At 68.8% G+C, this 57,671-nt stretch carries 45 protein-coding genes and 2 pseudogenes (1 of these 47 running past the window's edge); 19 read left to right on the top strand and 28 right to left on the bottom strand.

What is annotated here, in order from left to right; all coding sequences use genetic code 11:
* Positions 1–672: the 5' portion of a leishmanolysin-related zinc metalloendopeptidase gene (locus tag AC07FN_RS25445; RefSeq protein ID WP_478397893.1), read on the bottom strand. The gene continues 198 nt to the left of window position 1, outside the view; only the first 672 of its 870 coding nucleotides appear in the window; the start codon lies at positions 670–672; its stop codon lies beyond the left edge, outside the window.
* Between the two features lie 361 nt (positions 673–1,033).
* Between AC07FN_RS25445 and AC07FN_RS25440 the strand changes: the two genes are divergently transcribed.
* The 5 genes from AC07FN_RS25440 (at position 1,034) to AC07FN_RS25420 (ending at position 5,294) form a co-directional block, all read left to right on the top strand.
* Complete coding sequence (locus AC07FN_RS25440) at positions 1,034–1,750, top strand: LuxR C-terminal-related transcriptional regulator (RefSeq protein WP_478397892.1); 717 nt, start codon at positions 1,034–1,036, stop codon at positions 1,748–1,750.
* A 64-nt stretch (positions 1,751–1,814) separates the two neighbouring features.
* Positions 1,815–2,786 (top strand): DNA/RNA non-specific endonuclease, encoded by a 972-nt coding sequence (locus tag AC07FN_RS25435; protein ID WP_478397891.1) that lies wholly within the window; start codon positions 1,815–1,817, stop codon positions 2,784–2,786.
* A gap of 298 nt (positions 2,787–3,084) precedes the next feature.
* Complete coding sequence (locus AC07FN_RS25430; protein ID WP_478397890.1) at positions 3,085–3,543, top strand: MarR family winged helix-turn-helix transcriptional regulator; 459 nt, start codon at positions 3,085–3,087, stop codon at positions 3,541–3,543.
* The gene (locus AC07FN_RS25425; protein WP_478397889.1) at positions 3,540–4,967 is read left to right on the top strand and encodes an MFS transporter; all 1,428 of its coding nucleotides are present in this window, start codon (positions 3,540–3,542) and stop codon (positions 4,965–4,967) included. Before AC07FN_RS25430 ends, AC07FN_RS25425 begins: the two co-directional genes overlap by 4 nt.
* A gap of 33 nt (positions 4,968–5,000) precedes the next feature.
* Positions 5,001–5,294, top strand: coding sequence for a DUF1330 domain-containing protein (locus AC07FN_RS25420; RefSeq protein ID WP_478397888.1), 294 nt, complete (start codon positions 5,001–5,003; stop codon positions 5,292–5,294).
* Between the two features lie 164 nt (positions 5,295–5,458).
* On the opposite strand, the gene AC07FN_RS25415 is transcribed toward AC07FN_RS25420, so the two are convergent.
* Entirely contained in the window at positions 5,459–5,896 is a 438-nt protein-coding gene (locus AC07FN_RS25415; protein WP_478397887.1) for a site-specific integrase, read from the bottom strand.
* 233 nt (positions 5,897–6,129) lie between these two features.
* Between AC07FN_RS25415 and AC07FN_RS25410 the strand changes: the two genes are divergently transcribed.
* The 6 genes and pseudogenes from AC07FN_RS25410 to AC07FN_RS25385 all read left to right on the top strand — a co-directional run.
* Positions 6,130–6,894, top strand: a complete 765-nt coding sequence (locus tag AC07FN_RS25410; RefSeq protein ID WP_478397886.1) for a hypothetical protein — start codon at positions 6,130–6,132, stop codon at positions 6,892–6,894.
* 147 nt (positions 6,895–7,041) lie between these two features.
* Positions 7,042–8,361, top strand: coding sequence for an alpha/beta hydrolase family protein (locus AC07FN_RS25405; protein WP_478397885.1), 1,320 nt, complete (start codon positions 7,042–7,044; stop codon positions 8,359–8,361).
* A 248-nt stretch (positions 8,362–8,609) separates the two neighbouring features.
* Positions 8,610–9,488, top strand: a complete 879-nt coding sequence (locus AC07FN_RS25400; protein WP_478397884.1) for a hypothetical protein — start codon at positions 8,610–8,612, stop codon at positions 9,486–9,488.
* A gap of 365 nt (positions 9,489–9,853) precedes the next feature.
* Complete coding sequence (locus AC07FN_RS25395) at positions 9,854–10,714, top strand: class I SAM-dependent methyltransferase (protein ID WP_478397883.1); 861 nt, start codon at positions 9,854–9,856, stop codon at positions 10,712–10,714.
* Between the two features lie 386 nt (positions 10,715–11,100).
* Positions 11,101–12,552: an amidase gene (locus tag AC07FN_RS25390; RefSeq protein WP_478397929.1), complete on the top strand. Its 1,452-nt coding sequence runs from the start codon at positions 11,101–11,103 to the stop codon at positions 12,550–12,552.
* 718 nt (positions 12,553–13,270) lie between these two features.
* Positions 13,271–14,293 (top strand): annotated as a pseudogene (locus AC07FN_RS25385) (acetyl-CoA acetyltransferase); the annotation flags it as partial.
* Positions 14,294–14,932: 639 nt separating this feature from the next.
* Here AC07FN_RS25385 and AC07FN_RS25380 read toward each other — a convergent pair.
* Both AC07FN_RS25380 and AC07FN_RS25375 read right to left on the bottom strand, forming a co-directional pair.
* A complete protein-coding gene (locus AC07FN_RS25380; RefSeq protein ID WP_478397928.1) occupies positions 14,933–15,520 on the bottom strand; it encodes an AAA family ATPase in 588 nt (195 codons plus the stop codon).
* Between the two features lie 102 nt (positions 15,521–15,622).
* On the bottom strand, positions 15,623–15,865 hold the full coding sequence (locus AC07FN_RS25375) for a hypothetical protein (protein ID WP_478397882.1): 243 nt from the start codon (positions 15,863–15,865) through the stop codon (positions 15,623–15,625).
* Between the two features lie 225 nt (positions 15,866–16,090).
* On the opposite strand from AC07FN_RS25375, the gene AC07FN_RS25370 reads away from it, so the two are divergent.
* Together AC07FN_RS25370 and AC07FN_RS25365 are read left to right on the top strand one after the other, a co-directional pair.
* The gene (locus tag AC07FN_RS25370; RefSeq protein WP_478397881.1) at positions 16,091–17,311 is read left to right on the top strand and encodes a M20 metallopeptidase family protein; all 1,221 of its coding nucleotides are present in this window, start codon (positions 16,091–16,093) and stop codon (positions 17,309–17,311) included.
* Positions 17,308–18,696, top strand: coding sequence for an MFS transporter (locus AC07FN_RS25365; protein WP_478397880.1), 1,389 nt, complete (start codon positions 17,308–17,310; stop codon positions 18,694–18,696). Before AC07FN_RS25370 ends, AC07FN_RS25365 begins: the two co-directional genes overlap by 4 nt.
* A 256-nt stretch (positions 18,697–18,952) precedes the next feature.
* Here AC07FN_RS25365 and AC07FN_RS25360 read toward each other — a convergent pair whose 3' ends face one another.
* Together AC07FN_RS25360 and AC07FN_RS25355 are read right to left on the bottom strand one after the other, a co-directional pair.
* Positions 18,953–19,588: a zf-HC2 domain-containing protein gene (locus AC07FN_RS25360; protein ID WP_478397879.1), complete on the bottom strand. Its 636-nt coding sequence runs from the start codon at positions 19,586–19,588 to the stop codon at positions 18,953–18,955.
* Positions 19,585–20,094, bottom strand: coding sequence for a sigma-70 family RNA polymerase sigma factor (locus tag AC07FN_RS25355; protein ID WP_452617393.1), 510 nt, complete (start codon positions 20,092–20,094; stop codon positions 19,585–19,587). The genes AC07FN_RS25360 and AC07FN_RS25355 overlap by 4 nt, the downstream gene beginning before the upstream one ends.
* 160 nt (positions 20,095–20,254) lie before the next feature.
* On the opposite strand from AC07FN_RS25355, the gene AC07FN_RS25350 reads away from it, so the two are divergent.
* From AC07FN_RS25350 to AC07FN_RS25330, 5 genes are all read left to right on the top strand, one after another.
* On the top strand, positions 20,255–20,731 hold the full coding sequence (locus AC07FN_RS25350) for a COG4315 family predicted lipoprotein (protein ID WP_478397878.1): 477 nt from the start codon (positions 20,255–20,257) through the stop codon (positions 20,729–20,731).
* A gap of 466 nt (positions 20,732–21,197) precedes the next feature.
* Positions 21,198–22,298: a catalase family peroxidase gene (locus AC07FN_RS25345; protein WP_478397877.1), complete on the top strand. Its 1,101-nt coding sequence runs from the start codon at positions 21,198–21,200 to the stop codon at positions 22,296–22,298.
* Positions 22,295–22,891: a cytochrome b gene (locus tag AC07FN_RS25340; protein ID WP_478397876.1), complete on the top strand. Its 597-nt coding sequence runs from the start codon at positions 22,295–22,297 to the stop codon at positions 22,889–22,891. The genes AC07FN_RS25345 and AC07FN_RS25340 overlap by 4 nt, the downstream gene beginning before the upstream one ends.
* A gap of 326 nt (positions 22,892–23,217) precedes the next feature.
* A complete protein-coding gene (locus AC07FN_RS25335) occupies positions 23,218–28,722 on the top strand; it encodes an ATP-binding protein (RefSeq protein ID WP_478397875.1) in 5,505 nt (1,834 codons plus the stop codon).
* Between the two features lie 352 nt (positions 28,723–29,074).
* Entirely contained in the window at positions 29,075–29,335 is a 261-nt protein-coding gene (locus tag AC07FN_RS25330) for a hypothetical protein (RefSeq protein WP_358382215.1), read from the top strand.
* 100 nt (positions 29,336–29,435) lie between these two features.
* Here the strand turns inward: AC07FN_RS25330 and AC07FN_RS25325 are convergent, their stop codons facing one another.
* From AC07FN_RS25325 to AC07FN_RS25285, 9 genes are all read right to left on the bottom strand, one after another.
* The gene (locus tag AC07FN_RS25325; protein WP_478397874.1) at positions 29,436–30,926 is read right to left on the bottom strand and encodes a long-chain-fatty-acid--CoA ligase; all 1,491 of its coding nucleotides are present in this window, start codon (positions 30,924–30,926) and stop codon (positions 29,436–29,438) included.
* Positions 30,927–30,994: 68 nt separating this feature from the next.
* Complete coding sequence (locus tag AC07FN_RS25320) at positions 30,995–32,095, bottom strand: acyl-CoA dehydrogenase family protein (protein WP_478397873.1); 1,101 nt, start codon at positions 32,093–32,095, stop codon at positions 30,995–30,997.
* Positions 32,092–33,294, bottom strand: coding sequence for an acyl-CoA dehydrogenase family protein (locus AC07FN_RS25315; protein ID WP_478397872.1), 1,203 nt, complete (start codon positions 33,292–33,294; stop codon positions 32,092–32,094). The genes AC07FN_RS25320 and AC07FN_RS25315 overlap by 4 nt, the downstream gene beginning before the upstream one ends.
* Before the next feature lie 97 nt (positions 33,295–33,391).
* Positions 33,392–34,387 carry an NADPH:quinone oxidoreductase family protein gene (locus tag AC07FN_RS25310; RefSeq protein WP_478397871.1) on the bottom strand — a complete coding sequence of 332 codons (996 nt, stop codon included), beginning with the start codon at positions 34,385–34,387 and terminating at the stop codon, positions 33,392–33,394.
* 212 nt (positions 34,388–34,599) lie between these two features.
* Positions 34,600–35,766, bottom strand: a complete 1,167-nt coding sequence (locus tag AC07FN_RS25305; protein WP_478397870.1) for a lactate 2-monooxygenase — start codon at positions 35,764–35,766, stop codon at positions 34,600–34,602.
* Between the two features lie 55 nt (positions 35,767–35,821).
* On the bottom strand, positions 35,822–37,465 hold the full coding sequence (locus AC07FN_RS25300) for an amidohydrolase (RefSeq protein WP_478397869.1): 1,644 nt from the start codon (positions 37,463–37,465) through the stop codon (positions 35,822–35,824).
* Between the two features lie 4 nt (positions 37,466–37,469).
* Complete coding sequence (locus AC07FN_RS25295; protein WP_478397868.1) at positions 37,470–38,762, bottom strand: amidohydrolase; 1,293 nt, start codon at positions 38,760–38,762, stop codon at positions 37,470–37,472.
* Positions 38,759–40,120, bottom strand: a complete 1,362-nt coding sequence (locus tag AC07FN_RS25290) for an MFS transporter (RefSeq protein WP_478397867.1) — start codon at positions 40,118–40,120, stop codon at positions 38,759–38,761. The genes AC07FN_RS25295 and AC07FN_RS25290 overlap by 4 nt, the downstream gene beginning before the upstream one ends.
* A gap of 19 nt (positions 40,121–40,139) precedes the next feature.
* Positions 40,140–40,946: a class II aldolase/adducin family protein gene (locus AC07FN_RS25285; protein WP_478397866.1), complete on the bottom strand. Its 807-nt coding sequence runs from the start codon at positions 40,944–40,946 to the stop codon at positions 40,140–40,142.
* Between the two features lie 142 nt (positions 40,947–41,088).
* Between AC07FN_RS25285 and AC07FN_RS25280 the strand changes: the two genes are divergently transcribed.
* Positions 41,089–41,718 (top strand): TetR/AcrR family transcriptional regulator, encoded by a 630-nt coding sequence (locus tag AC07FN_RS25280; protein WP_478397865.1) that lies wholly within the window; start codon positions 41,089–41,091, stop codon positions 41,716–41,718.
* A gap of 89 nt (positions 41,719–41,807) precedes the next feature.
* On the opposite strand, the gene AC07FN_RS25275 is transcribed toward AC07FN_RS25280, so the two are convergent.
* The 13 genes and pseudogenes from AC07FN_RS25275 to AC07FN_RS25215 all read right to left on the bottom strand — a co-directional run bounded on the left by AC07FN_RS25275 (position 41,808) and on the right by AC07FN_RS25215 (position 57,295).
* Positions 41,808–42,944 carry a CaiB/BaiF CoA transferase family protein gene (locus tag AC07FN_RS25275; RefSeq protein WP_478397864.1) on the bottom strand — a complete coding sequence of 379 codons (1,137 nt, stop codon included), beginning with the start codon at positions 42,942–42,944 and terminating at the stop codon, positions 41,808–41,810.
* A gap of 57 nt (positions 42,945–43,001) precedes the next feature.
* Positions 43,002–43,616: pseudogene (locus tag AC07FN_RS25270) on the bottom strand (enoyl-CoA hydratase-related protein); the annotation flags it as partial.
* Positions 43,617–43,802: 186 nt separating this feature from the next.
* Positions 43,803–45,089, bottom strand: coding sequence for an SLC13 family permease (locus tag AC07FN_RS25265; RefSeq protein WP_478397863.1), 1,287 nt, complete (start codon positions 45,087–45,089; stop codon positions 43,803–43,805).
* Between the two features lie 108 nt (positions 45,090–45,197).
* Complete coding sequence (locus AC07FN_RS25260) at positions 45,198–46,538, bottom strand: MFS transporter (RefSeq protein WP_478397862.1); 1,341 nt, start codon at positions 46,536–46,538, stop codon at positions 45,198–45,200.
* Between the two features lie 37 nt (positions 46,539–46,575).
* Positions 46,576–48,639: a 3-hydroxyacyl-CoA dehydrogenase NAD-binding domain-containing protein gene (locus AC07FN_RS25255; protein ID WP_478397861.1), complete on the bottom strand. Its 2,064-nt coding sequence runs from the start codon at positions 48,637–48,639 to the stop codon at positions 46,576–46,578.
* Positions 48,636–50,936: an acyl-CoA dehydrogenase family protein gene (locus tag AC07FN_RS25250; protein ID WP_478397860.1), complete on the bottom strand. Its 2,301-nt coding sequence runs from the start codon at positions 50,934–50,936 to the stop codon at positions 48,636–48,638. The genes AC07FN_RS25255 and AC07FN_RS25250 overlap by 4 nt, the downstream gene beginning before the upstream one ends.
* Positions 50,929–51,588 carry a 3-oxoacid CoA-transferase subunit B gene (locus AC07FN_RS25245; RefSeq protein ID WP_478397859.1) on the bottom strand — a complete coding sequence of 220 codons (660 nt, stop codon included), beginning with the start codon at positions 51,586–51,588 and terminating at the stop codon, positions 50,929–50,931. Before AC07FN_RS25245 ends, AC07FN_RS25250 begins: the two co-directional genes overlap by 8 nt.
* Positions 51,585–52,259 carry a 3-oxoacid CoA-transferase subunit A gene (locus AC07FN_RS25240; protein WP_478397858.1) on the bottom strand — a complete coding sequence of 225 codons (675 nt, stop codon included), beginning with the start codon at positions 52,257–52,259 and terminating at the stop codon, positions 51,585–51,587. The genes AC07FN_RS25245 and AC07FN_RS25240 overlap by 4 nt, the downstream gene beginning before the upstream one ends.
* A complete protein-coding gene (locus AC07FN_RS25235; RefSeq protein WP_478397857.1) occupies positions 52,256–53,425 on the bottom strand; it encodes a thiolase in 1,170 nt (389 codons plus the stop codon). Before AC07FN_RS25235 ends, AC07FN_RS25240 begins: the two co-directional genes overlap by 4 nt.
* Positions 53,425–53,820: a Zn-ribbon domain-containing OB-fold protein gene (locus AC07FN_RS25230; protein WP_478397856.1), complete on the bottom strand. Its 396-nt coding sequence runs from the start codon at positions 53,818–53,820 to the stop codon at positions 53,425–53,427. Before AC07FN_RS25230 ends, AC07FN_RS25235 begins: the two co-directional genes overlap by 1 nt.
* A 145-nt stretch (positions 53,821–53,965) precedes the next feature.
* Positions 53,966–54,892: a LysR family transcriptional regulator gene (locus tag AC07FN_RS25225; protein ID WP_478397855.1), complete on the bottom strand. Its 927-nt coding sequence runs from the start codon at positions 54,890–54,892 to the stop codon at positions 53,966–53,968.
* 300 nt (positions 54,893–55,192) lie between these two features.
* Positions 55,193–55,975, bottom strand: a complete 783-nt coding sequence (locus AC07FN_RS25220; protein WP_478397854.1) for an enoyl-CoA hydratase — start codon at positions 55,973–55,975, stop codon at positions 55,193–55,195.
* A gap of 93 nt (positions 55,976–56,068) precedes the next feature.
* Positions 56,069–57,295, bottom strand: coding sequence for a CaiB/BaiF CoA transferase family protein (locus AC07FN_RS25215; protein WP_478397853.1), 1,227 nt, complete (start codon positions 57,293–57,295; stop codon positions 56,069–56,071).
* Positions 57,296–57,671 lie beyond the last annotated feature (376 nt).

The following is a 57,671-nucleotide window of genomic DNA, read 5'->3' as shown; positions in this document are numbered from 1 at the left end:
CGGATTGTTCTTCGCCGCGATGAACCCCGACATGAGTTCGTTGCGGAAGACGGTCTCGCGCCAGTGGCTGCCGCGAGTGCCGGCTCCGCCGGTGTTCTCCACCGGAACGGCCCGCGGTCGGCCGTCGCGCAAACGGCCGTATTCCTGCTTCGCGGCCCGGCCGGTGAACGTGGGGTTGTCGCTGTCCTCGTCCGCAAGCAGTTCCTTGCGGGACCACACCTGGCCGCCGACGCCGAGCACATGACCCATCTCGTGGGTGATCACGTCGTCGAGCGTGCCCTCCTCTTCCATCTTCTCCAGGTCATCGGTGTCGAACGACATCGCGCCCTTCGCAGGCAGGAAGGCCGAGGCGCCTGAGCCGGCCGTCCGGATGTGCGTCGGACCGGCCTGGCCGAGGATCCTGCCGGGACCGTCGATGCGCACTCCTTGAGCGAGGATGAGGACGTCATCGATGACGTCACCCTCGATTTCGACCTCCGGCAGATCACCCACGATGACGCGAACCCACCGGTCCGCGGCCTGGGTGAACGCGGCCTGCTGCACCTCGGTCAGCCCGCCGAGGAACCGGACCTCGATGGTGAACGGGGACTCGGTTGCGGCAATCGCCTTCGCTTGACCTGCGTCGGCACGGGCGGTGTAGATCGTACGAATACCCGTCGCACTTTTCGTCATGGCGAAAACATCCTCCGCGAATAGGAAATTCGACAAGGTCTGGAATATTCCTTTCCAGCCCAGATGCGTTTCGAACATGGCACCACTTCCAGTGCTGGAGCAACGGCCGAAGGTCCTGGCCGAGTTGTCCGAAGCCTTTGCAGGACAACGATAATCTCGTTCTGCCCTGCGGCTATCGAGCGGCCGCGAGGCCGAGGAGTCGCGGCTGTCCCGACCTCGCGACGACGGTCCAGGACCAATTGCCATACCCGCCACAGGCCTCGGCTTGGTATCGTGAATGAATCGGGCGTGCGATGCCTAGCGGCCAACTGAAGGGTTCTTGGCCAAGTGCCGCGGTGGCGCGGCGCTGGGGTGGTTCACAATGATCGAGCTCATCATCGTCGCCGCGACGAGGTTCTACCGGGAGGGGTTGGCCCTTGTCCTCCAGAACGTCGACGGGTTCGCGGTCCTCTCCGCCCTTGCGCGACCGGAGGAGCTGGAGCCGGATCTGACCGCGCGCAAGCACGCCGTGGTACTGCTCGATATCGCCGACTTGCCGGACGGTCCCAGTGTCGTGATCTCCTTGCTTGCGAGGAATCCCGGACTGCGGATCATCGCCCTGGGCGTGTCCGATCAGGAACATGACGTCCTTGCGTATGCCGAGTTGGGCGCTGCGGGTTACCTGACACGGGACCATTCGATCTCCGAACTGGTTCGGACGATAGAGAGCGTCGCCAATGGGGAGTTGCGTTGTTCGCCGCGCGTTGCCGCTGCCCTGTGCCGCAGGGTGGCCGAGCTGTCGGCGGAGTTGCAGCCCAGTCCGAACGCTGAGGTCCTGAGTCGCAGGGAAGCGCAGGTCGCCGTTCTGCTGGAGCAGGGCTTGTCCAATCAGGAGATCTCCCGGCAGTTGTGCATCGCCTTGGCGACTGTGAAGAACCACGTGCACAACATCCTGGACAAGCTGGGGTTGCAGGGCCGTGCCGCGGCCGCTGCCTGGGCCCGGCAGCAACGCCTGGATCACTCCGTCCTCGTTCGTTCCACGCTGCACCAGGCCTTTCCGCCCAATAGCAGGCACCACTCCGATTGCCGCCCGGATTAGCCCTCGGGAGGGAATTCCACGGCGCAGCCGGTTGCCACCGGACCACGAATCGAGAGGCCTGATCATGCAACCTCGACACAAGCTGTCCGTTCCGCTCAACATCACGATCGAAGTAGGAGGATCGGCCACCGCCGAGACCGCTCAGGTCGCGCACCTCGATGGCGCGCCGCTCGAAATCGCCCGCCCCCGCTCCTACTACGAGGGCTACACCGGGTACGACCCAGGATTCCTCGGGCCCGAATTACCGCTACCGGAACTCTCCGACGAACAGCGCCGCAATGCCGCGAAGATCGACAACGCCCCGCCCGGCGGAGATCCCACCGTCCTCCCGTACACCCACTTCAGCATCGTCGTGAACCGGCGCCGCCAACTCGCCTACTACACGGTGGTGAACATCGACGGCAGCAAGAGCGTCGATTTCGAACGGCAGGCGGACAAGTGGTACTTCGACTCCCGCATCGCGGAATCAGAGCAGATCGGCGAGGCCCTCTACCGGCGCAACGCGCTGGACCGGGGGCATCTCGTCCGGCGGCTCGATCCGGTCTGGGGAGACGACCTGGCGCGGGCGAACGACGACACCTTCCACTTCACGAACTGCTCGCCGCAGCACGAGAAGTTCAACCAGGGGACGGAGCTCTGGCTGGGTCTTGAGAACTTCGTACTCGAGAACGCCGACCTCACGGACAAGAAGATGTCCGTGTTCACCGGCCCGGTCATGACCGATGACGACCCGCTGTACAAGGGCGCCCGGCTTCCCCTGGCGTTCTGGAAGGTCGTCGGCTACTGCAAACCCGATGGCGTGCTTCGCGTCTCCGCGTACATGCTCGAGCAAACGCAACTCATCGAAGACATGCTCCCCTTCGAAGCCGTCTTCGATGCCGGAACGTACCGCATCTCGCTGGAACGACTGCGAGAACGCACAGGTCTTGATTTCCAGTACCTCGAACCGCACGAAACCCCCTTGACGTCCGGCGGGCTCGAAGCGCGAGCGCACAGCGTGCCGTTGAAGGACGACTACTCGAACCTGGTGCTCTAGCTTCCGCCGCCGACCTGGGCCACCTTGCGAGCCAACTCCTGTAGATGTTCGGGAAGTCAAGAACCAGCGCGCCGACGAAGTAGGTCGACAGTCGGCTACGGGTCGACTGCCAACGTCCGTCAGCCAGACGCTCACGGAACTTGGGCAACGCCACCAAAACAGTGTCGATGGCAAGTTCGAACCTCAGGTCCGGATCAGACCTGAGCACTTCCATCGCGGCGGGCGTGACGGCCAGCGCGCGCCCGCGCCAGTCGACCATTTCCATAAACTATGAATATAAAAATGCTATGCTTCGAGCATGAGTCGTCAAGCCACCGCTCCTGGCGCGTCCGCCGTCATCGGGGCAGCCCTCTACGGCCTGGCCACCAGGGCCGCGAGACGCCTGCCCCGGGACATGAGCCTGACGTCCGCCGCCACCCTGGCCACCCTGGACCGGACCGGCCCGCGGCGCATCACCGATCTGGCCGCGGTCGAGGGCGTCACCCAGCCCGCGATGACCGCCCTGGTCCGGGTGATGGAGGAGTCCGGCCTGGTCGAGCGGCGGGGCGACGCGTCCGACAAGCGGGTCACGCTGGTGTGCCTGACCGAGGCCGGCGCCTCCTATGTCCGGACGCGTCGCCAGGCGGGCGTCCACGCGTTCGAGCGGTTGATCGGCGAGCTCACCGGCGACGAGGTCGAGGCGCTGGTGGCGGCCCTTCCGGCGCTGAAGCATCTGGCGGAGCTCGACAGCCAGGACCGCGAAGGGCCGAAGCAGTGACCGGGCAGCCGGTCGGCGGGGTGAAGGCGTTCCCGGTGGCGCGTTCCGAGGCGCGGCTGCTGGTCCCCGCCCTGATGTTCATCGCTCTGGTCGTGGCGGCGGTCGCCAGCCTCGGGGCGCCGCTCATCACCAGCGTGGCGACCTCGTTCCACGTCTCGCTCGGCAGCGCGCAGTGGACGCTGACCGTCGCGCTGCTCAGCGGCGCCGTCGCCACGCCGGTCCTGGGCCGGCTCGGAGCCGGCCCGCACCGGCGGGCCACGATCCTCGTCACGCTGGCGGTCGTCGTCGCCGGCAGCGCGCTCACCGTGCTGCCGCTGCCGTTCGCGTGGCTGCTGGCCGGCAGGGCGGCCCAGGGCGTCGGGCTCGGGCTGACGGCGCTGATGATGGGCGTGGCCCGGGACCACCTCCCCGAGGAGCGCAGCGCGGCCGTGATCGCCCTGATCTCGGTGGTCTCGATCATCGGGGCCGGCGTCGGCTATCCGCTGGCCGCACTGCTCACCGAGCTCGGCGGGGTACGGGCCGCCTACGGCCTCGGCCTGGTCGTCACCGCCGCGGCCCTCCTGACCGCGTGGCGCTCCATGCCCGAAGCCCCCGAAGGCCGCTCCGCCCACGTGGACGTGGCAGGCGCGGTCGTCCTGGCCGCTGCGCTGCTCCTGGTGCTGTTCCTCGCCGGCGAACGGAATCTGTGGAGCCGGCACCTCGCCGTGGCGGCGGGCCTCGCCGTCGTCGCGGTGGTGCTGCTCTGCGTCTGGGCCGTCATCGAGCTGCGCAGCACGACGCCCCTGGTCGATGTGCGGGCGGTGCGGCACCCGGCGGTCGCCGGGGCGAACCTCGCCATGTTCGTCGGCGGGATCGGCATGTACCTCCTGCTCACGCTCATCACCCGGTACGCGCAGACGCCGCACGGCGCCGGCTACGGCTTCGGGCTCACGACCTTCGTCGCCGGGCTGGTCCTCATCCCGTTCTCGGTGCTGGGGTTCGTCGCCGGCAAGCTCACGCCGCGGGTCCGGACGCGGATCGCCGCCCCCCTGCTCCTGGCCGGCAGCGCCGTCGTGGTCGGCGGCGGGTTCGCCCTGTTCGCGGCGGCCCGGTCGGACCTGGCCGAACTGTTCGCGGCGATGGGCGTGCTCGGCTTCGGCGTCGGCGGCTTCTCGGCCGCGATGCCCGGCGTCATCCTGGCCGTCACCCCCAAGAGCGAGACGTCCAGCGCCATGAGCTTCAACTACGTCGTCCGCAGCGTCGGGTACTCCCTGGGCAGCGCCATCGGCGGCCTGATCCTCGCCGCGGGCACCGGCCCCGGCCACCTCTTCCCCGACGACAGCGCCTACACCACCGCGGCGCTGGTCGGCATCGGCGCCATGGCGATCACGACGCTGACAAGCCTCGCTCTCGCACGCCGACGCTCGTCCGAAACCAACCCGTAAGTCAGATGCACTCATCCCAACACTGGAGGTTCCATGCCCAAGGGCTACTGGGTCAGCGTTTACCGCACCATTTCAGACCCTGAGAAGCTGGCTGCTTACAACGAATTGGCCCCTCTGGCCGTCGGGCCTGCGGGCGGCCGGACCCTCATCCGTGGCGGTCGGGTCGTCGCGCATGACGCCGGGATCGCCGAGCGCACCGTCGTGGTCGAGTTCGACAGCTTCGAGCAGGCCGTCGCGGCACACGAGAGCGCGGCCTACCAGGAGGCGCTGGTCGCCCTCTCCGACGGCGTCGAGCGCGACTTCCGCATCGTCGAAGGCATCGACTGACCGAGGTCCAGTCGGATCTTCACTGAAGGACTCTGTCGGGAATCTTGAGGACGGGCAGTTAACGATCGTGACGTTGCGTCGGGCTCCCCGGGAACATGATGCCCATGTTCCCGGGGAGCCCGATATGTCCCTCCAGCCCCAGCCCGGATCGGAGATCCCGCCGCTCACATCTCGCCGTCACGGCCCAGCACTTCGCGCATCAGCACCGGGTTGACCGTGACGTACTTCTTGGCCGCGGCCCACTTGTAAAGCCGGGCCAGCGCCGCCAGCTCACGGTCCCACTTCGCGCCACTGATCCGCTCGGGGTTCCGAGGCGACCAGCGCCGCCAGTCCTCGAAGTCGAGCAGGTCCTCCACCTCGGCGTCGCACCAGTTCTTGCCCCGTTGCCACAGGAAGTTGAAGAACAAGCAGCTGTCCCCGGCGTAGTTCCGCCGCGTCTCCCTGGCCAGATGCGCGAACGCCGAACGTGTCGTGTACTGCGTCAGCCTCGGGTCCACGCAGTAGTTCGGGTCCGTGAAGAACGGGTCCCCCGGGTCGATCCGAGCGGCCTCCTCTCGCACATCGAGGTCGGCCCACTCTCTCAGCGCCGGATGGTCACTCATAGCTCCGAGATGTCTCCTCGTCACCCAGTGCACTTGCCAGGTCTTACCCAACACGTTCTTCTCCGCTCACAACACGAACTGCTGCAACACATAGATTCAATAGGGAAGACATCACGCCTGAATCCCATTTGGATCGATGTGCTCATTGCTGTCGCTCACGCGCCACCGGCTTACTGGTCGTGCCCGCCCGCATTCCGGCGAACGGGCAGCTGTACGACGCGAGCGGAGGAACCATGCGATACCGCCCGATCGATCGAGATCCCGACGACGAGCGCCTGGGGCGTTTCCTCCCCGACGATTGGCGCCACGTCGAGAACTACCCGTTGACCGCCGCGAGCCGCCCCGCACAGGTACCGGTGGTGATCGGTGTCAACTGGTACACCGAATTCGACCGGCCCCAAGCGGGCCAGGACGGCGTTCCGTTCGTGGCCCGGGAGGGGGCGAAGTCGCTCACCAGGATCCGGGGCGGGCACGCCGTGTGCCTGGAACCCGGCGGCGAACCGGACCGCGAGCAGTGGTGGAAGTTCTACGACCAGGGAAGCGAGGGCGCCTGCGTCGGATTCGCCTGGACCCGGTGCATGACGATCCTGAACGACGAGTTGTACACGGCCTGGTGGCTGTGGGATCGGGCCAAGGACCGCGATCAGTGGCCCGAGACCAACCCGGGCGATTCCAACGGAACATCCTGTCGCGCCGCGGCCGAGGTATTGGCCTCGGCAGGGCACGTCGACTGGGCGGACTCCCAGGCCAACGACGACCACACCGAGCGCGCCCGCTACGTCGCCGACGCGGCCGACGGCATCAAGGTGTTCCGCTGGGCGGCATCGGTCGACGACGTGCATGCCGTGCTCGGCAACACCCGCGCGGACGAGCTCGGTGCCGTGCCGATCCTGAACTCCTGGGGCACCGACTACCCGCACCGGGTGTGGATGCCGGACGAGGTCCTGGATCGGCTGATGCGGGAGGACGGCGAAATCGCCGTGCCGACCGACCGCTAGCCCCGCCGGGACCAGCCGTTGAAGTCCGGCGCGAGCCATGAGCCGCGTGCCGGGCCTGCTGGATCCCTTTTAGTTCCTAGAGAATCGCCTCTTCGTGATGGGAGTGGTCAGCCCGGTGTGACATCGCCTGCGACTCGGGGAGGAGACATGGAGTCACATCTCGGCGATGTGCCGTACTGGGAGGTCGAGTTCGACGCGAAGGGCGTGCCCCGGCAGGGTGGAAATCTGCCCGAGACCACCGCAACCGCGGGGCTGCGCGAGCTCTTCGTCTTCAGCCATGGCTGGAACAGCTCCTTCGGCGGCGCACGCGACCTGTACTCGACGATGTTCGGACTCATCGCCGGGATGCTCCCGGACGAGCAGAGGGCGAATGCGGGGTTCGTCGGCGTGCTGTGGCCCGCGTTGCTGTTCCCCGAGGATGCCCCGGCCGACACCGGCCCACCGGTCCCGCGGTCATCGGCGATGCACGACCTGGGAGCTCTGGCGTCCCCACAGCCCACCGGAGAGATGTCCACCGGTGCCGACCTCGCGAAATCGCTCGCCCCTGCCTTTCCGAACCAGGAGGAGCGGCTGGAGCAGATCGGCCAGCTGCTCGACCGGCAGCCGCAGGACCGGGACCGGCTCTTGGAGTTCCTCCGCCTGGCGAGAGGACTCGTGACCACTTCCAGCGACGCCCCGGAGGACGCGGGAGAAGCGGCGGTGATGAGCGCACCACCGGGACGGGTGTTCGACGCGATGGCGGCCCTCGCACCCGTCGACGGTGGGGGTGAACAGGCGTTCAATCCGTTCGGGCGGATGTGGCGGGGAGCGCGGGAGTCGTTGCGGGTCCTCAGCTACTACGAGATGAAGGAACGCGCCGGGGTGGTCGGTCGCGACGGCCTCGGCCCCCTGCTCGGACAGCTGGCGCACACCACCCCCGGTGTGCGCGTGCACCTCCTCGGCCACAGCTTCGGCGCCCGGCTCGTCTCGTTCGCCCTCAAGGGGCTTCCGCCTGAGCAGCGTGGGGCGAACAGCCCGGTCAAATCCCTGTACCTGCTGCAGGGCGCTTTCAGCCACTTCGCGTTCGCACCGCGAGCTCCGGTGCGGGAGGGCGCCGGCGTGCTGGCCGATTGCGCCGACCTGGTCGACGGCCCGCTCGCGTGCACGTTCAGCGAGGCCGACCGCGCCCTCGGCTGGTGGTATCCCAACGCCAGCAGGCTGGCCTGGCAGGGCGCCGAGTTGGCGGACCGGATCAACTACCGCTGGGGAGCGATGGGCTACGACGGCTACCAGCAGAGCGGAGCCCAGACCGTCACGATGGCCCAGCAGGGCACGGACTACGGGTTCCAGCCGGGCGTCTTCTACCGCCTCGACGCCAACGACGTCATCAAGCGGAACCTGTCCTGGTTCGCCCAGGCCCACTGCGACATCCGGCATCCGGAGGTGGCGTGGGCCGCGGCCTCGGCCGCTCGATCGCTGTGCAGGTGAGAGCCGTGAACGACGCACGAAACACCGGTCAGGACGCCGTTTCACTAGGAGGCTCCGACCGGCGATGGCCTTGGGGGTTCAGAGCGCTGGCCCGCATAGACGAGCTGAGGGCATTCGTGGACTGGGCGGAGAACTGCTCCGCGCCGAGCGAGCTGTGCACCGAGAAGTTGGTGGCCCATGCCCGCACCCACCTGGAGTGCGCGCAGAGAGATGTCCGCGGCACTTGGTGGCCGCGGCAGGCTCACGGGGTGGACAGCGCGCTCGCCCACATCCACACGGCCCACGTCCTCATCCTCCAGATCGTGTCGCTCGAAGATCTCCACAGCATGCTGCCCGACCTCCTCATGCTGATCGAGGCGAACCTGCCGCCCGAGGACAAACGCCGACTGTCCGTCGAGAGGATCTTCAAGAGCGCCGAGGGCGGAAGACTTGCGCAGTCGCAGCGGCAGACCGTGATCGATGCCGTGCGCGAGGCGTACCGGGTTCAGCGGAGTGAGGTCGTCCGCGAGCGCAGTTTCGCGCAGCTCGTGTGGTGCTGGGCCATCGGCCTGCTGGGCATAGCCATCACGATCGCGTTCTTCACCGCCTTCATCCCGACACTCCTGCCGATCTGCTTCGGGCCCACCCCCAACGTGCCGTCAGCAGGAATAATCGAGCCACCCCGCGCACTGATAGTCGTGTGTCCGCTCGGCCAACATCCGTTCACCGGAAATCTGGACTTGAGCTCGGAATTGGCCGCATCGAGTGGCGACTACGCAGTCATCGAGACAGTCGGGTTCCTCGCGGCGGCGGTGACCGCTGCCGCAACGCTGCACCAGCTCAGGGGCAATCCGACCGCGTCCAACGTGCCGCTCGCGCTCGCATGCCTCAAGCTTCCCGCCGGTGCCTTGACAGCCGTGCTCGGGCTCCTGCTCATGCGCGGCGAATTCGTACCGGGGTTGACGTCCCTCGATTCGTCGGCGCAGATCATCGGCTGGGCCATCATCTTCGGAGCCGCACAGCACCTGTTCACGAAGGTCGTCGACGCCCGAGGCCGGGAAATCATGGAGGCGGCGCCACGACCGCAGCCCGCGACCGCACCCCAAGGGGCACCGGCACAGCTGGAACCTCTCCACGGCCGCGCGTGAACCACGCCCGCCGCAACGCATCGCCCGGGCCCAGGCGGATGGTGGGGTTACAGACCGAATGCCGTTCGGAAGCACATCGGTCACGGGTGCCGGTGAGCCGGATCGGCAACTGGCCGGCGGGCCCGTGGGCCGAGCAACTTCGCGGCGCGTGAACCCCGAACGGTGAAGGTCAGGAAGAAGCCGCTGCCGATCAGCCCGATCTGCGACGCGGTCAACCCGATCTCTGCGCCATTCCGTCGGGTACGGGCTGGGGGCGATCGGGCCAGTTGTAGTCAGTGTTGCGGATCGTGTTCGAGTGCTTCTTGTGGAGTGTGCGTGAGTGAATTCATAGAGCACGCGCCACATTCGTGAGTAGGTTCTTGAACATGGAGAACGGCGGACCCAGCCGGACGGCACTGATCACCGCGTACGCCCGCGCCTATCACCAGATCGCAGACCGGCCACCGATCTTCACCGACCCCGTGGCGGCACGTCTGCTCGGCGTCACCACAGAGGAACTGATCGAATTGGCCACGCCCGCAACCGGTCTCCTCGGTACCGGGGCAAGCGATCGGCCGCGCCGCCTGTTCTTCGCCGCCCGTGCCCGCTTCGCCGAGGACGCCGTGGCCGCGGCCATCGCCGCTGGTGTGCGGCAGGTCGTGATCCTCGGCGCGGGCCTGGACACCTTCGCCTATCGCAATCCGCGCCCGGACTTGCGTGTCTTCGAGGTCGACCACCCCGCCACCCAAGCGTGGAAACGCGAACGCCTTGCTAAGGCCGGGATCGACCGCCCTGAGACGTTGACCTTCGTGCCGGTCGATTTCGAAACCCAGACGCTTGCAGCTGGATTGGAATCCGCCGGATTCAAGCGGACGGACCCGGCCGCATTCGTGTGGCTCGGCGTCGTGTTCTACCTGACCCCGGACGCCGCCCACGCCACCCTCGAATACATCGCTGGGCAGGCCCAGCCGGTCGAGGTGGTCTTCGACTACCTGCAGCCTGCGGCCACCGACGAGGACCGCGCGCACCAGCGGGCACGTGCCGATCGGCTGGCCGGCGTCGGCGAACCCTTGTTCAGCTACTTCACGCCCGAAGACATCGCCGCACAGCTGCGCGCCCTCGGGTTCACCGGCGTCGAAGATTACTCCGCCCCGGACCTCATCGCCGGCTACGACGAATCCGCAAGATTCGAGGGCGAACCGCCCGGCCCACTGCGCGCGATCCGCATACTGCGCGCGAGCCGCTGAGCCGAATGATCGGTATTCCGATGTTCGTCGGGCCGCGAAGCGAGCGTTTGGGGCCGGTGTCACGATTTCCCGCGGCATGAGCGGACGTTGAGAAGCATGACGACAATTGCTCGTCGGCAAACGATGTGTCGGGCAAGGCCCAATGGGCGATCAGGAACATCAACGGTCAGCGGGCAAGAATTGAGACATCCATCCTGTTGCACGACGCGGCATTTCATGGCCTGTGCGGGTGGAGTTGGCCCACTGTCGGCGCTGTGACCTGCGGTGGGCCACCTTCGGTGGTCGAATGAGTGCGCGACTTCGCCGGTGAAGGTGGCCCGTTCGGCCTCCCTGTTGCGCGAACCGGAATTTCGTGTCCTCTGTGGCAGGCCGATAGCTTCGGATTCATGGAGTGGAGCTTTCAGACGGCCGAAGAGCTTGTTGCCGCGTTGCGCGCCGGTGCGGTGACATCGGTGGAACTGACCGACGAGGCGATCGCCCGTATCGAGCGCGACGACGAGGTGATCAACGCGATCTGCGTGCCGGACTTCGACCGTGCGCGGGCCGCCGCACACCGTGCCGACCAGGCACGCGCGCGTGGTGAGGACCGGCCGCTGCTCGGTATTCCGGTGACGGTCAAGGAGTCGTACAACATGGCTGGGCTGCCCACGACCTGGGGCATGCCGCCGCACCGGAACTACGTGCCGGCCGAGGACGCGGTACAGGTGTCGCGACTCAAGGCCGCCGGTGCGGTGGTGCTCGGTAAGACCAATGTGCCCTTGGGGCTGCAAGATATCCAGAGCTTCAACGAGATCTACGGCACCACCAACAACCCGTGGGATCACGATCGCACGTCGGGTGGATCCTCCGGCGGGTCGGCGGCGGCCCTGGCGTCCGGGTTCGGCGCGCTGTCCATCGGCTCCGACCTCGCCGGTTCGCTGCGCACCCCCGCGCATTTCTGCGGCATCTATGCGCACAAGCCGACAGTCGGACTGGCGGCAACCCGCGGCATGGTCGCGCCGCCGGCACCGCCATTGCCGGTCGACCTCGACCTCGCCGTCGTCGGTCCGATGGCGCGCACCGCCCGCGACCTCGCGCTCCTGCTCGACGTAATGGCCGGACCGGACCCGCTGACGCTCGGCATGGCGCACCGTTTGGCACTGCCGCCCGCCCGCCACGAGCGGCTCTGCGACTTCCGGGTCTTGGTCCTCGACGAGCATCCGCTCATTCCGACCGGATCCGCTGTGTGGGCGGGCGTGAACCGGGTGGCCGACGCGCTTGTCGACGGCGGCGCCCGCGTCGAACGGCACAGTCCGCTGCTGCCCGACCTGGCCGAAGCCGCGACGCTCTACATGCAGTTGCTGATTTCGGGCTCCGTTGCGCGTTTTCCCATCGAATCGTACGAGCAGCTGCGGACCCGCGCCGCCGGACTGAGCGCGGACGACCAGAGTCTTGACGCCGTGCGGCTGCGCGCCATGGTGTTCAGCCACCGCGACTGGATCGAGGCGAACAACCGCCGCGAACTCCACCGCCACGGCTGGCGGCAGCTGTTCGCCGAGTTCGACGCCGTGGTGTGCCCGATCACGCCGACGCCCGCGTTCCCGCACGACCACAACCCCAACCCGCTGGAACGGCGCATCGACATCGACGGCGTCGAGTACCCCTACTTCGACCAGCTCGCCTGGGCCGGCCTGGCCACCATGCCCGGCCTGCCCGCCACCGCCATACCCGCGGGCCGGTCCCCCGAGGGCCTGCCGGTCGGAGTGCAGCTCATCGGTCCGATGTTCGAGGACCGCACCCCGCTGCGGCTGGCCGAACTGCTCGAGCAGAAGATCGGCGGCTTCCAGGTGCCGGAGTAGGGCGCACTGGCCAGCTGGCCGGGATACGGCAGGGACAGGCGTTGTCGAGAACTCCCATCCCTGCCAACCGCGCTCGTCGGCAGTTGAGCGCGCCTGGAACCGCGCTGTCGGCATGACCGGGCATCGGGACGAGACCGTCCCGCCCGCAGGGCCAAGCACGGACGGGGCGATTCAGGCTCGTGCGCTTGGCGGCGCGGGTCCAAGCGCCCACGGCCGCCCACCGTCAACGGCGAGGAGCCGCGGCCTTGGGCGTTCCCTCCGCCCAAGGCCCGGCCGGAGGCGCCCTGCCGATTACCTCAACCGGGCATACGCCTGCCTGATGTCCGCCGGCATCCTGGTTTGGCGTTTCACCGAGTACTCGCCGACGGCCTCGTTGTCCTCGTCACAAGCGTGATCCGCGACGGCACGTAGTCGCCTCCGGATGCCTTGAGACCAGGCAGTGAACTGCACTGCGGGCAGTGCGCGATCGATCAGGAAGGCTGCTCCTCGCGTTCTCCTGTCGCGCAACGAGCGCGGAGATCGCGCTTGAGGATCTTGCCCACTGCGGACCGCGGCAGCTCCGGGACGAAGTCCACAGTGCGCGGTGCCTTGTACCGCGCTATCCGCGCGGCGCAGCCGTCGGCGACCGGGTCGAGATGACGTTCCGCAAGTTGTCCACAACGGACGGAGTGCACAACTACTTCTGGAAGGCCCGGCCGATCAGCGAGGGGCAGCACCGATGAGTTCCCATGGGATCAAGGACAAGGTCGCGATCGTCGGCATGGGGTGCACCCGGTTCGGCGAGAGGTGGGACGCCTCGACCTCCGACCTGGTGATCGACGCCGCCGCGGATGCCTTCGCCTCGGCAGGCGTCGAGCAGCCGGAGATCGACGCGTTCTGGCCGGGCACGATGAACTCCGGTTTCTCCGGGATGACCCTGTCCACCGCGCTGAAGATCGACTACAAGCCGGTGACCAGGGTGGAGAACTTCTGCGCCACCGGGTCGGAAGCCTTTCGCAACGCGTGCTACGCCGTGGCCTCCGGCGCCTACGACGTGGCGATGGCGCTCGGCGTGGAGAAGCTCAAGGACTCCGGCTACTCGGGCCTGACCCGTGCCAACCCGCCGTCGGACGGCACCGCCACCACCCTCACCGCGCCCGCCCGCTTTTCCCTGCTGGCGCCCGCTTATCAGGCGAAGTACGACGTGTCGCGAGCGGACTTCAAACGCGCGATGACCCGCGTGGCGTGGAAGAACCACTACAACGGAGCGCGCAACGAGCGCGCCCAGTTCCGCTCCGAGGTCGCCGAGGAGACCATCGCGGCCGCCGCCCCGGTCGCCGGCGACCTCGGCGTGTTCGACTGCTCCGGAGTCAGCGACGGCGCCGCGGCGGCGATCATCGTGCGCGCCGAGGACGCGTACCGGTTCACCGACCGGCCCCTGTTCATCAAGGCACTGGCCTTCGCCGCCGGGCCGGGCACCGGCACCTTCGACCCGGACTACGACTACACCACCTTCGAAGAGGTCGTGCGCTCCACACAGGACGCATACGCCCAGGCCGGCATCGAGTCCGCCGCCGACGACCTGATGATGGCCGAAGTGCACGACTGCTTCACCCCGACCGAACTGGTGCTGATGGAAGACCTGGGATTCTCCGCCCGCGGCGAGGCCTGGCAGGACACCCTGAACTCTCGATTCACCCTCACCGGCGACCTCCCGGTGAACACCGACGGCGGGCTGAAGAGCTTCGGCCACCCGATCGGCGCCTCAGGCCTCCGAATGCTGTTCGAATGCTGGCTGCAGCTGCGCGGCGAAGCACCACCGCCCGCAGCGCCAAGTCCGGCACCGGGGCAAGCGATACGGCCTCACCCACAACCTCGGTGGTGGCCCGGGCGAGTGCGTGTCGTTCGTTTCGGTCGTCGGCCCCGAGCCCGGCTGAAACCCGGCCACCGGGTCGTCCGCGCTCGGGATGCCGCGGTCGAGTTCCAGGAACCACTTGGTGGCGAACGATGCTTCGGGCCCTCGATCTGGTCTTTCCCGCGCAATCCCGTCAGGTGCGCAGTAGGTGCCTGCGCAGCTCCGGCACGACCACATCCCACACGGCAGGAGGTGGGATCTCATGACCCACTCCCTCCAGGCGCACGAGCCGGGCTCCTGGAATCAGGGTGTCCACCAGTCCATCGACTGGCCGCCGCCTGCGATGAGCAGCAGTGCGGGGGCGTCGTCGGGTCCCCGGCGCTCGATCGCCAGCTCGATGCCGTCGAGTTCGAGGATCTCCATCGCTCCCCCCAGTGGTTGCAAGTCGCAATCAGTCATCACGCTAGGAGGACCGATGACAAGATGCAACCACTTCTCGGAGTGGCGCGAGCACCTCCCCACGTTCCGGGTGCTCGCCAGGCGCGTTCAAGGCTTCGAGCCGAGAACCGCGACCAGGGCCTCGTAAGTCTGCTCGACCGCACCTGCCACGCTCGTTACGACGACGGCCGCCGGCCTCAGTCGAAGCACATCAGTGAGTTGATCGTACATAGCCGCCAGGCGCGAAGGGCCACCTTCGCGATCGACGATCTCCTTGACCAGGCGGTGCCAGGGATCATCGTCCCCGCCGCGGCGGGCGAAGCGTTCCGCGGACCGTTCCTTGGTGTCCATCAACACGATCTCGCAGAACTCGGCGCCGTTGTCGTACGCGACGGCCGCGAAGCGCTCGATCTCGCTCAATCGCCCCAAGAACTGCGGCATGATGATGTCGCGGCCGGCTCGCAGGTGCGTGCCCGCCATGCTCAAGGCAATCGGCCGAACGATCTCCCCGGTCTCCGCAAACCGATCGCGCCAGCCACCGATCAATCCCCGCAGCTGGTCGATGTCAAGGTTGAGCACACCGACGTGATCGTCCACATAACGTCGCGCGAGCGTCGACTTGCCGATGCCGGGCGGCCCATTGAGATGGATGAGGCGAGGCACGCCGTGCAGTCTAGGTCCTCCGGCGTGTCGCATGCGTGATTTCCCGGCTCCTCGGGCTTGTTCGACCCTCGCCTGCAGGGCGTACATGAGATCGGTGACAGCGGTCGAGCGCGGTGAACCAAAAGTGTTCTGGGATCAGGAAATAAGGAAAGAGCTTTCTTCCTGGGCCGGCTCCTCGCAATACATGATCCCGAGCATGACCGGGATCGTCGTATTGGTGCCGGTGATCGAGTGCAGATCCTGGAGGATGCCGAGTTGATCGCCATCGCTCTCGCGAACCGCAGCTGGCCGCTCGATCGCTGGCGGCGGGTCGGCATCTCGGTCGTCTTCCACCCCATCCAGATGCCTGAATCGTTGTGTACGACGGTCGAGCTTCACCGCGTCGAAGCCGTCTCCGACGGCGTTCGCGCCTACCGCGGAGTAGGGCGGTACTTCACTCTGGACACTGGTCGTCGCATCCCATACCGTCCGGTCGGACAGCTGCGGCCCGTCCCCCGGAAGGGCCCGGCTCCGGTGGATCGGAACGGCTTGCGCAGGATCAGAATCCGTCTAATTCAGACAAATCCGATGCGTCGATATTCGCGAGTAGGCAAGGAGCAGGGCATGACCTTCCTCGAAGATGCCACAGCGATGCAGGGTGACCTGGTCGAGCTGCGCAAGCGGCTGCACAGCCATCCGGAGATCGGGCTCGAACTGCCACGTACCCAGGAGGCGGTGCTCTCCGCGCTCAGGGGACTCCCCCTGGAGATCACGACGGGCACGAGGACGACGTCGGTCACCGCGGTGCTCCGTGGTGGGCGACGGGAGGCCGCGGACCCGAAGACCGTGCTGATCCGCGGCGACATGGACGCGTTGCCGGTCGATGAGGAGACCGGGCTGGACTTCGCCGCGACGAACGGCGCGATGCACGCCTGCGGGCACGACCTGCACACCACCTCGCTCGTCGGCGCCGCGAAACTGCTGTGCCAGCATCGCGACACGCTCAAGGGCGACGTGGTGATGATGTTCCAGCCCGGCGAGGAGGGCTTCGACGGCGCAGGTGTCATGATCGAGGAAGGCGTCCTCGACGCTGCCGGCAAGCGCGTCGACGCAGCCTTCGGCATGCACGTGTTCTCCGGTCAGCTGCCGTCGGGGCTGTTCACCAGCAAGGCCGGGACGGTCATGTCCGCGTCGCACGGTCTTTCCGTCACCGTCCGCGGAGCCGGTGGCCACGGGTCGGCTCCGCACCGGGCGAAGGACCCGATCGTCGCGGCAGCGGCGATGGTCACCGCACTGCAGACGATGGTGACCCGCACCTTCGACATCTTCGACCCCGTCGTGATCACCGTCGGGCGATTCACCGGTGGCACGAAACGCAACGTCATCCCGGACACCGCGGCATTCGAAGCGACCGTTCGCTGCTACAGCGAGGCGAACGCGGACCTCCTCGCCTCCTCGATCCAGCGCACGCTGGAGGGCGTCGCGGCATCGCACGGCGTCGACGTCGAGTACCGGTTCGAGAGCGAGTATCCGACGACCGTCAACACGGCTGCCGAGGTCGACTTCGGCGCCGACGTGGTCCGCAACGTCCTCGGCGAGGAGCGCTACCAGGAGATGCCCCACCCGGTGTCGGGGTCGGAGGACTTCTCCCGGGTCATAGCCGCCGTCCCCGGTGCGTTCCTCGGCATCGGCGCTACCCCGCCGGGGCTCGACCCGGATGCCGCCCCGATGAACCACTCGCCACGCGCGGACTTCGACCCGGCCGTGCTCTCCGACGCGGCCGCCATCTACGCCGGCCTCGCCGCCCGCAGGCTGGACGCATTCGCCGAGGAGGCGACATCGTGAGCGACACACCTCAGTCCAGCGGCCACATCCAGACTTCCGCTGACCAGAGCAAGGCCCGCACGCTCTTCGGCATCGGCTCCGGCAATGCGATGGAGTGGTTCGACTGGGGCGTCTACACCACCTTCACCCCGTTCTTCGCCTCGCAGTTCTTCCACAGCGACGACCCCGTCTCCGACGTGCTGAAGACGCTCATCGTGTTCGCGGTCGGGTTCATCGCCCGCCCGTTCGGCGGCGCATTGTTCGGCTGGATCGCCGACAAGATGGGCCGCAAGCTCTCCATGTCGCTGTGCGTCGCGCTCGCCGCGGGCGGCAGCCTGCTGATCGGCATCTCGCCGAACTACGCCACCATCGGCATCGGCGCCTCGCTCATCCTGGTCCTCGCCCGCCTCGCCCAAGGCCTCGCGCACGGCGGCGAACTGCCCTCTGCGCAAACGTACATCGCCGAGACCGCGCCCAAGGAGAAGCGCGGACTGTGGTCCAGCCTCATCTACTTCTCCGGCACCATCGGGCAGCTCACCGGCACCCTGCTCGCCGCCGTGCTCTCCACGATGCTGACCACCGAGTCGATGAACGCCTACGGCTGGAGGCTGCCGTTCATCATCGGCGGTGTGTTCGGGTTCTACGCGCTGTTCATGCGCTTGCGCATGCACGAGACCGAGGCCTTCGTCGAGGAAGCCATCCACGACGACCCCACCGGGAACGAGGACGAGGATCACCTTCACACCAAGAAGGGCGCCATCTGGCAGACCGTCAAGGCACATCCCAAGCTGCTCTTCCAGGTCATCGGCATGACCGTGGGTGCGACCGTCCTCTACTACGTGTGGGCGATCTCGGCCCCCGCGTACGCCATCAGCGTGATCAAGGTGCCGGCGGCTCAGGCGTTGTGGGCCGGGGTCGGGGCGCAGATCGTCTTCCTCGTCGCCGTCCCCCTGTTCGGCGCGCTCTCGGACCGGATCGGCCGCAAGCCGATCCTGCTGACCGCGGTCGTCGGTCTCTCGATCCTGAGCTTCCCGCTGAACGCGATGCTCAACGAGTCGGCGTGGTCGTTGTTCTTCGCGATGTCGATCGCGCTGATCTTCCTGGCCATGTCGACGTCCATCGGGCCCGCCGTCTACGCGGAGATCTTCCCGACCCGGATCCGGGCGATCGGGCTGGCCGTGCCCTACTCGATCGCCGTGGCGCTGTTCGGCGGCACCGCCCCCTACCTGCAGACGTTCTTCGCCAGCCAAGGCATCTCCAGCGCGTTCACCTGGTACAGCATTGCGCTCGGCCTGATCAGTGGCCTCGTCGTGCTGACGCTGCCGGAGACGAAGGGCATCGACCTGAAGGACAAGTCGGTCGGACAGCACGGGCGTCGCAAGGCATTGCGCGAGGTGCCGGGCTGAGAGCGCCGGGCTGGTCAGGGGGCTACGTCGCTCCCTGACCAGCCCGGCCCGCTCCTCGTGCGGTGCCATAACTCGGTGCGCGGGTTGACCTCGTGGCTTGCTGATCGGAGTCAAGCGGCTCGGGTGCACTCGTCGATCAGTCCGTTGAGGACTTCGCGGCGCCGGATGGGATCGTCGCCGGATCGAGTGCGGGCGGGCGTTGGTCGCTCTGATGTGGACGATGGACCTTGAAGTGGTCCGATTGACGTTGCCTGGTTCATACGCGCATCTCCAGCAAGGGACGGCCGGTTCCCGTGGTGACGAGCAGGAGCGACACCTGGTCACGGGGAATCGCGGACGCGCCCGACAGCCGGGCTTCACTGGTCGGAGTCCGCGACCACGTGGCAGCCTGCTCCGCTCGGCCGTCGCGGGCCACCACCCAGGCCACGAAGCGTTCGTCCGGCGGCAGGTTCTCCACGTGCAGCGACACCGCCGTCCCCCATGGACGGCTCTCCAGCTTGCCGTGCCCGTGCGATGCCACGCCCGCAGCCGCCACCAGCTCGGACCCCTGCGGTTCCCACGAGACCGCGGCCATGCCGCCGAGGGTTCCCACGCCGAGCAGCACCACTGCGGCGACGGCCAGCAGCCACCTCCGGCTTCGCGGTGGCGCCGCTCGTTCGGTGCGGGCTTGCTCGATCAGCTTCGCCCACTCCGGCTCGGACGGTTCGATCGGCTCCGGCGGTGGACCGGCGCGGTGCAACAATCCGGGAAGCCCCGCGTAGCCGGACAGTTCTTCCCTGCATTCCGCGCAGTGGCCGAGGTGTTCCTCGAAACGCCGGCGCTCTTCCGGGTCCAGACCGCCGAGCACGTAGGCCCCCAGCAGCCTGCGAACTTCCGCGTGCTCCTCGTTCACCGGACCACTCCCATCTCCTCCAAGGCCGTTCGCAGCGATCGCACCGCGTAGTAGGCGCGGGACTTCACGGTGCCCTGTGGAATCCCCAGTTGTTCCGCCGCTTCGGCAACGCTGCGCCCCTGGAAGTACAACGCCACCACGACTTCGCGGTGCTGGGCCGACAGCCGCTGGAGCGCTTCACCGACGAGCCAGCCGTCCAGCAGCCGGTCCAGGTCGTCGGCCACCGGCAGCGATTCGACGACCCCATCGTCGCGGACGAGGCGCGGGCGACGCTGCTCGGCGCGCCAGTCGTCGATCAGGATGTTCCGCGCGATCGAGAACAGGTACGACCGGGGGTCGCCGCGGCCGGGATCGATCGAATCGAGGTTGCGCCACGCGCGGAGCAGCGTCTCCTGCACGACGTCTTCGGCCCGCTGCCGGTCTTCCGTGTACCGCAGGACGAACGCGGTCAGCATGCCCCCGTACTCCTCGTACATCGCACGAAGCAGTCGCTCGTTCGCACTCATCGCACTCCGTCCTGCGTCAGCCGCATTCTCCCGCGACCGGGTGTACGTCGCGCGCACCCGGCCGGTTCAGTGATCCCGGCTACCTTCTTGCGCTGAACCGCCGCGCGACCGCAGACGTACGGGGAGTCGAGGCAAACGAACGGAAGGGAACACCATGCAAATGCGCGGAATCGCGGTCCTGGCCACCAGTGCCTGCATGATCACCATCGCGGCGTGCGGGACGAGCGAGCAACCCGGCTCCCAGCAGCAGCAGCCGGCCGGCACGCCTGCACCCGCTGCTACCGTGGTCGGCACCCGCACCGCACCCACCGGTGACTACCTGGTCGACGCATCGGGCCGGACTCTCTACCTCTTCACCAAGGACGAACCCAACACCTCCCGGTGCGAGGGCTCGTGCGCAGCGAATTGGCCGCCGCTGAGCGGAACTCCGCAGGCCGGCCCCGGGGTGGACCTGGCGAAGCTCGGAACCGTGAACCGCCCCGACGGCAGCCGGCAGATCACCTTCGCCGGAAAGCCGCTCTACTACTTCGCAGAAGACATGGCTGCCGGAGACGTCAAGGGGCAGCACAAGATGCACGCTTGGTATCTCGTCAGCCCCAACGGCGAAGCGATCAAGACCGCCGCGCCGACCGGCTGAACCGCGATGGGCCGTTCTCGGGCAGCCGGCCCTGCCCGAGAACGCCTGTTCCACCGCATCAGTGCAGCGCACCGCAGTCGAAGCAATGGAGCGTTTCTCATCCTGATCGGCCCGCAGCCGCGGGCCGCGAAGCTGCACGTCGATGAGGTGTCGCATGCGCCGCAGGCGCATAGCCCACCTAAGACACTTGCACCGCCGCGGGTTCACGGTGCCCACCCCTCCGGGGTTCCCTCGGCGAGGACGGCCCTGACGCCGTGTATTGGGCATACATCAGTCAGGGCACCCACAGACCAGGGAGCCTCTGAGGTTCCGCCACCCGCACCGCCACGCAAAACGAGGTTGGAAAAACCTCATTTGGACGCTCGTCGCGCACCACGCCGATGTGACCGGCACCACTTCGATCGGTTGAACGATGCGGCTTCGATCCGCGTATTCCTCCCGGAGTTTCCGTGTTCAAGGAGGAGACATGAGCGATGACGTGGAAGGCTCCCGCCTGCCACACCGCCCGGTGGTCAACCGTCGATCCGCACTCCTGGGACTGACCGGGGTGGCCGCTGCGGGCGCAACGAGCGTCGGCGCATTTCTCTACTCCGGCGGGTGGTTGAGCACCGACGAGTTGACACCGAAGCGAATCGCGGACCGGTTCGAGCAGGTGAACGGCAAGCACGACGGGTTCAGGCGCAACCACGCCAAGGGCGTGAGCGTCTCCGGATTCTTCGACAGCAACGGTTCGGGAGCCGCGGTCTCGAGAGCGGCGGTGTTCCAAGGCGGCCGCATCCCGGTGACGGGACGTTTCTCACTGTCCGGCGGGATGCCCTATGCCGCCGATGCCCACAGTACGATTCGCGGGCTCGGGCTGCTCTTCCACGTGCCGAACGGCGAGCAATGGCGCACCGCCCTGATCAACATCCCGGTCTTCCCGGATAGATCCGTGCAGGGATTCTACGAACGACTCCTCGCGTCCAAGCCACTTCCCGGTACGGGCAAACCGGACCCGCAGAAAATGTCCGGCTTCCTCGCCCAGCACCCCGAAACCGCCAAGGCGATGGAGATCATCAAGGCGAACCCGCCGACGTCCGGCTTCGACAACAGCACCTTCAACAGCCTGAACACGTTCCTGGCGACCAACGCGGCGGACGTGACGACTGCGATTCGCTGGTCGCTGGTGCCTCCTCACCCCGCAGCGCCGGTGCAAGCGGCTGCCCCTGCCGGGAGGGACTACCTCTTCGACGAACTGGTCGGCAAGGTGGCGAAGAACCCGTTGCAGTGGCGTTTGATCCTGACCGTCGGCCAACCGCACGATCCCACGGACGATCCGACCATCCCGTGGACGGGCGACCACCAGAAGATCGACGCGGGCATGCTCACGATCGACTCCGTGCAGACCGAGGCGAGCGGCAATGCCCGGGATATCAACTTCGACCCCCTCGTACTGCCCGACGGGCTGGCGGCCTCCGATGATCCATTGCTCAGCGCCCGCTCGGCCGTTTACGCCCAGTCGTTCACGCGGCGAGCCGGCGAACCCAAGCACCCCGGTGCGATCGACGTGGCGAAGGGGCCCCGATGAGCAGGAATCTCCAGAGCCAGCGTTTCACCGTTCTCTCCCGCCTACTGCACTGGACGATGGCCGTCATGGTGATCGCGATGCTGTTCATCGGAGTCGCCATGGTGGTCTCCCCCACCGCCTACGACGCGTTGCGGTCTGTTCACCGTCCGCTGGGGGTCGCCGTCCTCGTGCTTGCCGTGGTCCGCGTCGTCAACCGGCTCCTGCACCGACCGCCACCACATCCACCGACGATGTCGCGGCCTGAGCGCGTTGTGGCAATCGGGTCCGAGTTGCTCCTCTACGGCCTGCTGCTCGTGCAACCACTCGTCGGCTGGGGAATGACGTCAGCAGCCGGAACGCCTGTCGTGCTGTTCGGAAGCCTGCGCCTCCCGCGCATCCTACCGGCCGACCCCACCCTGTACGCCGCGCTCCACCAAGCGCACACGGTCCTGGCTTACCTGCTCTTCTTCGCCTTCGTGGCGCACATGTCGGCGGTGCTGTTCCACAGTCTCGTCCTGCGCGACGGGCTGCTCGACCGCATGGCGTTCTGGCCTGCCGCACGCGGAAAGGAGCAGTCGCCATCCGACGCGGACGGCACCTCGGCCGGCACGTAGGCGGATGATGCCCTGATGATCAGCCGCAGACGCCACGGCTGACATGCGCACTGCCGCCGAGTGCCGGAGTCGGTGATCGGCCGACCTCGGACCTTCCTATATCGTCCCCATCACGCTCACGTCCGCCTGATGAGGTGTGGATCACTGAAATTGATGCGTCGAGGCAGTCGGGAGGGGCGCCGGCCGGGTCGATTTGGCGATGCCAAACGATTTTCGGGGCGCACCACGCCAGGGTTTCGACATATCCATACCCACCGGTAGCCAGGATGGTGTGCTTAGCGGGGCATTGCCGCCCCCAGGAGAGATAGCTGCAGGAGGTCTGCTCGGTGTTCAGTCGTGTTGCGATCGTCAATCGTGGGGAAGCTGCGATGCGGCTGATCCATGCCGTGCGGGAGGTCGCGGCGGAAACCGGGTCCCGGATCGAGACCGTGGCCCTCTATACCGACGCCGACCGCACGGCCGCCTTCGTGCGCGAGGCCGATCTGAGCTACGACCTCGGCCCGGCGCAGGCGCGCCCCTACCTCGATCTCGGCGTCCTGGAGCGGGCGCTGACCGAGACCGGGGCCGATGCGGCGTGGGTCGGCTGGGGCTTCGTCGCCGAGGACCCGGCGTTCGCCGAGCTCTGCGAGAAGGTGGGCGTGACCTTCATCGGGCCGAGCCCCGAGGCGATGCGCCGGCTCGGCGACAAGATCGGCGCGAAGCTGATCGCCGAAGAGGTCGGCGTCCCGGTGGCACCGTGGAGCCGCGGCGAGGTCGCCGACCTGGACGCGGCGATCCGCAGCGCGAACGAGATCGGCTACCCGCTGATGCTGAAGGCGACCGCCGGTGGTGGCGGCCGCGGCATCCGGGTGATCAACGACGAGCAGGAGCTGGTCGACGCCTACGAGCGCACCCGGATGGAGGCCGCGCGCGCCTTCGGCAGCGGCGCGGTCTTCCTCGAGAGGCTGGTCACCGGCGCCCGGCACGTCGAGGTCCAGGTGATCGCCGACGGGCAGGGCACGGCGTGGGCGCTCGGGGTGCGGGACTGCTCGATCCAGCGGCGCAACCAGAAGGTCATCGAGGAATCGGCCTCCCCGGTGCTCAGCGCCGAGCAGAGCGGCGAGCTCAAGGCCGCCGCCGAGCGGCTCGCCCTCGCCGTGGACTACCGGGGCGCGGGGACCGTGGAGTTCCTCTACCACCCAGGCGAGCGGCTGTTCGCCTTCCTGGAGGTCAACACCCGCCTCCAGGTGGAGCACCCGATCACCGAGGCCACCACCGGCGTCGACCTGGTCAAGGCCCAGCTACACGTGGCGTCCGGCGGCAAGCTGGCGGGTGAGCCGCCCGCCGAGCGCGGGCACGCGGTCGAGGCCCGGCTGAACGCCGAAGACCCGGACCGCGACTTCGCCCCCTCCCCCGGCAAGATCGTCCGCCTGGACTTCCCGGCCGGTCCCGGCATCCGCGTGGACACCGGGGTCGGCGAGGGCGACACCATTCCCGCCGACTTCGACTCCATGATCGCCAAGATCATCGCGTTCGGCCGGGACCGTGACGAGGCACTGGGCCGGCTGCGCCGGGCGATGGCGCAGACCACGGTCATCGTCTCCGGCGGCGCGACGAACAAGAGCTTCGTGCTCGACCTGCTCGACCGGCCCGAGGTGATCGAGGCCACCGCCGACACCGGGTGGATAGACCGGGTGCGCGCGCAGGGCGAGCTCCAGGCACACCGGCACTCCGCGATCGCGCTGGCCGCGGCCGCCATCAAGGACTACGAGGACGCCGAACTCGCCGAACGGCAGCGGTTCCTGGCCGCCGCGCACGGCGGCCGCCCCCAGGCGCGCCACGAGAGCGGCCGACCGCTGGACCTCAAGCTCCGGGGCGTCGGCTACCGGGTGCAGGTGGCGCGCGTGGGGCACCAGCGGTTCCGGGTCGGCATCGGCACCGCAGGCGGCGGCGACGTCCACCCCGCGGACGTCGAGGTCGAGCGGTTCGACACGCACGCCGGGCAGATCTCGGTCAACGGGCAGCGGTACCGGCTGGTCACCGACACCCACGGTCCTGTGCACTTCGTCGAGGTCGACGGCGTCGCCCACCGGGTCAGCCGGGACGAGGGCGGTGTGCTGCGCGCACCGGCGCCTGCCCTGGTGGTCGCGACCCCGCTGGAGGTCGGCGCCGAGGTCGAAGCGGGTGCTCCGGTGCTCGTGCTGGAGAGCATGAAGATGGAGACCGTGGTGCGCGCGCCGTTCCGCGCGAAGCTGCGGGAATGCAGGGTGCGGGCGGGCAGCCAGGTCGAGATGGGCGCGCCGCTGCTGCGGCTGGAGCCGCTCGGCGACCAGGACGAGGCCGGCCCCGAGCAGCCATCCGAAGAAGCCGCCGCCGACCTCGCCCTGCCCCAGCGGCCGAGCGGCCTCAGCGCGCGGCAGCGGGCTACCCGCGGTCAGCAGGACCTGCGCGGTCTGCTGCTCGGGTTCGACGTGGACCCGCACGACGAGCGCCGGGTGCTGGCGGACTACCTGACGGCCCGGGCGGAACTCGCCGAGGCCGGGCAGCGCCCGCTCACCGAGGAGATCGAACTGCTCGCGCTGTTCGCCGACCTCTCCGAGCTGAGCCGCAACCGGCCGGTCGGGGAAGAGACGAAGGCGGACTCGCGGGTGCACAGCCCCCGCGAGTACTTCCACACCTACCTGCAGAGCCTGGACGTCGAGCGGGCCGGGCTGTCCGAGACGTTCCAGCAGCGCCTCGTCCGGGTGCTCGGTCACTACGGGGTCCACGAGCTGGACCGGGCGCCCGAGCTGGAAGAGGCCGTCTTCCGGATCTTCCTCGCCCAGCAGCGCGCCACGACGGGCGCGGCGGTGGTGACCGACCTGCTGCGGCAGTGGCTCGCCGAGGCACCTCCGTCCAGCGCGGCTCGCCAGGCCGCGGGCCTGGCGCTGGAACACCTGATCGCGGCCACCCAGCTCCGGTTCCCCGCCGTCTCCGACCTGGCTCGCACCGTGGTCTTCCGCTGGTTCGCCCAACCCATGCTGCGGCGCCACCGCGCGGAGGTCTACGCGGGCGTGCGTGAGCACCTGCGCCACCTCGACGAGCACCCGGACGCACCGGACCGGGCGGAGCGGATCTCCGCCATGGTCACCAGCGCCGAACCGCTGGTCCGGCTGGTCGGGCAGCGCATCGGCCGCGAGGGCACCGACCCGGCGCCGTTGCTGGAGGTGCTCACCCGCCGCTACTACGGCAACCGGGAGCTCGAAGACGTCCGCACGACCCGGGCCGCGGGCTGCACGTTCGTCAGCGCCGGGCACCGGAGCGCGCGCACGCGCGTGGTGGCCACCGCGGTGGACTTCGCTGCCCTGCCCGACGCCGTGCGGGCGTTGGGCGAACTGGCGCCGGACGGCGATCTGGTCGCCGATATCTACCTCGTCTGGGCAGATCAGCCCGAAGACACCGACGCGATGGCGGCAGAGCTGGCCGAGGTGCTCGCGGCCCAGCCGCTGCCGAGCCAGGTCAGCCGGATCACCACCACCGTGGCGGGCCGCAGCGGCGCGGTGATGCACCACCACTTCACGTTCCGGCCGTCGCCGGCCGGCTTCGCCGAGGAACGCCTGATCCGCGGGCTGCACCCGCTCATCGCCGAGCGGATGCAGTTGGAGCGGCTGAGCGAATTCGACCTCACCCGCCTGCCGTCGGCCGACGAGGAGGTGTACCTCTTCCGCTGCGTGGCGCCGGACAACCCGTCCGACGAGCGGTTCGTGGCACTGGCCCAGGTGCGCGACCTGACGCCGCTCCGGGACGACGACGGCAGGCTCGTCGCGCTGCCGGCCGCGGAAGGCGTGCTCACCGCGTGCCTCGACGCGGTCCGCAAGGCGCAGGCGAAGCCCGGCGCGAACAACGGGAACAACCGGTCCGGCACCAACCGGATCACCATCTACGTGTGGCCGCCGAACGAGCTGTCCACGGACGAGCTGAACACCGTCGCGCAGCGGGTATTGCCCACGACCGCGGGTGCCGGGCTGGAGGAAGTGCTGTTCCTCGGGCGCCGGCGCGACCGGGAGACCGGCGAGCTGAGCGAATTCGCCGTGCGGATCGGCTACGACGCCGGCACCGGGATTCAGCTGTCCGTCATCGAACCGCCGACCGAGCCGATCGAGCCGCTGGACAGCTACCGCCAGAAGGTGCTGCGCGCCGCCAAGCGCGGCACCGCCTACCCGTACGAGCTGACCGGCATGCTCGCCGGGCCCGACGGCACGTTCGTCGAGCACGACCTCGACGAAACCGGCGCGCTGGCGCCGGTGGACCGCCCGAAGGGCCAGAACTCGGCGGCCATCGTCGCCGGCGTCGTCAGCACACCGACCGAGCGCCATCCCGAGGGCGTGACCCGGGTGATGCTGCTGGGCGATCCGACCAAGGCGCTCGGCGCGCTGTCGGAACCGGAGTGCTCGCGGGTGATCGCCGCCCTGGACCTGGCCGAACGGCTGCAGGTGCCGCTGGAGTGGTTCGCGCTGTCGGCAGGTGCCCGGATCTCGATGGACTCCGGCACGGAGAACATGGACTGGGTGGCCGCCGCGCTCAAGCGGATCGTCCAGTTCACCCAGGACGGCGGCGAGATCAACATCGTGGTGGCGGGGATCAACGTCGGCGCCCAGCCGTACTGGAACGCCGAGGCCACGATGCTCATGCACACCAAGGGAATCCTGGTGATGACGCCGGATTCGGCGATGGTGCTGACCGGCAAGCAGTCGCTGGACTTCTCCGGTGGCGTGTCGGCCGAGGACAACTTCGGCATCGGCGGCTACGACCGGGTGATGGGGCCGAACGGCCAGGCCCAGTACTGGGCACCGAACCTGGGTGCCGCGCGCGATGTGCTGATGGCGCACTACGACCACACCTACGTCGTCCCCGGCGAGGCCGCGCCGCGGCGTGCCGGGACCGCCGACCCGCACGACCGGGACATCTCCGGTTTCCCGCACGCGTTGGCCGGCAGCGACTTCTCCACGGTGGGCGAGATCTTCTCCGCCGCGAGCAACCCGGACCGCAAGAAGTCGTTCGACATCCGCACGGTGCTGCGGGCCGTCGCCGACCAGGACCACCCCGTTCTGGAGCGCTGGGCGGGGATGGCCGACGCGGATACCGCGGTCGTGCAGGACGCGCACCTCGGCGGCTGGCCGGTGTGCCTGCTCGGGATCGAATCGCAGCCGGTGGCGCGCCGCGGTTTCCCGCCCACCGACGGGCCGGACTCCTACACCGCCGGGACGTTGTTCCCGCGCTCGTCGAAGAAAGCGGCGCGGGCGATCAACGCGGCGAGCGGGAACCGGCCGCTCGTGGTGCTGGCGAACCTGTCCGGGTTCGACGGCTCGCCGGAGTCGATGCGGAAGCTGCAGCTGGAGTACGGCGCCGAAATCGGCCGGGCCATCGTGAACTTCCGCGGCCCGATCGTGTTCTGCGTGATCTCCCGGTACCACGGCGGCGCCTTCGTGGTGTTCTCCAAGGCGCTGAACCCGAACATGACGGTGCTCGCCGTGGAGGGCTCGTTCGCCTCGGTGATCGGCGGCGCGCCGGCGGCCGCGGTGGTCTTCGCGGGCGAGGTCAACACGCGAACGGCGAACGACCCCGCGGTGCGCGAGCTCGAAGAGCTCGTCGCCGAGACCGACGGCACCGAGCGGGCGACGCTGAACCTGAAGCTGGCCGATGTCCGGGCTGCGGTGCGCGCGGAGAAGCTCGGCGAGGTGGCGGCGGAGTTCGACCGGGTGCACAGCATCCAGCGGGCCGTCGAAGTCGGCTCGGTCGACGCGATCGTTCGCGCCGACGAACTGCGGCCGCGGATCATCGACGCCATCGAGAGCGGAATGCGCCGGGCGTAACCGGTTCCGGGGCATGAGGCAGGCCCGTTGACCGCGCGAAAGCGTTGGTCAGCGGGCCTTCTCGCGCCTGGCGCGGGAGTTCCCGCCGGTCGCCGGTCACCGACTCCGCTGCCGACCGCGGGGCTCCTGCGGCAGAGATCGAGACCGCAGCGCAACCGGAAGCACTGCCGGACAGGGCCTTGAACCAGATGCTCGGCGACGACGAGTTCCAACTCCGCACCGCGTGCTTACACCTGAGCCGCCGGACCAAGGGACTTGCTGTTTCCTCGCCGGACGGGAAAACCCCAGCCAGGCGGCCGAAATCGGGTGATCGGGGGACGTCCTTCGGGAGCGGCTGGCATGATCGGCGCCCATGGGTTTGTTCGACATGAAGCCGAAGCTCGCCACCGTGCTGGGGAAGGCCTTCCGCTGCCTGGTGTGCGGCTGGCGGGAATTCTGGTCGCGCGAGGTCAAGCTGAACTCCACCGGAGCCGAGATGTTCGGCTTCGCGTGGGCGAATCAGTCCGCGCTCGGGCTGATCTGCGACCGGTGCGGCTATGTGCACGAGTTCGCCGGGCGGAGGCCGGAGCTGTACAAGGTCGCCACGGGCTACCCGGCCGGGACCGAGGACTAGCGGTCAGCCCGGTCGCGCTTGTTCGCACGGATCGTCCAGGCCCTTGAAGGCATCGAACACGAGAGGCTCCCCGCGAGGCAGTTCGACGGACCCCGCGGAATCACGCCGAAAGCGCCTTCCAGTCCAGGGCGCGTTTCTGGATCTTGCCGGTGGCGCCTTTGGGCAGGGCGTCGACGAATCGGATCAGGTGCGGCACCTTGTACGCGGACAGCTGCTCCTTCGCCCAGGCGCGGAGCTCCTCGGGGGCGATCTGCGCACCGGGGCGTGCGGTGATGACGGCAGCGACCTCCTCGCCGTACCTCTCGTCGGGTACGCCGATGACGGCCACCTCGACGATGTCCGGGTGCTGGTACAGCACCTCCTCGACCTCGCGCGGGTAGACGTTGTAGCCACCGCGGATGATGAGGTCCTTGGCGCGGTCGACGATGTAGAGGTAGCCATCCCCGTCCAGCCTGCCGAGATCACCGGTCTTCAACCACCCGTTCGCGAGATCGGCGGCCGTCTCCTCGGGGCGGTTCCAGTACCCCTTCATCACACTCGGCCCGCGGAGGTACACCTCCCCCACCTCATCTGCCGGGAGCGCGTCACCACCCGGGTCGCGGACCTCCACCGCGGTGCCGGGGAGCGGTAGTCCCACCGCCCCGGCCCGCTGCTCGTGGTCTGGAGAGTTGTACGTCGCGGCGCCGGTGGACTCGGTAAGTCCATAGCCTTCGAGGATGGTGCAGCCGAACCGCTCCGAGAACGCACTGATGACCTCGCCGGGGAGGGATGCGCCACCGGAGGAGGCGAGTCTCAGGTCGGCGAAATCATCGGGGCCGAAGTCGCCGGCGGCGTGCAGCATGGCGTTCCACATCGTCGGCACACCAGCGACCAAGGTGAGCCGGTCGCGCCGGATCATCCCGAGCATGGCTGCCGGGTCGAAGGGCGAGAGCAGGGAGATCGAACAACCGGCCGCCAGCACCGAGTTGAGGCAGACCGCCTGGCCGAAGACGTGGAACAGCGGGAGCCCGGTCCCGCAGCGGTCCGCCGCCGTGAGGTGCAGCTGTTCGACGAAAATCCGTGCGGTGTCGAGGAGATTGGCCACGGTGAGCTCGACACCTTTGGGCCGGCCGGTGGTCCCGGAGGTGTACAGCAGGACCGCCGTGCTCTGGCGGTCCAAGTCCACCGGGGCGTGCGCGGGCTCGCCTTCCTCTGCCGCAGCTCCCGGCCCGAGCACCCGCAGGTGCAGGGCGCGTTCTTCGGCCACGCGCTGCGCGGACTCCCGCGCTTCGTGCCAGGCAACCAGGAGACGGGCTCCGGAGTCCTCGACGACGTAGTCGATCTCGGGCGCGGTGGCCATGGTGTTCATCGTGATGACCACAGCTCCGATCAGGTGGGCGCCGAGGTAGGCGACCGCGAACTCGGGGACGGTGGGCGCCACCAGCAGCACCCGGTCTCCCGCCCGCACGCCGTGCGCCCGCAACTCCCCTCCGAAGGCGGCGGAAGCGTCGCGCAGCCGCGCATAGCTCCACACGTCTGCGCCTGCCCTGACCGCCGCCGCGTCCGGCGTCGCGGCGGCGTGCTCCCACAATGATCCAGCGACGCTGGGCATGTTCCTCCAAGCATCAGGCGATCGCAGCGATGCCAGGTCGATATGGCTTCAGCGAAGGGCCGTCGTGCTCACGACGGCAGGTCGACCAGCCCGGCGAGCACTCCGCGGTGGTGAGCTGGAAGGCCCCGACCGATCTGGTCCGCCTTCGCCCGCTTGAGGTAGAGGTGCACCGGGTGTTCCCAGGTCATACCGATGCCGCCGTGCAGCTGCACCGCCTCCTCGGCAGCGTGGACCGCCGCATCGCTGCAGTACGACGACGCCACCTCGGCCGCGATCGCCGCGTCGTCCGCTCCCGCGGCCGAAGTGCCGGCTGCGTACCAGGCCGCGGCCGAAGCGGACTCCACCTCGACGAAGAGGTCCGCGAGCCGGTGCTTCAACGCCTGGAACCCACCGACCGGTCGGCCGAACTGGCGCCGGATCTTGAGGTACTCCACCGTCGTCTCGAAGCACCAAGCCGCCACACCCGCCTGCTCGGACGGCAACAGCGCCGCGCTCGTCGCCAGCGCCCGGCGGACTGCACCGGCGCCTGCGTCTGCTCCCACGACCAGCTCACCGGCGGCTCGGTCGAGCACCACGTCGGCAAGCGGCCGCGTCATGTCGAGGGACACCACCGGCGTCACGGTGGCCGCACTCGCCTGCACGGCGTGCACCTCGGTGCCCGCAGGCGTTTCCACCGCCGCCAGCAGGACATCAGTGTCGAGCACCCCCGCGACGCTGGTGACGTGTCCCGTCAGGCGTCCCGCCGCGTCCACTCCGATCGACGGAAGCGGTGAGTCCGCAGCCGCGGAGAAGGGCACCAACAGCGCGGCCGTGCGGTCACCGGAGGCCAGTTCCCGCACCAGCTCGGAGCCGCCGGCCAGCAGCACGGTGGTGGCCTCGACGGCACTGGAGAGGAACGGCAGTGGCGCGACGGACCTGCCCAGTTCCTGCAACACGACGGCGACCTCGCGGGCGGACGCGCCCGCACCGCCGCGGTTTTCGGGCACGAGCAGGCCGGCCAGCCCGAGATCGGATGCGACGACCTTCCACAGGGCCTGCGTCAACGCGTGGTCGCCTTCGTAGGCGCGCATCACCGAGACCGGCTCGCAGTGGTCCGCGAGCAAGTCGCGCAGCGTGCTCCGCAGGGACACCTCGACGTCGGTTTCGAGGAGGTTGATGTCGTCGCTCATCGCTTGAGGTCCTTCCAGGGGATGTCCTTGTCACCACGCGCCTCGACCGGCAGACCCAGCACGCGTTCGGCCACGATGTTGCGCAGGATTTCCGAGGTGCCTCCCTCGATGGAATTCCCCTTCGCGCGCAGGTACCGATAGCCGGCGTCGCGTCCGGTGAAGTCGACCTTGGCGGGGCGCACCAGGGTCCAGTCCTGGTAGCGCAGGCCGTCCTCGCCGAGCAGCTCCAGCTCGAGCCCGCTCAGCGCCTGGTTGATCCGCGCGAAGGTGAGCTTCAGCGCCGAACCCTCGGGGCCCGGCTGTCCCGCCGCGACCTTCTGGCGCAGTCGGGCCGCGGTGTACCGGGCGACCTCGGCCTCGACGTAGAGCCCCATCAGCCGGTCGTGCAGCTCGGGTGTGCGCTTGTCGGGGCGCTCCCGCCAGGTGCGCGCCACCGGGCCGAGGACGCCGCCTTCACGTGGGATCGGCTGCCCGCCGATGGAAACTCGCTCGTTGTTGAGCGTCGTGTTCGCAACCCGCCAGCCCTCGCCTTCCGCTCCGAGGCGGTGGCCGCCGGGAATGCGGACATCGGTGAGGAAGACCTCGTTGAACTCCGCCTCGCCGGTGATCTGGCGCAGCGGCCGCACCTCGACCCCGGGATCGGTCATGTCGCAGATGAAGTAGGTGATCCCCTGGTGCTTCGGCAGGTCGGGCGCTGTGCGGGCGACGAGGATCGCGAACCTGGCGAAGTGGGCGCCGGAAGTCCACACCTTCTGGCCGTTCACCACCCATTCTCCCCCACTCCCGGCGTCGCGGACAGCGCGGGTTCCCAGTGCCGCGAGGTCGGACCCCGCACCCGGCTCGCTGAAGAGCTGGCACCAGATCTCCTCCCCTGTCCAAAGTGGACGCAGAAACCGCTGCTTCTGCTCCGCGGTGCCGTAGGCGAGGATCGTCGGTGCGGCCATCCCCAGACCGATGCCGTTGGTCTGCGAGCTGTTGTCCGGCGCACCGGCGGCTTCGAAGAGCTCGTCGACGAACGGTTGGAGCTCACGCGGCGAGCCGAGCCCGCCCAGGCCTTCGGGGAAGTTCACCCACGCCAGCCCGGCATCGAACCGGGCCCGGTTGAACTCCACCGGATCGCTGGTAGCCGGGTCGTGCTCGGCCAGGACCTCCTCGACCCGCCGACGCAGGTCGGCGTGCAGGGGATTGTCATGTTCCACCAGGGGTGCTCCTCAAGAGATTGAGATGGTGGTTCCGAAGCGCCAGGTGGCAGCGGTCTCCTCGTCGACGCGGATCCGCTGGTGGCTGCCTGCCGACTCACGCGACGTACACCACCCGGCCGACGGTGACGCCGTCGGCGAGGCGCTGGACGCCCTCGGCCACGGTGTCCAGGGCGAGCTTCTCGCTCACCAGCGGGCGCACGATGCCCTGGTCCGCCAGCGCGGCCAAGTCGCGATGGCACTCCCCGACCGAGGCCGGGTCGTGGGTGTTGTAGAGGCCCCAGTGCAGCCCCACGATCGAATAGTTCTTGACCAGCGCGTGGTTGAGCGCCGCGCTCTGGATCTCGCCCCCGGCGAAGCCGACGACCACTATTCGCCCTTCGAAGGCGATGCACTTGGTGGATCGCTGGTAGGTCTGGCCGCCGACCGGGTCGTAAACGACATCGGCGCCCCGACCACCTGTCTCGGCCTTGACCATCTCGACGAAGTCTTCACGGTGCCGGTCCACGACCACGTCCGCACCGAGGCTGCGGGCGTACTCGGCCTTCTCCGACCCGCCGACCACTCCGATGACGCGCGCTCCCGCCGCCTTGCCCAACTGGATCGCCGCGCTGCCGACGCCGCCTGCCGCGGCGTGCACGAGCAGGGTTTCCCCTTCCCGCAGGCCAGCCCTGCGGTGCAGGCCGAACCAGCCCGTCTGGTATCCGATGAACAGCGACGCGGCCTGGGCGTCGTCGAGCGATTCCGGTGCGGCGAACGTGGTCGCGGCGTCCATCAGCGCCATCTCGGCGAACCCGCCGTGCGGGAGCACGGACCCGCCGAGCACCCGCTGGCCGACAGCGATTCCGTCCACCTCGGCGCCGACCGCCACCACCTCGCCGCAGAGTTCCACACCAGGTGTGAAGGGCAGCGGAGGGCGCGTCTGGTAGCGCCCGCGGCACATCAGCACGTCGGGAAAGTTGGCTGCTGCTCCGAGAACTCGCACCGAGACCTGTCCTGGGCCCGGCTCGGGCTCGGGCACCTCGACGAGCTCCATCACGTCGCGAGGCTCCCCGAGCTCGGCGACCTGCCACGCCTTCATCTCACTCACCATCCGTTGTCCTGATCACGAATTTCGTACAGTCGAAGGAAAACCGTGCGGCCATCCCGGCGCTGAACCGCTTGCCGGCATCGGGAACACCCGCCGCATTGCTCGCGCATCGCCGGCTCATGACAGCCGCTACCACCACCGCCATCCCTTGGCCGCCGCCGGACGAATCGCCGGAGAATCACCGATTCCCGGCCAGCAGCCCCACCTCCGCACTGTCACGTGATGCGCTGGAGCGCGTCGGGCGTGAGGTCGGCGAGGGTCCGGTAGCCGTCGACGGCCATGATCAGATCGGCCTCGGCCAGCAGCGAGCGGAGGACGTGAACGACTCCGTCGGTGCCGCCGAGGGCGAGGCCGTAGGCGACGGGCCGACCGACACCGACGGCGGTGGCGCCCAAAGCGATCGCCTTGACGATGTCGGCGCCGCCGCGGATGCCGGAATCGAAGAGCACCGGCAGCCCATCCGCTGCCTCGACGACGGCCGGCAGGGCGTCGAGGGCGGGCAATCCGCCGTTGGCCTGACGACCCCCGTGATTGGAGCAGTAAATGCCGTCCACGCCCAGATCCTTGGCACGCCGCACGTCGTCGGGGTGGCAGAGACCCTTCACGATCAGCGGGAGCTCGGTGAGCGACCGCAGCCACGGCAAGTCGGCCCAGGTCAGCGGATTGCCGAAGATCTGCGTCCACATCAGGGCTGCGGCCTGCGGGTCTTCCTCCGGCGCGCGGTCCAGGCGCGCCCGGAAGACCGGGTCGCTGGTGTAGTTGGCCAGGCAGTGCCCACGCAGCTGCGGGAAGTTGCTCGTCGCCAGATCCCGCGGCCGCCACCCGGTGATCCAGGTGTCGAGGGTGACCACGATGCCTTTGAAGCCGGCGCGCTCGGCTCGATGCACGAGGCTCTCGGCCAGCTCCCGATCAGTGGGGGTGTACAGCTGGAAGAAGCCGGGTGTCGCACCGAATTCCGCTGCGACCTCCTCCATCGGATCGGCGGACAGCGTCGAGGCGACCATCGGCACGCCCGTGTTCGCGGCGGCGCGTGCGGTCGCGAGGTCGCCGTGTCCGTCCTGCGCGCAGATGCCGAGGACGCCGACCGGCGCCATGAACAGCGGAGCCGGCAGCGTCATCCCGAACAGGTCGACGGACAGATCGCGTTGCGCGGCTCCGACGAACATCCGGGGAACGAGACCCCAGCGTTGGAATGCGGTGGTGTTGGCCCGCTGCGTGTGCTCATCCCCGGCACCTCCTGCGACGTACGACCACACCGACGGCGGCAGTGCCGCCTGTGCCTTGGCCTCCAGCTCGGCGTGGACCATCGGGAACCGCGGCAGGATCCCGGCAAGGCCGTTGAGGTAGATCTCGTTCTGGTAGGAGCCGAACGGATGGCTCATGGGACATCCTTTCTTGGTCGGACGATCAGGCATCGGCTCCGACCGGACCGCGGGGTCAGCGCGACCAGGTCCGTTGCCCGCTGAGGTAGGTGGCCGAGACTTCGACCGCTTCGCGGAAGCGCTCGACGGGCACGGCGCGCGGGTCGCGGGAGAGGATCACGAGGTCGGCGCGCATCCCGGTGCGCAGCATGCCGATCTCGTCCTCCAGGTGCAGTTGCCACGCCGGATTGGTCGTGACCGCGCGCAGGGCTTCGTCGATGGTGAGGCGCTGGGATGTTCCGTGGATGCGACCGCTCTGCGATCGGCGGGTGAGCGCGGTGGCGACGCTGGACAGCGGATCAGTGGGTGAGCAGACGCCGTCGTTGTGCAGGGAGACGCGATGCCCCGCGTCCCAGGCCGACCGCGCGGACATCCAGCGGTCGGCGACCTCGGCGCCGAACAGGTCATCCGCCAGGACATCGCCCCACCAGCGGACGTGATCCATGAAAAGGCTGACGGTGGCGCCCATGTCGGCCGCGCGGCGGTACTGCTCCGCGGTAACGGCGCCGCAGTGCTCCAGCCGCGGCCGCATCGCCCGCAGCGCCTCCGGATCACCGGCTCCGGCGTACGCATCGAGAACGGCTTCGACGGTGACGTCCCCGTGGACGTGGCAGGCCAACGGGAAGCCTTGGGCCGTGAACGCGGCGGCCAGCTCGGCGAGCTGCTCCGGGCTGTAGTTCATCGGACCGTGCGCGCAGTGGTCCATGCCGATGCGGAGGGTCGCGTCGTTGTCCTTGAACGGGAAGCTGGTCGCGACGCTGCCCTGCCACGGGGTGCCGTCGGCCCACAGCTTCATGCCGGAGATGCCGAACATCTCGCTCGCGGGAGCGTGTCCGGCGAAGCGCCGTTCCCGCTCCGCGGCCAGCTCGGGAGTCCCGATGAGGTACGAGCGGATCCGCAGGACGGCATCCGGGCGTTCGGCGGCGGCGCGCAACGCCAGGACGTTCCGGGGATCCGTTGCCATGTCGGTCGCCGTGGTGATCCCCACCCGGGCGTGCTCGGCGAACGCCCAGTCCAGCGCGGCGGACGCCTGCGCGTCGTCGCGGAAATCCCCCAGCGCCTCGAAGAGGACCAGGAGAGCGGCCGTTTCCTGGACCTCGCCGGTGGGTTCGCCACTCGCGTCGCGGACGAACCGAGCCCCCGCCGGGTCGGGGGTGTCGGCCGTGATTCCCGCCGCGTGCAGGGCGGCGGTGTTGCCGTAGGCGGCGTGGCCGCTATTGGAGACCACCACGAGCGGAGCGTCTGGGCACAGCCCGTCGAGCAGCCGACGGGTGGGCAAGGCCAGATCTCGTTGCAGCAGCAGGTCGATCCCGTAGACGCCCACCGGCTTGCCCGGGGCGGCGGCCACGGCCGCTTTGATCCGATCGTAGACCTCCGCTCCGGTGGGCACGGTGAACGGACGGACGTCGATCGCGGGTGGGGCGAGGGTCAGGGCCATCGTCGAGGGATGCCCGTGGGCCTCGACGAAGCCCGGGAGCAGTGCCTGCCCTTCGATGTCGGACACCTGCGTGTCCGGGCCCCGCAACGCCAGGACATCGGCTGCTCGCCCCACTGCGATGATCACGCCGTCCCGGACGGCGAGGGCTTCGGCTACCGGAGCCGCCTCGTCCATGGTGAGGACCGGGCCTCCGGTGAAGATCAGCTCTGCCGAGTCGGCCACGATCTCAATTCCCTCCCGGGACATCGGGATGTCCCTGTTGGACGGTCAGCCACGGTGCGGCTGCGGTGAGCAGGTAGCGCACCCCCAGCTCGATGGACGGGTCGGGAACCGGAGCGAACAGCGCCGAGTGGTTGCTCGGGATGTGCGGCGGGATTCCGCTCTCCAGCAACGTCTTCCGGTCGACATCACCGAACGCGGCCTGGTCCATGCCGCCGAAGAGCCAGTACACCGACGGTGCGCCGAGGGCCGCGCCGAAAGCACCGAAGTCCTCGCTGCCCGTGACGGCCTGCGGCAGGGTGAACACCGGCTCCTCACCGAAGTTCTCGATGAACGCGCGGAGCACCGTTCTGGTCGCTGCCGGGTCGTTGACGGTCATCGGCAAGCTCTCGGTGAGCGTCACTTCCGGATCCCGGTCGGCTCCGGACGCCACGGCTTCGCCGTGGATGATCCGCCGCACGGCCGCCAGCAGCTGCTCCCGGAGCGCGGCGGCATCGCTGCGAACGCTGATGTGCAGCTCGGCGGTGGACGGGATGATGTTCGCCTTGGTCCCGGCGTGGATCGCACCCACCGTCACCACGGCCAGCCTGCCCGCCCCGACCTCCCGGGCCACCACCGTCTGCAAGCGCGTCACGATCGCAGCCGCCAGCACCACCGGATCCACGGTCGCCTCCGGCCTGGACCCGTGCCCGCCCCGGCCGAACAACCGGACCCGCAGGGTGTCGGCCGCGGCCATCACCAGACCCGGCCGGGTCCCGACGGAGCCCACCGGGGCCGGGCTGACGTGTTGGCCGAGGCACACGTCGGGTCGCGGGAACCGCTCCGCGAACCCGTCCTCGATCATCGCCGCAGCACCACCGACCTCCTCCGCGGGCTGGAAGACCGCCACCACCGTGCCCCGCCAGGCGTCCCGGTTCCTGGCCAGCAGCGCGGTGGCACCCAGCAGGCACGTGACGTGCATGTCGTGGCCGCATGCGTGCATCACCGGCACGTCGTTGCCGTCCGCGTCCACGGCGGTCCGGGTGGAGGCGTAGGGAAGGCCGGTCTCCTCCAGCACCGGAAGCGCGTCCATGTCGGCCCGCAGCAGCACCACCGGCCCGTCCCCGGAGCTCAGCACTCCGACCACGCCCGTGCCGCCGACCCCTTCGGTGACCGCCCACCCCTGCTCGCGCAGCCGGGAGGCGACGATCCGGGCCGTGCGCACCTCCTGGAACGACAGCTCCGGGTGGGCGTGCAGATCCCGGTACAACTCGTGCAGTGCCGGTAGCTGGTCGTCCAGACCGGCGAACTGGGCGGTCATGATGTCTCCGTTTCCGCTCGAATCGATGGCAAGGGCGATGACCCGGACTCGCCACGCGGGAACCGCACCAGCAGCGTCAGCAGTGCGGCGACGGCCAAGACCCCGGCCAGCAGGAGGAAAGCCGGGCCGAGTGATCCGGCGCTCTCCTTGACGGCGCCGACGAGCGTCGGGCCCGCCAAGCCACCGAGCTGTCCGATGCTGTTGATCATCGCGATACCGCCTGCCGCCGCCCGACCGGAGAGCAGTCGCGCCGGCAACTCCCAGAAAACGGGCAGCAGGCCGCTGGCCCCGAAGGAGGCCGCCGCCACGGCGACCAAGCTGAGCCCAGGCGGGAGCACCGCCGCAGCGGAGAGCCCGACCATGCCGATGAGCAGGCCGATGAGCAGGAGGCCGCGACTGTTGGCCGTCCGCCCCGCAAAGCGACCGAAGAACAGCAGGCCGATCGCGGCGACCACGGTCGGGACCGTGATCAGCACGCTGAACAGGGTCGTGCTGAGCTGGCCGAGCTGGCCGACGAGCGCCGCCAGCCAGAAGGTCACCCCGTTGGACACGAGGTTGTAGCACAGGTAGATCGCCGCCAGCAGCAAGACGCGTCGGTCCCGCAGGGCCTTCCCGAGGGAGAGCTGTTCCCGGCCCCGCACGGCCGCCGCTTCGGCCGCGATGGCGGCGCGCATGGCCTGCGCTGTCTCGCCGTCGAGCCACGAGGCCTCGCCCGGATGGTTGGGCAGCCACCGCGCCACCCACAGTCCGATGAGGACGGCGGGCAGCCCTTCGACGAGGAAGAGCCATTGCCAGCCGTGCAACCCGGCCGCCCCGTCGAGCCCCAGCAGGAGACCGGCCAGTGGTCCGCCCGCGACGCCGGCGATCAGCGGCCCCGCGAACAAGAGCGCGCTCGCGCGTCCCCGCTCCCGTTCGGGGAACCACTGCGTGATCAGGAACAGGACGCCGGGGAGGAAGCCCGCCTCGGCGATGCCGAGCAGCACGCGGAAGACGATCAGCGAGGTGGCGTCCCAGGACAGCGCGGAGAGCATGCTCACCGCACCCCAGGTGATCATGATCCGCGCGAGCCACCGACGTGCTCCGAGGCGGTAGAGGATGAGGTTGCTCGGCACTTCCAGCAGTGCGTAGCCGAGGAAGAAAGCTCCTGCCGCGGCGCCGAACACCGTCGCGCTCAGTTCGAGCGTGCGCGAGATGCTGGGTTCGGCGTAGCTCAGGTTCAGCCGGTCCAGGTACGAAAAGACGTACATCAGGACCAGCACCGGTATCAGCCGTCGCCTGGCCAGCGCGACACCCCTGTCGATCAAGGACTCGTCCATGGGTGCCGGCCGGGCGGGCTCGGGGACGGAAGCAGAGCTCATGTCGTCCTCCCCGAGCCGATCAGTCGAACAGGTCCGGTTGCTCTTCGGTGATGCGGTCCCACATGGGCCGGAACTGGAACCACCCGGACAACGGGCTGCCGATCTGCTCGCGCACCTGGAGGGCGGTCTCGCGGTCGATCTCGTGCGGATGCCCGGTCGCCATGGCCAGCAGCTGCGCCTGGCAGGAACGTTCCATGGTGACGAACCACCAGGCGGCCTCCGCCACGCTCTGGCCGACCGTCAGCAGGCCGTGGTTGGCCAGGACGACCGCCTTGTGGCCGCCGAGCGCGACACCGATCCGCCTACCCTCCTCCGTGTCGTTGACCACCCCGCGAAAGTCCTCGTACAGGCCGTGGTCCTCGAAGAACGCGCAGGCGTCCTGGGTGATCGGGGACAGATGCCGGCGCAGGGTGGCGAATGCCTTGCCGTGCAAGGAATGCGCATGGGCCGCCGCGACGGCGTCCGGTCGGGCCTTGTGCACTTCGGAGTGGATGCAGAACGCCGCGCGGTTCACCGGTCGGCGGCCCTCCACCACGTTGCCGGCGTGATCGACCAGGATCAGGTCGGAGACCTTGATCTGGCTGAAGCTCATCCCGAAGGGATTGACCCAGAACCACTCGGGGTTCTCCGGGTCGCGAGCCGTGATGTGCCCGGCCACCCCTTCCGAGAAGCCGAGCTTGCCGAACAGCCGGAAGGCGGCGGCCAGTTCCTGCTTGCGGTGCAGCCGCTCATCCTCCACCGAGTCGAAGGTGGGAGGGAGCATGGCCTGGAATCCGGGCGGGGTCGGTCCGAGTCCGATGTGCACTTCGGCAGCGGTCGTCTCCATCAGAAGTCTCCTCGGGGATCAACGGAACGAGTGGCGCAGTCGCTTCTCATACAGGGTCGTATTTCATACAGAGCTGTATGTCATACGATCCTGTATCGTGAAGGGCGTCACGTCCGGATGTCAATGCCCGTGGAGGAATGCGTTGCCGAGGGGACAGACCAAACGTCGTCCGAAGACCACCGAGCGCCTGCTCGAAGCGGCGCTCGAGACGTTCGCCGACCGCGGCTTCTACGGCGCCTCGATCGAGGAGATCTGCGACCGGGCGGACCTCACCCGCGGAGCGTTCTACTACAACTACCGCACGAAGGAAGACCTGTTCTTCGCGTTGTTCGACCTGCACGCCCAACGGGTCATCGACCGGCTCACCCAGGCGATCGAAGAGATGCGGGACGCGCCGGACCCGCTGAGCACGCTGATCCAGCGCACCAGCGCGGTCGACGACAGCGAACGTCGCTGGTACCTGCTGTCGACGGAGTTCACGCTCCACGCCATCCGCAACCCCGAGACGGCACGCGCCCTGGCCGAGCACGACCGCCGCCTGCGCGACGAGATCTCGCGACTGCTCGGCGCGCTGTTCGACCGCCTTGGCCGGCAGCCCACCGTCGACCTGGACTCACTCGCCCGGTTCATCGCCGCCCTGCACGAAGGCGCCCTGGCGCAGAGCCTCGTCGAGCCGGACCAGCTGGCCCCGGACGAGCTGGCGACGACCTATCTGCCGCCACTCATCAAGTCCCTCTCCCGAAGCCGGGCCAAGCGGAAAACCAGCCCCTGACACGGTTCCGCACGATGCGGCGTTCGCAACCGGCAAGATCCGCAATGCCGAGATCCGCGGGGTCACCGCATGTCGGCTCGTGCGCGGCGCTACGGCGCCTTGGGCGCTGCGAACTCCTCGCGGAGCGCCGCACCGTGCTGGTCGAGCGCGGGTACGGACGCGGACTCGGGCGACCAGGACGAGTGCCGCGTTGGGGGCGCCGTCACAGAAACGGTGCCGGCAGGCGTGTCCACCCCGAGCCGGCTCAGCTGGGGGTGGACGGCGAGCTCCGGAACCCCGTTGATCCGGGCGCACGGGATGTCGACCTGCGCGAGCCGGGCGACGGCCTCATCGGCGGTGAGCTGCGCGAGAAAGCCTTCGACGAGACCGTCGATCTCGGCCCGGTGGGCGACCCGCTCGATGTTCGTGGCGTACCGCTCGTCGCCGGCGAGCTCTGGCCGGTCGAGCAGCCGCTCCGCGAACCGCCGCCACTGGACGTCGTTCTGGACGCCGACCAGCACCATCCCCTCGCCGGCGGTGGGATACGCCCCGTACGGGGCGATGATCGGGTGGTTGAGGCCCACCCGCGGCCAGATCGTGTGCTGGTGCTCCCAATGCAGCAACGGGACGGCCATCCACTCTGCCATCGCCGCGAACATCGAGACGTCCACAACGCCCCCTGAGCCCGTGGTCGCGCGCCTCAGCAGGGCCTCCACGATCCCGGCGTGGGCGGAGAGTCCCGCGGCGATGTCGCACGCGGACACCCCCACCCGGCCCGGCGCCTCGGGCGTTCCCGTGACCGATGCCAGCCCGGACTCCGCCTGGATCAGCAGGTCGTAGGCCTTCATCTGCGCGTAGGGCCCGGTCCGGCCGTAGCCGGAGATGGTGCAGGCGACGAGCCGGGGATTCGCCTCGACCAGTGATTCCGCTTCGAGACCGGCGCGAGCCGCTGCACCCGGGCCGAGGTTCTGCACGAAGACATCGGCGCGGCTGATCATGGCTCGTAGCAGGGCAGCGTCCTCTTCCCGGGTGAAGTCCAGGCAGATCGACTCCTTGCCTCGGTTGAGCCAGACGAAGTAGGCGCTCTCTCCCTGGACCGCACGGTCGTATCCCCGGGCGAAATCTCCCGATGTGCGCTCGATCTTGACCACACGAGCGCCCGCGTCGGCAAGCCGGCACGTCGCCAACGGCGCGGCGACTGCCTGCTCCAGGCTGACTACGAGCATCCCTTCCAGTGGCTTGGTCATCCGGCTGTGTCCTCTCCTGTGCTCGCAGCTGGGGGGGCAGGTCTGCGTCGCGGGCCATCACCGGCCGGCCGACTCGCGCTCGATTCCCAGCTCGGCTCCGTACCGGGTCAGCGCTTCCATCGTGTCGGCGGCGGCGAAGGTACCGGCGAACTCACCGACGCTGACATCGATGCCCACGTCCGTGGTCGTGTTCTGCCACGTCTCGAAGAGCCGCTTCTGCGACGCGAGCACCGTTGTGGTGTGGCTCGTGACCTTCGCCAGGAAGGTTTCGAGCACCTCCTCCAACCCACTCGGCTCGACGAGCCGGTTGCAGAGACCGGCGAGCTGCGGCGCGGTGGCCGGGTGAAGATCGCCGGTCAGGATCATCTCCTTCGCGTGGCCGAGACCCACGTACTGCTGCAGGAGCCCGGCGTCGATGACCGACGGGATGCCCAGCTTGATCTCCGGCAGGCCGAAGCTGGACCGCGTCGTCACCAGGCGCACGTCGCAGGCGACAGCCAGCTCCAGAGCACCGCCGATGCAGTAGCCGTCAATGGCGCAGATGGTCGTGACAGGTGCACGGCGGACGCTCGCCAGCATGTCTCGCAGCGCGGAGATGAAGTCCCGCGCGCTGTCGGGAGTCGTGAGGGCAAGGAACTCCCTGACGTCCACGCCGGCGCTGAACGCTCGTTCCCCGCTCCCCGGAACACGATCGCGTGGATGTCCGAGGCCCCGGCGATCAGGGCGGGTAGGGCGTCGATGTCCTCCCGGCGCATCGCGTTGAGCTTCTCCGGGCGGTCGAAGACCACATGCAGGACGTTGTCACGCTGCTGGACGTCGAGGATTCCCATGGACGTCTCCTTTCATTCTGCGGCGGGGTCAGCTGGGGAGGACCGTGACGGCCCAGATGAGCAGGGGGCCGAACACGGCCATCGCCCCGCCGTAGCCGAGGAGGGAGCGGAAGATCGTCGTGCGTTCGCCTTCCGGGCTCGCAGCCATGACGATCGCACCGTTGATGGACAGGGGGCTGACGTCGACGATCGTGGCCGAGACGCCGACCGCGGCCGCCGCGACGGTGGCACCGATACCCGAGTCCGCCAGGACGGGGATCAGGATCGGCACCACTGCGGCGATGACCCCGGTCGAGGACGCGAAGGCGGACACGACAGCAGCCATGTAGCAGATCAGCAGGACCGCGATTGCCGGTGCGGCAGCCTGGTCTGCGAGCTCGCCGACCAGGTCCAGCGTGCCGAGGTGCTTCAGCAGACCGATATAAGTGACGATCCCGCACACCAGCATGACGACCGACCACGGGACGTCGGACAGCGCCTTCTTCTGCTCGGCTGGCCGAAGCAAGCCGAGCAGAACGGCGAGCGAGACGGCGAGCAGCCCGATGTCGGTCCGGAAGAACACGCTCGCCACGACGAGCAGCGCGATCGCCAGCAAAGTGAGGGCGGTCGTGGCGGAGAAGCGGGGGCCGACGCCGGTTGGGCCGCCGACCTCGTTCTGCGTGTCGGCGGGCTCGCCACCAACAGGTCGCGCCGCCGCACCTTGCCCCACGGGAACTCGCAGCGACCTGCGCGCGGCATGGACACCGAACACGACGAGCGCGATGACCACGTTCGCGCAGGCCCCGATGGCGAACATGCCACCGCGGTCGATCGGGAGCCGGTTCGAGGCCAAGAGCTCGCCGATGAGAATCCCGTAGACGCTGATCGGCGACAGGGCGCCCGCCGCCCACCCGTGCATCACCATCAGCCCCATCAGCAGGACCGGGATCCGGTTGCGCCGCGCGAAGTCCAGTGCGATCGGGGCGACGATCGGCACCGCGTACAGGGCTCCGATTGCCGAGAACAGGCCGGCGAGCAGGAACATCATCCACGGGACGACGAGGACTCGTCCTCGCACCAGCCGTGCGGTCGCGGAGACCAGCCAGTCGATCGTGCCGTTCGCACTGGCGACGTTGAACAGGAACGTCACACCTACGAGCACCACGAACAGATTGCCCGGGAACTGGGCGAAGATCGTGTCCGCGTCCGTTCCCGAAACCAGCAGCCCCACCACGAACGTCGCTGCCAGCGCGAGCGCCCCGAGGTTGAGCGGCAGGACGGTGGCGAGCACGAACGAAACGAGCAGCAGGCCGACACCTGCCAGGTGGATCCCCATGCTAGTGGACCTCGCATCCCACGACGTTGCTCGAACCTCGTCGAATTCCGTCCGGTTGAACCACTTCGCGTCTCCAAGCTTCGTTGCGTGAGTGAGTTCTGACCCGGATCATTCGTGCGGTGCGGGAGTCCGGTTCAGGAGGGCCAGGGAGCAGACCAGCGACAGCACGACGTAGCCGATCGTCAGCGCCACCACCGAAGTGATCGAGCCCGTCGTGGTGAGCAGGTACTGGCACAGGAACGGCGCGGTGCCCGCGAAGACCGTGGTGGACATCTGGTAGCAGACCGAGATGCCGGTGTAGCGGGTCCGGGCGGGAAAGGCGTTGGAGAGGATTCCGGCCAGGGTCGCGTAGAACATCGAGTGCGGGAAGGTCGCCAGCACCATGCCCACGATGGCCAGCGCGGTAGACCCCGTGCCGATCAGGTAGAACATCAGCGGCATCAGGAAGATCTCCGGCACCAGGATCCAGACGATCGCCTTCCGGGTGTCGAACCTGGTGGCCAGCACCGCGCCGAAGGGCTGGGCCAGCACCTGCGCGATCAGCGCGACCATGATGACCACCAGGAAGGTGGACCGGGAGAAGCCGATGTCCTCGGTGGCCCAGGACAGCGCGAAGGTCGTCTTGACGTACGAGGAAGCCATCCCGATCGCGCCGGCCAGGATGCCGAGCACGACGACCTTCGGCGTGGACCGGAGCACTTCGGCCAGCGGCAGCCGCACGACCGTGCTGGACCGGCGGAGGCTCTCCATCTCCGGCGACTCCTCCAGCCGGGTGCGGATCACGATGCCGACGATGACCAGCACCGCGGAGAACAGGAACGGGATCCGCCAGCCCCACGAGGTGAACTGCTCCTCGGGAAGCTGGGTGATGGCGATGAACGCCAGCGTGCCCAGCAGGTTTCCGACCGGCGAGCCCTGTTGGGCGAACGCGCCGAAGAGGATGCTCTTCTTCTTGGGCGCGTGTTCGGTGGCGATCAGCACCGCGCCGCCCCATTCGCCGCCGATCGCGATGCCCTGCAGCATCCGCACGGTGACCAGCAGCAGCGGCGCGGCGATGCCGATCTGGCCGTAGGTCGGCAGCAGGCCGACCAGGGTGGTGGCGATCCCCATCATGGTCAGGGTGATCATCAGCATCTTCTTGCGGCCGAGCCGGTCGCCGAAGTGGCCGAAGATGACGCCGCCCAGGGGGCGAGCGATGAATCCGACCCAGATGGTGGCGAAGGCGACCAGCGTGCCGATGGCCGGCGAGACCGTCGGGAAGAACAGCGCGCCCAGCACGAGCGCGGATGCGGTGCTGTAGATGTAGAAGTCGAAGATTTCGATGGTGGTTCCGACGAAGGCCGCGATTCCGGCCCGGCGGGCCATCCTGGATCGCGCGGCGGAGTCGATCGGAGCCGCGACGCCGACGGCGTCTCCCGACTTCCCGGTATCGAGCGAAGGTGTGGACATGCGGACTCCTTCGTCCAGCAATGAGAGGAAGACCGGGTCAGAGGCTGGTGCGGCCTTCGGCCACGGCCCGTTCCAGCAGTGGTGCAGGTGCCCAGAGCTCGCCATGCGCGGCGTGCAGCGCCTTGATCTTGGCCAGGGTGATGTCCAAACCGGTGGTTCGGGCGTGGTGCATCGGGCCGCCGCGCCAGGCCGGGAATCCGTAGCCTTGGACGTACACGACATCGACGTCCGAGGCGCGCTGCACGATTCCCTCTTCGACGATCCGTGCGCCCTCGTTGATCAGCGCGAGCACGCAGCGGTCCACGATCTCCTCGGTGGAGATCTCGCGGCGCTGAATGCCGGCTTCCCGTGCGCACTGCTCGACGATCTCCTCGACCGCTGGGTCCGGGATCGGTGTGCGGTCGCCCGGTTCGTAGCGGTAGAAACCGGCGTTGGTCTTCTGCCCGAACCTGCCCTGCTCGCAGATGCGGTCGGGCACCGCCGAGTAGCGCAGGTGCTCGGGGCGAGTCGGGGCGAGGCGCTTGCGGGCGGCCCAGTTGATGTCCAGTCCCACGAGGTCGGACATGGTCAGCGGCCCCATGGCCATGCCGAAGTCCTTCATGGCCTGGTCGATCTGCTGCGGCGAGGCGCCTTCTTCGAGCAGGAACCAGGCTTCGCGCCAGTAGCCGGTGAGCATCCGGTTGCCGACGAAACCCTCGCACACCTCGACCAGCACCGGGATCTTCCCGATGTCGGCGGCGATCCGCATGCTGGTGTCGATCACCTCGTCGGCCGTCCGGGCACCGCGGACCACCTCGAGCAGCCGCATCACGTTGGCCGGGCTGAAGAAGTGCAGCCCGATCACGTCCTGCGGCCTGCTGGTCGCGGCGGCGATCTCGTCGATGTCCAGCCGGGAGGTGTTCGTCGCCAGGATCGCCCCCGGCTTGCACACCGCGTCGAGTTGCTGGAAAACCGCCTTCTTGATGGGCATTTCCTCGAACACCGCCTCGATCACGAGGTCGGCGTCGGCGACGTCGGGCATGTCCAGCGTGGGTTTGATGCGCGCCAGGCGCTGGGTGATCTGGTCCTGGCTGAGTTTGCCCTTGTTCGCGGTGATCTCGTAGTTGCGGCGGATCAGCGCCAGCCCGCGATCCAGCGGCGCCTGCTCGCGTTCGAAGACGGTGACCGGGTATCCGGCGTTGGCGAACGCCATCGCGATTCCGCCGCCCATGGTCCCCGCGCCGATCACGGCCACCGACTTGATCGGGCGGTTGCCCGGCCCGGGTGCCTTGGCCGCCTTGCGTTCGGCGAAGAACAGGTGCCGCAGGGCTTTCGACGTCGGCTCGCCGACCAGTCGTTCGAAGACCGCTCGCTCCCGGTCCAGGCCGTCGGTCAGGGGCAGTTCGGTGGCGTGTTCGACGCAGTCGATGGCGCCGCGCTGCGCGTCGGCGTTGCGGGCTCGCGGGGAGACCGCTGCGCGGGCCGCGGCGAAGTCGACTTCGGCGGCTGCTGGAGCGCGTCGGCCGATCACCGGGTGGTTCGGCGCGTCGAGCACCGTGCGGGCGAATTCGACGCCGCCATCGACCGGGTCGCCGTCGAAGGTCGCATCGGCCAGGCCGAGTGCCACCGCCTCGGCCCCGTTCACCATGCGGGCGTGCTGGATCAGATCCAGCGCGGCGGCGACCCCGATGAGCCGGGGCAACCGCTGGGTGCCACCGCCGCCGGGCACCAGCCCGAGGTTGACCTCGGGCAGCCCGAGGGTCGCGTCCGCGGTCACCACGCGGTAGTGGCAGCCCAGTGCCAGCTCCAGTCCGCCGCCCAGCGCCATGCCGTGGATCGCCGCGATGACCGGTTTGGCGGACTCTTCGATCGCGGCGATGACCTGGCGCAGCATCGGTTCGGCATTCGCCGCGGGGGTGTTGAACTGGCGGACGTCGGCGCCGCCGGAGAAGCCGCGGCCGCGCCCGGCGAGCACCACGGCCCGCACCGCCGGGTCGGCGACCGCCCGGGCGATGCCTTCGAGCAGTCCTTTTCGGACGGTGTCGCCGAGGCCGTTGACCGGCGGGTTGTCGAGGAGGAGGACAGCGATGTCGCTGCGCCGCTGGTACGTGGCGGTGGTCATGAGTTCTCCGCGAATCTGGTCAGGTGGTGGCGAACGCCGCCGAAGGTGTGCTCGATGGCGAACAGGCGCTTGACGTAGTGGCCGAGCGCGAGCTCGTCGGTCATGCCGATGGCTCCGTGCAGCTGGATGCCCTGCTGCCGCAGGAGGCGCCCGGCTTCGACGCAGCCGACCTTGGCCGCGGAGACCATCCGGGCGCGCACCGCCCGGTCGGCATCGTCGACGTGGCGGGCCGCCAGCCAGGCCAGCGATCGGGCCTGTTCCAGCGCCAGCAGCATGTCCACCCACCGGTGCCGGATGACCTGGAAATCCGCGAGCCTGGAGCCGAACTGGCGGCGGTCCCGGATGTACTGGGTGGTGAGGTCCAGGACGGTGCTCATGACCCCGACCGCTTCCGCGCACAGCGCGGCGGTCGCGGCGTCGAGCGCCTCGTCCAGCACCGGGAAGGCCTGGTCGGGAGCTCCGATCAGGGCCGTCTCCGGCAGGTGGATGTCGGCGAACCGCAGGTCGGTCCCGCGGCGGCCGTCGATGGTCGGGTAGTCGCGGAGGTCCAGCCCGGTCTGGTCGCGGTCGACGAGGAACAGCGAGATGCCGGCCTCGGCCGCCGCGTCGCCCGAGGTGCGGGCCGAGACGATGAAGTGGTCGGCTCGGCCGCCGTCGATCACGACGATCTTCTGCCCCGTCAGCGACCAACCGTCGCCGGTGCGCACCGCTCGGGTCTCGACGCTGCGCGGGTTGTGATCCGTCTGCGCCTCGCCGTGGGCGAGAGCGACGATGCGCTCGCCCGCAACCACCCCGGGCAGGATTTCGTCGCAGGCGCGCTGCTCGGGGAGGCCGCCGGCGAGCAACCGTGCGCCCAGCACCGCCGTGCTCACGTACGGTTCGTCGACCAGCCGGCTGCCGAACTCCGCCAGGACTACGGCCGTCGTGCTCGCATCCGCGCCGGAGTCCTCGGCGGCCAAGCCCAGCAAGCCCATTTCGGCGAAGGACTTCCAGTGCGCGGGTTCGAGCGTGGTTCGCGGCGGCGGCGGGTACTCGCGGTCCAGGTAGCTGCCGACAGCCTCGGCGATCGCCCGCTGCTCGTCCTGCAGGTCCACGTGCTGCCAGCGGCCTTCGCGCTGGTCCAGCAGGGTCTTGGCGATGATGTTGCGCTGGATCTCGTTGGTTCCGCCGTAGATCGAGATCTTGCGCAGGTTCAGGTGGAAGCCGGCGAGCGGCTCCGCCCAGTCCGGGCCGACTCCGGCGCCGTCCAGCGAGAAAGCGCCTTCCGGGTACCGGATGCCGTGCACCCCGGCCACCTCGACCTGCTGCTCGGTGATCCGCTGCGCCACGTCCGCGCCGAGCAGCCGCAGCACCGACGCCTCGGTACCCAGCCCTCCGTCTGCCAGCACCCGTTCGGTCAGCCGCAGGTTCGTCTCCTGCAAGGCGAGCCCGTCGATCTCCAGCCGCGCCAGTTCCGCGGCGAACACCGGGTCCGCACTCAGCGGCACCCCGTCGACGACCCGCTGCGCGGCGATCCCTTGGAGGAAGGCGAGTTCTCGCTTGGCCCGGCCCACCCGCGCGGCGCCGAAGCGTTCCTGCGCCAGCAGGAACTTCGCGCAGGTCCAGCCGCCGCCGAGCTCACCGACGAGGTTGTCCACCGGCACCCGGACGTCGTCGAAGAACACGTCGTTGATCTCGGTGTCACCGTCGATGGTGCGGATCGGCCGCACCGTGACGCCCGGCGAACGCATGTCGACGAGCAGGAACGAGATGCCCTCCTGCGGTTTGCCGCCGCTGTCGGTGCGGGCCAGGCAGAACATCATGTCCGCGTACTGCGCGTAGGTGGTCCAGGTCTTCTGTCCGTTGAGGACGAAGTGGTCGCCGTCCCGGTCCGCGCGCAGCTTCAGCGACGCCAGGTCGGAGCCCGAACCTGGTTCCGAATAGCCCTGGCACCACCAGTCCTCGCCGGTCAGGATCCTGGGCAGGAAGCGTTCTCGCTGCTGCGGCGTGCCGTATTCGAGCAGCACCGGGCCGACCATGCGGAGGCCGAACGGCGGCGTCTCGGGCGCCCCGGCAATGGCGGCTTCCTCGTCGAAGATCTGCCGCTGAGCCGGAGACCATCCTGCCCCGCCGTGGGACACCGGCCAGTTCGGCGCGGCCCAACCGCGCGCTTGCAGGATTCCTTGCCAGCGCAGGAAGTCCTGTTTCTCCAGGCGCCGGTGCTCGATGACCTTGCGGCGCAGGTCCGCGGGCAGCTCGGCGGCTATGAAGTCCCGCACCTCGGCCCGAAAAGCCGCCAGTTCCGTGTTGTCAGACATGCTTCTCCTCCAGCTCGAAGGACAGCGGGGCACCGGTCCGGTCCTGCAGTTGCGCGCGGGTGATCCCGGGAACCATTTCGCGCACCACGAGGCCGTTCATCGTCACGTCCACCGTGGCCAGGTCGGTGTAGACCCGGTCGACCACTCCCGCGCCGGTCAGCGGCAGCGAGCACTGCGCCACCAGGCGTGGTCGTTCGTCCTTGGTGAGGTGTTCCATCACGACGTGCACCCGCTTGGCGCCGACCGCGAGATCCATCGCACCGCCGACGGCGTCGGCCCGACCGGTGTCTCCCAGCGACCAGTTCGCCAGGTCACCGGAAGCAGAGACCTGGTAGGCCCCGAGGACGCAGTAGTCGAGATGTCCGCCGCGCATCATGGCGAACGAGTCGGCGTGGTGGAAGAACGAACCGCCCGGCAGCATGCCCACCGGTGCCTTCGCGGCGTTGGTGAGGTTCGGATCGGGCTCCTCGCCGGGCGCCAGGGCGCGCATGCCGAGGATGCCGTTCTCGCTGTGCACGACGACCTCGTCGGCGGGTGTCCAGTGCTCCAGGGCGAGTACCGGCAGCCCGATCCCGAGGTTCACGTACGAACCGGAGGGGATGTCCCGCGCGACCGCCCGCGCCATCTCCGATCGACTCCGCTTCCCGATCATGCGGTCCTCCCGTTCGCGACGACCACCCGCTGCACGAAGATGCCCGGCGTCACCACCGATTCCGGGTCCATCGCACCGAGCTTGCAGGACCGGTCGGCCTGAACGATCGCCGTGGCGGCGGCCATGCACATCAGCGGCCCGAAGTTCCGGCCCGTCTTGCGGTAGGTGAGGTTTCCCCACCGGTCGGCGTGTTCGGCCTTCACCAGCGCGACATCGCCGTGCAGCGGCGCCTCGAAGACGTGGCCCCGGCCATCGATGACCCGGGTTTCCTTGCCGTCGGCCAACGCGGTTCCGTAGCCGGTCGGCGTGAAGAAGCCGCCCAGGCCCGCGCCGGCGGCGCGCAGTCTCTCCGCCAGCGTGCCCTGCGGCACGCATTCGTACTCGATGCGGCCCGCCGCGAACGCCTCCGCGAAGACGTGGGATCCGGTGCCGCTGGGGTAGGACGCGATCAGCTTGCGGACCCGTCCGAGCTTGATCAGCCGGGCCAGCCCTTGCTCCCCGGTGCCGCTGTTGTTGCACACCACGGTGAGCTCGGCGGCGCCCTGCTCGGCCAGCGCCTCCAGCAGTTCGACCGGCTGACCGGCCACGCCGAAACCGCTGACCAGGACGGTGGATCCGGCTGCGATGCCGGCCACCGCCTGCTCGATGGACTCGACGAACTTGTTGATCAAGACCGCACCTCCGCCGGGGACGCCGTGGACAGGATCGCGGTGGCCTCGCTGGAGAAGACCCCGCCGTTGCCGTGCACCAGAGCGGTCCGCGCTTCCGGCACTTGCCGCGCCCCCGCCGCACCGCGCAGCTGCTCGACCGCCTCGATGACCAGGAAAATGCTGTACATCCCCGGGTGTGCGAAGGACAGGCCGCCGCCGTTGGTGTTCATCGGCAGGCTGCCGCCGGGCTCGATGCGGCCGTCCGAGACGAACGCGCCGCCCTCCCCCTTCGCGCAGAAACCCAGGTCTTCCAGGAACAGGATCGGCGTGATGGTGAACGCGTCGTAGAGCTCCACGACGTCGATGTCCGCCGGGGCCAGGCCCGCCTGGGCGAAGGCGGCGCGGCCGGAATCGACCGCCGGGGTCACGGTGAGCTCCGGCATGCTGGAGATCTGCCGGTGCCAGTGAGCATGTCCGGTGCCGAGCACGTGCACCGGGGCCGGGTGCAGGTCGCGGGCGCGGTCGGCACGGGTGACCACGAACGCGCCCGCGCCGTCGGTGACCAGGCAGCAGTCCCGGACGGTCAGCGGCTCCGACACCATCTTGGCGTTCACCACGTCGTCGACGGTCAGCGGATCGCGTTTGAACGCGGCGGGGTTCAGCTGCGCCCACTTGCGCGCCGCCACGGCGACCTTCGCGAGCTGTTCGCGCGTCGTGCCGTATTCATGCATGTGCCGTGCGGCGGCGAGGGCGTAGCTGGTCGGTGGGTTGAACGGCTGGTACGGGTGCTCGTACGGCTGCGGGTCCAGCGCGGCGCGCATCTGGTTGACAGCGGTGCTGCTCGGCGCGCTGCGCGGGGTGGCGCCGTAGCAGATCAGCAGGTTGTCGCATTCGCCTGCGGCGATGGCCAGCTGGGCGATCTTCAGCGCGGCGATGAACGACGAGCCGCCGAACATGGTGCTGTCGGAGAAGCGCGGCCGGATGCCGAGGTACTCCGCCATCCGCATGACCCACCACGGAGAGGTCAGGCTGGCGGTGATGATGCCGTCGATCTGCTCCATCCGCAGCCCGCTGGCCGCCACCGCCGTCGACGCGGCCTGCGCGATGATGTCCTGCTCGCTGCGGGTGCCCGCGTGCCCGAGCCCGGCCATTCCGGTGCCGAGCACGGCGATCGAGGAGTTGGCCATCACTGCTCCTCCCCCGGTTCGAAGGTCAGCAGCGGGCCGGCTCCGGCCGCCTTGCCGACCACTGCGACGACCGGCATCCCGATCCGGACCTCGGCCGGCTCGATGCCCGTCACGTTGGTCATCAGGCGCGGACCTTCGTCGAGGTCCACCAGCGCGACGTTGCAGGTCTCGTCGTTCCGGCGATGCACCACAGTGGTGGAGTGCACCGTGCCGCGCCCCGACGGCTCGACCCACCGCAGGTTCGCCGAGCCGCAGTGCGGGCACAGGATGCGCGGGTAGAAATGGGGCCGGCCGCAGTCCTCGCAGCGCGGAATCACGAACTTCCCGGCTTCGAGACTCCGCTGGAAATAGTCATCGACGCCTACGTCCGCCGCTCCATTGCGATTGAATTCCATGATTTCCAATAACCTTGTGGTCCACGGGGCACGCGACATCCGATTCACCGATGCGCACTACCGAACGAAATGAAATACTATTCCCACCAACCCCGGAAATCGACTTGAAATATTCGAACCCAGGATTCGTGGATGTCGAAGGCACTCACGCGCCGGGCTGGGCCGCCTGCCGGGTGGCCACGACCCGGGGGTCGGTGAGCAGGAAGTCCACGAACGCCGCCGTGAAGCTCGGCAGCGCGGCGTCCACCGACGTGACCAGGTGCAGCTCCCGGGCCGCCCACGGCTCCAGGATGCGCAGCGCGGCCACCCGGCCGCTTTCGGCCATCGGCCGGGCCACGCTCAGCGGCACCAGCGACACCCCGACGCCCGTCTCCACCAGGTGCAGCACGGCGTTGAACGAGTGGACGTGCAACCGTGCGTTCAGCGTCTGCCGGTCCCGCTTCGCGACCTCGGCCAGGAACAGGTAGTTGCTGCTGGTCCGGCTCATGCAGATGAAGTCGAACTCCAGCGCCGCGCCGAATCGGATCTCCGGCTGGGGGGCCAGCGGGTGGTCGATCGGCGTGACCACCACCAGTTCGTCCACCGCGTACCGCATCGACCGAACGCGGCTGTCGGAGACTTCCCCGGCCAGCACACCGACATCGACCTCGCCGGTGGCCACGCCTTCCGCGATCGCACCGCTCGGCCGCTCCTCCAGATCCAGGTTGACGTCGGGGTGAGCCAGCAGGAACCGGCTGACGCCGGGCAGGATGAAGCCGTTGAGGGAACTGCTGTTGGCCCACAGCCGCACGCTGCCCTTGAGCCCCTGCGAGAACCGGGACACGTCCCCGTGCATCCGGTCCACACCGGCCAGCAACTCCCGGACGTGCGTCAGCAGCACCTCACCGGCCGGGGTCAACCGCATCCCGCGCGCCGTCCTGGTGAACAACGCGGTGCCCATCGCGTGTTCGAGGTTCTTCAGCCGGTAGCTGGCCGAGGACGCCGTGATGAACACCGCCGACGCACCGGTCGACAGGCTTTCCGCCTCCGCGATGGCGCGGAACAGCCGGAGATCGGTCAGTTCGTACCGCATGCCGCCGCCCAATCCGCCACCTCCACACCGGTCGCGCGCGCGGCCCCTCACCTGCGGTATCGCCCCGGCGAAATTACCACGGCCCGAAGCCCAGGCGAGGACCCGACGAGACGGCCATCACAACGTCGCACAGCGTCCCGGCCGCGCGCCGTCGGTGATCACGTGGGTGGCTTGAATCCCGCTGCCCGCCCTGCTCCGAGAGGCGGGCAGCACATCTTCGATCTCGATCACCGGTTCGTTCCGCGATCGCCCCCTCAGGGCCGCGACAGGGGCGGGCCCGGTTCATTCATCGAACCGCGGTCACCGGGAACGCTTCCGGTTCAGGAATTCGGCCATGAACCGCTGCGGTTCACCGGTGTCGAAGGCTGCGGCGAACTCCGGGATGCTGGCCGCTACTGCCTCGTCGACCGGGAGGTCCTCCCACGAGCGCAGCAACCGCTTCTGCTGGCGCAGCGCGGCCGGGCCCAGCTCGGCGAGACGCTTCGCGTTGCGGGCTACCGCGGCATCCAGCTCGGGTAGTTCGCAGATCTCGTGCACCAAGCCCCAGGACAGCGCGGTGGGCGCATCGATCTGGTCGCCGGTGAGGGTCAGCCAGGTGGCGCGGCCGTTGCCCACCAGCCGTGGCAGCAGCGCGGCGTGGATCACCGACGGAATGCCGACCGCGACCTCGGGCATGCCGAAGTGCGCATCGCTGCTGGCGATCCGCAGGTCGCAGGCTGCCGCCACTTCGAGGCCGCCACCCAGGGTGTAGCCGGCGAGCCGGGCGATCACCGGCGCCGGGAAGTCGCGCACCGCATCGCACATGCCCTTGAGACCCGTGATGAACTCGGCGGCGCTGCTCCGGTTCAGCGTGACCATCTCGCCGATGTCGGCACCGCCGATGAACGCCCGGTCACTGGTGCCACGCAGCACCAGCACCCGGACGTCGTCGCGGGCTGCGAGCGCCTCGATCGCCGCCGTGACGTCCTTGATGACCGCGCTGTTCAGGATGTTCAGCACCTTCGCATCGGTGATCGTGACCGTTGCGATGCCGTCGCCGTCCAGCGTGGTCGTGGTGTGCTCGGAAATCTTGCTGTCCGCCAAAGCTACTCCCAAGTCCGGGGTTCGTTTCTGCCTGTGACCGGCACGCCACAGCGGGTCGTGCGGGGTTGGTGGTGACGCGACGAAGAACCGCCATCAACCGGAGTGGACGACGCCCTTGCGCACCAGAGCCGCGATCTCGTCACCTCCGAGGCCGAGTCCGCTGAGGACCTCCACCGAATGCTCACCCTTCGCCGGCGGCGGTCGGTGTCCGGCTTTCCGGTCCCCGGCCAGCAGTGGGTTGCGCACCATCGGCACGACGCCCAGCGTGGGATGCTCGGCCTCGATCCGCATGCCCCGGTGCACCACCTGGGCATCGCGGAAGACGTCGTCCAGCGTGTTGATCGCGCCCCAGGGAACACCGGCCTCGTCGAGCACGCGGCACCACTCCTGGCGGCTGCGGGACGCCATCGCGGCGGCCACGACCGGACGCAGCTCGGCCAGGTTGTCGATGCGGGCGGCATTCGTCGCGTACCGCTCATCGGCCGCGAGCTCGGCCAGCCCGGCCGCGGCGCAGAACCGCTGGAACTGCGCATCGTTGCCGATCGCGAGGATCAGGTGACCATCGGCGCAGGCGAACACGTCATACGGCGCGCAGTTCGGGTGGGCGTTGCCGATGCGCTGCGGAATCTTGTCCGACACCAGGTAGTTCGACGCCTGGTTCGCGTTCATCGCCACCGCGACGTCGAGCAGCGCGATGTCGATCGACTGCCCCGCACCGGTCGTCGTGCGCTGCAGGAGAGCGGCCAGGATCGCGCTGGTCGCATACATCCCGGACATCAGGTCGACCACCGCCACCCCGGTCCTGCACGGCCCGGCTCCGGGTGTGCCGTCGGCCGGCCCGGTGTAGCTCATCAGCCCGCCCATGCCCTGGAAGACGTAGTCGTAACCGGGCTTCCCAGCCATCGGCCCGCCCGCACCGAAGCCGGTGATGGCCAGGTGGATCAGCTTCGGGTTGATCTCCCGCAGCGCGGCATACCCCAGGCCGTACCGGTCGAGGGTTCCGGGCTTGTAGTTCTCGACGACGACATCGGCCTCGGCGGCCAACTCTCGAACGAGCGCCGCACCAGCCGGGTCGGCGAAGTTGATCGCGATCGACCGCTTGCCCCGGTTGCAGCAGATGTAGTAGCCGGAGAACCCGTCCGCAACCGTGGTGTCCGGCAAGTACGGCGGCCCCCAGCCCCGGGTGTCGTCGCCTCCGTCCGGGTTTTCGATCTTGATCACCTCGGCGCCGAGATCGGCCAGGTTCTGGGTGCACCACGGGCCGGCCAGGATTCGGGACAGGTCCAAAACCTTGATTCCCGCGAGAGCCCCGCTCAGCATGCCCATTCCATCGTTTGTCGCACGACATCACCCTAGATCGCCCATTCCGCGAGAACCATTGGAAATTATCGAACCCGGTCTCCGCATTTTCCGAAGACGCCGAAACCAATCGCGAAAATGAAGGTTCCCGGCATGCTCGACGGTCTTCGACGCCGCGGAATCCGCGAGGCGGGCACCGTCGGGCATCACTTGCACCGAGCTGCAGGTCGTGGTCGCTCCTGCGATCATGCCGGCGGCTCCGGGCGTACGTCTCCGGCCAGGCCCTCGTCCTGCGGCGCACCCTAGTGTCGTGAGTCGTTGATTCATTGTCAGGTTGTTAGGGTGTGGTATGGGCGATGGTCGTGGACCGAAACTGGCCTTGCTGGAACTGAGCCAG

This window comes from Saccharopolyspora sp. NPDC045941 (assembly GCF_056431445.1).
This window is presented reverse-complemented; position numbering and strand designations above follow the sequence as displayed.

Excerpts from the sequence above, each read along its gene's own strand:
- AC07FN_RS25440 (WP_478397892.1), top strand. The coding sequence starts at position 1,034 with ATGATCGAGCTCATCATCGTCGCCGCGACGAGGTTCTACCGGGAGGGG.
- AC07FN_RS25435 (WP_478397891.1), top strand. The coding sequence starts at position 1,815 with ATGCAACCTCGACACAAGCTGTCCGTTCCGCTCAACATCACGATCGAA.
- AC07FN_RS25430 (WP_478397890.1), top strand. The coding sequence starts at position 3,085 with ATGAGTCGTCAAGCCACCGCTCCTGGCGCGTCCGCCGTCATCGGGGCA.
- AC07FN_RS25420 (WP_478397888.1), top strand. The coding sequence starts at position 5,001 with ATGCCCAAGGGCTACTGGGTCAGCGTTTACCGCACCATTTCAGACCCT.
- AC07FN_RS25415 (WP_478397887.1), bottom strand. The coding sequence starts at position 5,896 with ATGAGTGACCATCCGGCGCTGAGAGAGTGGGCCGACCTCGATGTGCGA.
- AC07FN_RS25410 (WP_478397886.1), top strand. The coding sequence starts at position 6,130 with ATGCGATACCGCCCGATCGATCGAGATCCCGACGACGAGCGCCTGGGG.
- AC07FN_RS25405 (WP_478397885.1), top strand. The coding sequence starts at position 7,042 with ATGGAGTCACATCTCGGCGATGTGCCGTACTGGGAGGTCGAGTTCGAC.
- AC07FN_RS25395 (WP_478397883.1), top strand. The coding sequence starts at position 9,854 with ATGGAGAACGGCGGACCCAGCCGGACGGCACTGATCACCGCGTACGCC.
- AC07FN_RS25390 (WP_478397929.1), top strand. The coding sequence starts at position 11,101 with ATGGAGTGGAGCTTTCAGACGGCCGAAGAGCTTGTTGCCGCGTTGCGC.
- AC07FN_RS25380 (WP_478397928.1), bottom strand. The coding sequence starts at position 15,520 with ATGCGACACGCCGGAGGACCTAGACTGCACGGCGTGCCTCGCCTCATC.
- AC07FN_RS25370 (WP_478397881.1), top strand. The coding sequence starts at position 16,091 with ATGACCTTCCTCGAAGATGCCACAGCGATGCAGGGTGACCTGGTCGAG.
- AC07FN_RS25355 (WP_452617393.1), bottom strand. The coding sequence starts at position 20,094 with ATGAGTGCGAACGAGCGACTGCTTCGTGCGATGTACGAGGAGTACGGG.
- AC07FN_RS25350 (WP_478397878.1), top strand. The coding sequence starts at position 20,255 with ATGCGCGGAATCGCGGTCCTGGCCACCAGTGCCTGCATGATCACCATC.
- AC07FN_RS25345 (WP_478397877.1), top strand. The coding sequence starts at position 21,198 with ATGAGCGATGACGTGGAAGGCTCCCGCCTGCCACACCGCCCGGTGGTC.
- AC07FN_RS25340 (WP_478397876.1), top strand. The coding sequence starts at position 22,295 with ATGAGCAGGAATCTCCAGAGCCAGCGTTTCACCGTTCTCTCCCGCCTA.
- AC07FN_RS25330 (WP_358382215.1), top strand. The coding sequence starts at position 29,075 with ATGGGTTTGTTCGACATGAAGCCGAAGCTCGCCACCGTGCTGGGGAAG.
- AC07FN_RS25325 (WP_478397874.1), bottom strand. The coding sequence starts at position 30,926 with ATGCCCAGCGTCGCTGGATCATTGTGGGAGCACGCCGCCGCGACGCCG.
- AC07FN_RS25320 (WP_478397873.1), bottom strand. The coding sequence starts at position 32,095 with ATGAGCGACGACATCAACCTCCTCGAAACCGACGTCGAGGTGTCCCTG.
- AC07FN_RS25310 (WP_478397871.1), bottom strand. The coding sequence starts at position 34,387 with ATGGTGAGTGAGATGAAGGCGTGGCAGGTCGCCGAGCTCGGGGAGCCT.
- AC07FN_RS25305 (WP_478397870.1), bottom strand. The coding sequence starts at position 35,766 with ATGAGCCATCCGTTCGGCTCCTACCAGAACGAGATCTACCTCAACGGC.
- AC07FN_RS25295 (WP_478397868.1), bottom strand. The coding sequence starts at position 38,762 with ATGACCGCCCAGTTCGCCGGTCTGGACGACCAGCTACCGGCACTGCAC.
- AC07FN_RS25290 (WP_478397867.1), bottom strand. The coding sequence starts at position 40,120 with ATGAGCTCTGCTTCCGTCCCCGAGCCCGCCCGGCCGGCACCCATGGAC.
- AC07FN_RS25285 (WP_478397866.1), bottom strand. The coding sequence starts at position 40,946 with ATGGAGACGACCGCTGCCGAAGTGCACATCGGACTCGGACCGACCCCG.
- AC07FN_RS25275 (WP_478397864.1), bottom strand. The coding sequence starts at position 42,944 with ATGACCAAGCCACTGGAAGGGATGCTCGTAGTCAGCCTGGAGCAGGCA.
- AC07FN_RS25265 (WP_478397863.1), bottom strand. The coding sequence starts at position 45,089 with ATGGGGATCCACCTGGCAGGTGTCGGCCTGCTGCTCGTTTCGTTCGTG.
- AC07FN_RS25260 (WP_478397862.1), bottom strand. The coding sequence starts at position 46,538 with ATGTCCACACCTTCGCTCGATACCGGGAAGTCGGGAGACGCCGTCGGC.
- AC07FN_RS25255 (WP_478397861.1), bottom strand. The coding sequence starts at position 48,639 with ATGACCACCGCCACGTACCAGCGGCGCAGCGACATCGCTGTCCTCCTC.
- AC07FN_RS25250 (WP_478397860.1), bottom strand. The coding sequence starts at position 50,936 with ATGTCTGACAACACGGAACTGGCGGCTTTTCGGGCCGAGGTGCGGGAC.
- AC07FN_RS25245 (WP_478397859.1), bottom strand. The coding sequence starts at position 51,588 with ATGATCGGGAAGCGGAGTCGATCGGAGATGGCGCGGGCGGTCGCGCGG.
- AC07FN_RS25235 (WP_478397857.1), bottom strand. The coding sequence starts at position 53,425 with ATGGCCAACTCCTCGATCGCCGTGCTCGGCACCGGAATGGCCGGGCTC.
- AC07FN_RS25230 (WP_478397856.1), bottom strand. The coding sequence starts at position 53,820 with ATGGAATTCAATCGCAATGGAGCGGCGGACGTAGGCGTCGATGACTAT.
- AC07FN_RS25225 (WP_478397855.1), bottom strand. The coding sequence starts at position 54,892 with ATGCGGTACGAACTGACCGATCTCCGGCTGTTCCGCGCCATCGCGGAG.
- AC07FN_RS25215 (WP_478397853.1), bottom strand. The coding sequence starts at position 57,295 with ATGCTGAGCGGGGCTCTCGCGGGAATCAAGGTTTTGGACCTGTCCCGA.